Below are 57,671 nucleotides of genomic sequence, written 5' to 3'. Positions count from 1 at the left end.
GCAGTAGAGCAAGCTATTTTGAACGCCGAGCGCAACAGTATAAATAACGTTACATTCCAAGTCGGTGCGGTAGAGGATTTACTGCCGCAAATGGGAATAATACCGAATGTGGTCATACTAGATCCGCCACGTAAAGGATGCGATCGCTCTGTCATCGATTCATTACTGCGATCGAAACCTGCACGCATTGTTTACGTCAGCTGTAAAGTAGCCACACTGGCGCGTGACCTGAAATTATTGTGTCAAGGAGGCATGTATAGACTTACACGGGTGCAACCTGCCGATTTTTTCCCACAAACATCTCATGTGGAAACTGCTGCCTTTCTTGTGTTATGACATTTAAGTAAGAGTACTAACTCTTCATGAAAATCTTAAATTGCAAATTTGTAGTCTGGTGCATAGTAAAAATGCTAAAATCGAATTAACCTAAAAATAGAAATCATTTTGTTAAAACTACTAAAGTTGCATAAACTCTCAACATTATGAATAAGATTGTCTGAAGTAAAAATAGGCAACACAAAAGTCTTCCTAATAGTTTGAAAAAACTTCTAGTATTTCTTAAGTTTCTGACTACACTAGTGGATTTTTTAGAGCCATTTTATGTATCAACAGTCCGATTTCATGAACAGAGTAAATGCTCCCTAGCATTTTCAAAACTTAGTATAAAAGACGCAAGTTTGAAGGCAGCATGACCACCTCAAATTTTGTCAGGGTGCGCGTACAAGCAAACTGATGTCTAGCTAACTGAAAGCTATGGGGTTTCTCTTGTGATTAGTATTTCGCTCCGTCCGGTAGGACGTTATTGGGGTACACTTAGTTTTGCCTCAACTCTCTATCTTTGTCCCATATTAGATTTACTGCTGGCAGAAATTCCAGCTAAATTACAAGCAGAACTGCGGCTAGGACTCCAAGAAGCCTTAGTAAATGCCGCAAAACATGGCAATAATCTTGATCCTAGTAAAAGAGTTGTAGTCCGTTTTTCTCTAATAGATAATCAGTACTGGTGGGTCATATCCGACCAAGGCCAAGGCTTTATGCCAGCATCAAGTTCTGATGAAGATCCCACAGACTATTTACCACCGGATGAATCAGAAAGTGGTCGTGGTTTATGCCTCCTCCATCAAATTTTTGATCAGGTGGAATGGAGTCGCAAAGGCACAGAATTAAGGCTTTGTAAACAAATGGAAAATCGCCCCCGATTATCTTTGAGGCGATAGCAAGTAAAAAGGCAAAAGGTAAAAGGCAAAAGTTTCTGTTCTTTTTACCTTTAACTTTCTTGTCCCTTGTGTCCGTGTGTAGGACACGGAGGTGCAGAAATTGACCTGTCTAACCAACCTGTGGCTTGTTCTAAGCGGGCGAGGGCTTCTTGTGGCTGATTTTTGAGGAGAAAGACCAGAGCAGCAGCAGCTTGTTCACTAGCGCGAGAATTGCGGTTAGACTTGAGGCGATGCCAATCGTTAGGGGAAATACTGAGTCTTTCCATGACGGCTTGAGCTAATTCCAGAGTGCTAACTTCATTTAGTTGACTGGTTTTAGGCAGGATATCCAATTCTAAGTTTTGAGTGCTGAGAGATTCCATGTCTACACTTGGTTATTGACTAGTAACTATATAACTATTGGCAGAGCTACATTAATCTTAATTTATTACCCGTCAATGAAGCCGCCTAGACAATCACATAATCCTTCGCCTGAAGAAAATCTAGAACTAGATTTTGAGCAAGAATTAGAGGAAGTAGAGCGATCGCTCTGCTTAATTAAAGAACGTTACACTCAAATCAAGCGAGATCAACAGCAAAAGGCAGAATGGCAACAACGCCAGCAAGAATTAAAAGAAAATAAGCATCAAACACCAGAAATCAAAGCTGAGTTACGGCAAATTCAAAAGCAGTTGGAATTGCTGGACACCAACCTAGAAAGTCAGTTATTTTCTTGGCGTAGCCTAAAAAAACCTTTCTGGCAAGCCGTCCGCTTTGGTGGAATGGGCGTTATCATAGGCTGGATATTAAAATCCTGTGCTGGGTAAATATGGTAAATCGACGGATTGCAGAAATATTGCGGAGTGGTCAACCTGATGAGTCTCTTGTAGTTCAAGGCTGGGTAAGGACGAAACGTGACTTGAAAGGGTTTGCGTTTATAGAGGTGAATGATGGCTCATCACTAGCTAATTTGCAAGTTGTCATCAATGAGGGTTTACCAGAATACGAAGGGATTTTGAAACAACTAAATACAGGTGCGTCAGTTGAGGTTAACGGTGTACTGGTAGCTTCTGTTGGGAAGGGACAGCGGATTGAATTAAAAGCCGAGACGGTGAAAGTCTACGGGGAAGCTGATCCCGAAACGTATCCTTTGCAGAAGAAACGCCACTCTTTTGAATTTTTGCGTACTATCGGACATTTGCGATCGCGTACTAATTCCTTTGGTGCAGTTTTCCGGGTCAGAAATGCTTGTTCAACCGCAATTCATCAATTTCTCCAAGAACGTGGCTTTTTGTGGGTACACACCCCCATTATCACCGCCAGCGATTGCGAAGGCGCAGGTGAACTATTCAGCGTCACCAGTTTGGATCTTAAGAATGTTCCCCGTGCAGAAAACCAAGCCGTAGATTACACCCAAGACTTCTTTGCTAAACCCACATATTTAACAGTTAGCGGCCAGTTAGAAGCCGAAGTCATGGCGATGGCCTTTTCTAACGTTTACACCTTCGGCCCTACCTTCCGTGCAGAGAACTCCAACACCTCCCGCCACCTAGCAGAATTTTGGATGGTTGAGCCAGAAATGGCATTTTGCAACTTAGAAGGCGACATGGATTTAGCTGAGGCGTTTCTCAAACATATTTTTAAATATGTGTTAGAAACCTGTCCAGAAGATATGGAGTTTTTCAATCAACGCATTGATAACACCGTTTTAGCCACAGCTGAGAATATTATTAACAATCAATTTGAACGTCTGAGTTATACAGATGCAATCAAACTGTTAGAAAAAGCCGATGTCAAGTTTGAATATCCTATAAATTGGGGTTTAGATTTACAATCAGAACACGAGCGCTATCTAGCAGAACAATTGTTTAAAAAACCAGTAATTGTCACAGATTATCCAGCGCAAATCAAAGCTTTTTACATGCGCTTAAATGACGATGAAAAAACCGTCCGCGCGATGGATATTCTCGCACCAAAAATTGGGGAAATTATCGGTGGTTCTCAAAGAGAAGAACGTTTAGACGTTCTAGAACGCCGAGTAATAGCGCAAGGAATGAAACCAGAAGATTTATGGTGGTATTTAGACTTGCGGCGTTTCGGTACTGTTCCCCATGCTGGGTTTGGTTTGGGGTTTGAAAGGCTCGTGCAATTCATGACAGGGATGGGAAATATTCGTGATGTGATCCCGTTCCCACGCACACCACAAAATGCTGAATTTTAACAACAGTATAATGTAATTAGCGAACACAAACAAAACCCGCCAGTGCGGGTTTTGCTGTATAGTGCAAGAAGTAGAGATTATCCTAGATAAAGAGAGATACATCTGAACATATTCATCATGGATATACAAGAGAAAACAATTGCTAAAATTCGGCAAATGCCAGAATCTTTATTGCAGGAAGTAAGTGATTATATAGACTTTTTATTAATGAAGCACAAAGGTAATAATTGGGAATTGTGGCTTCAGTTTAGCGAATCACTGAATATGGCTGAATCAGATTTTTCTGAATATTTATCTAATTTGGAAGATTATGAAGAACGTTTAGCACAAGGAGAAATTCAGTGGTAGATATTCCCCTATTTGAATCGAATGTGAATATAGTTTGTGGTTACACCATGATAATCCGTCTGCACTACTCAATATTTCTCTAGTGCAAGCGTTGCTGAGAATGAATAATTGTTGACTATACTTATCAAAAAATGGTAGTATGGTTAATAATACTCAATCTAATAAGTGTATTCAAAGCGAAAGGGTTAATAAGGAATACCCAATTCCTAAAAAAATACACTATCCACTTTAGATTGAAATGAATAAAAGAGAACCTACTTTAGAGATCAAACGCGGAGATGTAGTTCTTTGCGATCTTAATCCAGTAGTTGGTACAGAACAGGCAGGAATTAGACCTGTGGTTGTAGTGCAAATTAATAGGGCAAATTCTGTTAGTCCTCACACTATCATTACACCGTTAACCACAAAAATTAGACGTGTGATATTACAATCTCATGTTTTTATTCCTGCTGGTACAGGTGGTTTAAATCAAGATTCTGTAATCCTTTGTGAGCAAATTCGAGTTGTCGATAAATCAAGAATTATCAGAGTAATTGGTCATTTAGATGATGATTATTTAGATAGCTTGGCCATAGCTTTAAGTATAATACTTGGTTTGACTATTCTTAAATAAGAATGAGAGCTATAGCAATCATATTTGATTGGTAAAAATCGAGAAGTTCAGAAACCCGACTTCTTAAAAAAGTCGGGTTTCTTGTTGTTTACAAATGATTTATCACTGCTATAGATGATTTAGATAATGGATGAGTCTTCTCCAGGCAAAATATCATTAATACCGATGACCCAGGGTATACCGTGATTCACTGGAGAACTGATACTGATTTTAGCTTGGTTAGCAAAATGTTTTAACTTATCGGCTAAGTAGGGAACAGTAGTCAGAATATGCTGATAGCTTTCTATATCTTGACAGACGATGATGAATATGAGAATGCCGCTATTGATTTTGAAATACCAGTGACAACTAGATAATAAAACGCGTACAGTGCGATCGCAACCTAAGAAAAAGCTTCGTTTTATGGTTTCTTCCAGTTGACTTAGTAATACTTCACTAATTAGTGTTGTTTTATGAGAAGGTAAATCATCGGGAGAGAGATATGGTTGATTCATAGAAATTCGCCCTAATTCAAAAGGGTTAGTAACTGACGTAAACTGAATAATTTTTCGATTATGACTTGACTATGAGATTCCCTTTATTCAGATATGTCAGCTTGTATAACAGTCTAATGAGACATCCATTCACTCCTAGTACAACTTTTATATAATCTACATTGCCTTTTCTGGCATTTTCCTCAGATTTCTTTAGCAATTGCTCTACAAAAAGCAATACTTTTTATTAATTCTTCAAGCAATAATTAATTGCAGCATTTTTCCCTAGATTTTAACCTAGATGAATTTGTACTCAATTAGTATGAGAATAGCTATAATTGCTTATTTGCAACAATATCAATATCAATTAATTAACTTATGAATATTTGCCTCCCAATTCATCCCATCAAAAGGTATAGTCTCGAAATTTGAAATTACATCACCATCGAAGCATCGCACATTCACATCTATACAATCGGGATGACTGCGGGGAATGTAAAAAGAATGTATTCCACAGGTGCGGCAAAATTTATGTTGAGCAACTCCCGTGTTAAATCGATAAGTTGTCAACTCATCTTCGCCTTGCAATAAATTAAATTGTTCTCGTTGGACAATTAGATGTAAAAAGCCTTTTTTTCTGCAAATAGAACAGTTGCAATCTTGGGCTATGTGTTGGTCAACTACCACACGAAAACGTACTTTACCACAATGACAACCACCTTCGTAGATCATTTGTTCTTGAATAGTTATTGCCATACAAATTTATTAATTAACGTGATTCTAATTGATAAATGCGTTCCTCTAATGTATTAACTTGTTGTTTTAATTCAACCACTAAAGTTGCCAATCGGTCAAACATATTATCACGCTCTTGTTGTGACAAATTTCTTCTAGTTGACTGTGGTACAGTAATCGATGTTCTGGAGTTGGGAGACTGGCGAGTTTGTCCGATTTGTGATTCTATTTGATTTAACCGTGACTCCATGCGATTAAAATCTGCCCGCAAATTATTGAGGCGAGATTCGGTTTGCTGAGATGATGCGATGTTAGAAAATAATCCAGCCCACATAATTATGACTAAAGCCACTGCAAGTCCTAATACTCTAATTTTTTTCATCTCTGTAGATTGATTTATAACAACAGCCTGTATTAGTAGGCTTAATTTTTATTTATTGGTGATTTATTTATCAGGCTGTAAATCAGAAAATAGTTTTTCCCAATTGATAGAGTCAGCCCTATTTTCTCCGGCTTTCACTTCAAAAGTGACATTATGTGCTTTACTTTGTTCTAATGCTTGTACACAAATTTCTGCTACATCTTCACGGCTGATTTTGCCTTTGATGTTATCACCTTGCTCAAGTATTAGTTCTTTACCTCCTGCTTCTTCAGTTAAAGCGCAAGGTCTAATAATTGTGTAGGGAATACTACTGGCTCTTAAACTATCTTCTCCTTTTAATTTCCAGGTTAAAATACCTCCTAGTTGCTCATTTAATTTAACTGCGGGTGGTTCTTCTTCTAGATTAATACCTGGTCTTCCGGGACGAGTTACACCTGCGGAACTGACGAGAATAAACTGTGGTAGAGTTTGTTCGCCATAAGCTTTAATTGATTCTATTTCTAAACTAAAAGCGCCAGGTGTAAATTTAGGATTTAACGCACCATCATATTCAAACTTGCTCAACATTAGTTGAAATGAGCTAATTCTACTTGCATTTAATGGTGGAGCATCTTTAACAGTTTTGGCGCGAAATACTGGAACTAAATTTGCAAAAGGGATGCGAACATCTATCCAAGTGTTAGCTACGGTGTCAAAAGAATAGCTGTAACCTAAACCATCCCATGTTGCATCTGGTCTTAGGAATATTTTATAGCGTTGACCGTCACCTTTGACGCGTAATTCTACACCTGTGTAACCAGATAATTTAAAAGGTGGGTCAAAGTTTTTTGTCCTAATAGAAGCAAATCCGCCTGAGTTAGCGGTGGAAACATTACCAGCAAACACAGCGGTATTTGTTGTTAATTGAATATTACTAGAACTAACACCTCCCATAACTACATCATCCAGCGCACCCCAGATATTTTTTAATTCTGCGGAAGGATTTGTAAAATCAAATATGATTTTTTTATTAGCTTGAGGGAGATATTTTGCTGATGCTTCTACTAAGTTTTTGACACCTTGATATTCGACATTTTCGGGGGTGTCACCAACAATTTCTGGTTGATAAAATTTAACGCCTTGATAATATTTGGCTCTATCGGCTGTGTCTCCTTCAACGGGTTGGACACGCACTGCTGTACAACAAACTACAGCTTGGATGTTAGCCATAACTAAGGCGTTTAAAGTTTCTGGTTTGGTAATATCTGCAATTACTAAATCAACATCGTTGCCTAAAAGTGACCTAGCTTTATCTATGTCGCGCACAAGACATCGCACTTGATAACGGCATTCTAGCAGTCGCCGTACTACTCGCTTACCAAGACCACCCGTTGCACCTGCTACTAATATTACACCCACGTTTTTTCCTCCATCAGGTCTATCTTGTGTATCTTGGGGACGACCTTGGATGAGTTGTTGTATCCAGTTGAGGAACGGAATAACCTCAAAATAAGACAGTGTTTCAATGAACCTGCCTAAGTCCCATTGAGAACGATTTTTGTCAGTCACAATTGCGTCCTCATTACTCGCTTCTTGTTACATGATATCGGTTTTGTTCTCAAAGATGAGGAAGTAGGTACAATTAAGCCACATCGTTTTGTGTGTTGGCGATCGCCAAATAAAGCTAAAATACTTACTTAAGTGTTGCTAATCATACAAATAATCAATTATGAGCCAACTAGAAAAAACTCAAGCTGAATACGAAAGTTTTCCTCACGAGTTTCAGAGTGTCATCATTAGTACTATTACTCAAGAAGGTATACCTAATAGTAGTTATGCACCTTTTGTGATTGATGAAGCAAAAAATATTTACATTTATATCAGTGACTTAGCAACTCATACGCAGAATCTTTATGCTAATCCGCATGTGAGTGTTTTATTTATTGATGATGAAGCAAAGAGTAATAACATTTTTGCCCGTCGTCGCTTAAGTTTTGATTGTACGGCGACTTTGATAGAACGTGACACGGAAACTTGGAATAAAATTGTTGAGCAATTTCAAGAACGCTTTGGGGAAATGATTGAAGTATTACGAGGTTTAGCTGATTTTCGGATTTTTCAGCTTACCCCTAGTTCAGGTCGTTTTGTTCTTGGTTTTGGCAATGCTTATAAAATTAGTGGCGATAATTTAAATCAACTAGTTCAGATAACTAGAGATAACGCTAAGTGAAGAAAGTTTTTATACTTCACACTTCATACTTCACACTTTATACTTCATACTTTTTATGCTTCAGTTTCAACCTCCTGGCTTTGGGCATAAAGTTATTAATACTTCCTTGGGTGCAATAGTTTACTATACTCAGACATCTGCACCTTGGTTAAACGCTGATAGTGAAGATTTAGCACCATTACTATTTTTGCATAACTTTGGTGGTGGGGCATCTGCTTACGAATGGTCAAAAGTGTACCCAGCTTTTGCCCAAACATACCGGATTTTAGCACCTGATTTAATTGGTTGGGGAGAGTCTGCACACCCTGTACGAGATTATCAAATTAAAGATTATCTTACTGCGATCGCAGAATTTATTACTCAAACTTGTCGCCAACCTGTCCAAGTCATAGCCTCATCTCTCACGGCTGCTTTTACTATCCGTTTAGCGATTACTCAACCTCAACTATTTCAATCATTATATTTAGTCTGTCCTTCCGGATTTGATGATTTTGGTCAAGGTTCTGGACGCAGATTACCACTTTCGGTTATTAATACGCCCTTATTAGATAGTTTAATATATGCGTTGGGTGCAGAAAATGAATTAGCAGTGCGGAATTTTTTACAAAGTTTTCTGTTTGCTAAACCCGAAAGAGTTTCGCAAGAAATAGTAGAAGCTTATTTAACTTCAGCACAGCAACCTAATGCTAAATTTGCAGCGTTGGCATTTTTGCGGGGTGATTTGTATTTTGATTTGAGTTTATATATTCAACAGTTAACAGTTCCTAGTGTGGTGTTTTGGGGAGAAAAGGCGCAGTTTACTAGTATTAAATTAGGGCGGAGGCTGGCGAATTTTAATCCAGATGCTATTCACAAATTTTATGCGATCGCTGATGCTGGAGTGTTACCTCATTTAGAATTACCAGAAGTAGTTATTGGTTTATTGCATCAGCATTTATAGCAAAGTGCTGTGAGCGGTAGCAGTTTACTTCTGCTTCTCACTATTGCGCTTAAGATTTTTATCTTGAAATGACACACTGCCGATACCTTGCAGAATACCACGACCGATTAAACCTAAACCGCGACCGATGACTTGGGTAAGAATAAAAACAATACCACTACCTAAAAAAGATATCAGAGATTGTAAGCGTGGAGCGATCGCATCCCAAAATTCTAGTACCAGCGTTACAAATAAGGGAACTCCTGAAAGGGTTGCTAACTCTTCTTTACGGGGAGCGTAAATCGAAATTTGGGCAATTCCCCGCGGTGCTAAAACAAATAACTCATAGCGGCTTTCAAAAATTGCTTTGGCTTCATTGACATAATTATTTAAACGGTATTTCCATGACAAGTCATTTCTAAAGCGTTCAATTTCTCGTGTAGAAATGAAATTGCGATTGTAAAAAGTCTTCTTAACCGCTTCTACATCTGCTAAGTAATTCAACAGTGGTTGTATTACACTGTTTGCAACCTGAATCAATAAATTTTCTAAAATTCCTAATGCTTGATATTTAGCATCAGAGCTATCTGCTGGATAAGAGTTATTATCAATATGTAAATCAGTTTGAAATAGCAGATAAGAAAGTAGTTCCGCCACAAACGGAATTTTATTTAATATCTCAGTTTGAATAACTCTAGAATTTTGCAACAATACGTTGACAAATTCGATATTTTGCTTGCCAACTTGCACCCTTGCGAACTTACCAAAGAAATCTGTAACTGTGGTTTGCCATAAATCAAATAATATTGTATTTTTAAATCCTTCCAACTGTTCAATTGTGATTTTAGAAGCACGTATTTCATCCAGTTGCTTCGCCAATTTTTGCAGAATTAGATAAAGTAAATCACGCTTTTTATCTTCACGTAAAATATCAATTTCCAAAGGAATATCTGTGACATTTACTAAAGGAAATTGCAGCTTGTTTACACAAGATGAAAATAAGGCAAGTTGTAAGGCTCTTGAGTTAATTGGAAGTGGCGAAATTAGCTGTTCTTCAGAATCGGTTGGCACAATAGCGCTACTAGGCGAGGGAATGACTGGCAATTGTCCAGGCGAGGGAGTAAATTGCTGTTGTTGTCTTTCTTGGGGTGAACTTAACAAGCCATTGAGCAACCAACGCGCAGCTAAAAGTTCTCGCCGTTGTCCAGCTAAAACAACCTGGTCTAGTATTGGTAAGCCTGGGGTGTGTAATTGTGCTGTAACTTTTGCTAGAGAATCATTAATGTAATTAATCCCAGACAAACGTAGATTATGCCGCAGTCGAAATAAAGGCAACTTGTGAGGTGAAGAGATGAGAGTTTGGGGAGGATTTGCATTTACTACCCAATGAGAACCACCTGTTGCGACTTCTTCTATTGCAGCAACTAGTTGAGACACAGGAGTACCTTTAGGACGGTAGCCATCTACACCCGCCACTCTGGCGGCTGAAAGGATTCTTGGGTCTTGGACAGAACTGAGCAGCAAAATTGGCAATGTGGGGTATAAAGTTTTTAGTTGGTGACAGAGTTGTAAACCTTGTAACTGACTGTCAATGGAGTGGCCGTTTCCTAATTCCAAAACCACCAAATTTACTTGCTTGGAGTCTTGATTTGCAAGTTCTGCTAGTATTTGCAAAGCGGCGGTATCTGTTTCTACTTCGGCTACCACTTGCAAGTTAGGCATTTCCTCCAAAGCTACCCGCAATCCTAGGCGGAAAATGGAGTCTGGGTCAATTAGCAATAATTTGAGAGGGCGATCGCTCATAATTGGCTTAGATACTAAGCGTATTCCTACCCATTGTTACCTGTTTTCGCCAACCAATAAATGGATAATAATTGCATAGGCGGACTCTTAATTATGTAATTAAATGAACCTCAGTATCCGGCAATGGTTGGCAGAACGCCAGATTGAAGTCAATCAAATTAGAGAATTTTCACTTGGTCAATTAGCGGGTGTTGCTTACCGTATTGTCCAAGATATGGAAGTCAAAAGCCTTGCACCACTTGATATTTGTACTTTAGCAGAAGTTTTAGAACTACCTTTAGGTTCTGTTTGGCAAGATATTAATGTCATCGCCCGATTAACAGAAAGTCTATTGCGTAGTCTCAGTGAAAAAAAAGCCTTAAAACGTAACGAAGGCACATGGCTGGCCTTTCAAATTGCCTATCTCCAAGCTTTGCAACAGGTGATTGAGCAAGAAGTCAAGCTGCAAAGACCTTGGCTCAATCGTGCTATGATTCCTACTCGAACCGAAATATTAAAAGAGCTAGTTAGTAAACTCAGCTTGCAAGATCCTCAACTCCAAGGGCTGTTGAAAACTCTGAGCATTGGTAAATTAACTGATACTCAAGCTGAACAAGCACTGTCTGTAGTAGTAGATTCATTACTGGTACAACAGATGAGTAACGCCACTATCGCTTGGTTTATCGCCAATGGTGCTGAGGAATTAGAAGCTAAATTGTTAACTCAGCGTTTAACTCATTCCCTGAGTGGATACTTACTCAAAGTCATTGCTGAGAATGCACCACCTCTAGCCCAACTACAAAAATTTTTCCAATTAGCTTCTGTTAGTAATATTTACCCTCCAGAAGCCGGGGTTTTGGTAGGTGACAAAATTGACTTGTACCGAGAAAATTACCGCGCAAGCTTGCTGCAAAACCTGAATACACCTTTATTTACGGAATCTTTTGCGCTCAAGGATATTTATATTCCGCTCAAAGGTTTGACTCCAGAAGCAGGTAATTTTCAGTCTGTTGATTTAAAGAAATGGGCGCAGGAACAGTTGGCGGATCTCGAAACGATCGCCATAATTATATCGGAACCTGGTTATGGTAAAAGTAGCTTCTGCCAAATTTGGGCAGCACAAGTGGCGCGAGAGCTTTATCCTACTTGGATGCCAGTTATTATTCGACTGCGCGATATTCAATATGGCAAAACTTTAGCCGAAACTCTCAATTCTGGTTTTTGTTTAAATACTCAGACTAACTTGAGTGATTGGCTAGAACAAGAACATCCCCGGTGTGTATTACTGCTAGATGGTTTGGATGAATTACCCACTTCTAGTTTAGGTTCAAGAACAAAGGCAATTTTTATCCAGCAGCTAATTGTATTTCAAGCTGAGGGTAAACATAAAATTGTGTTGACTAGTCGCAGAACTACCTTAGAAGAAATCGACTCAGATATATTATTGCAATTGCAGCAAATAACTATTCAGCCATTAGAGCAAGAGCAGCTAAAACAATGGTTTCAGCAGTGGGCAATTTTGCAATCGTTGCCAATAGCCCAAAACTTCTTTACATTCTTAAAGCAAGCTGGGTTATTTATTGGTAAATCCCAGTTACCAGAACTGGCGGCTCTAGTTCGCCAACCGTTAATGCTTTATTTACTGGGAGTTCTCCACCGTGACGCACTCATAGATGATGAGATATGGGAATTAGGTCAACAAACTAGCACCGCTACAGTGCTTTGGGAAATTTACAATCGTTTGAGTCGCTGGTTATTGGGCTATCCTGCCACTGGCGGTATTAAGACAATGTTATTACGTTCGGGGTCGGCGCATATTCATCGTACACAAGAAGCGATCGCTAATTTACTCTCAGGTCATCATCCCCAAGATTTATTAAACCAAATACAGGCGATCGCTCTACAAATTTTACACAGCGATCGCTATCAAATCAACTTGCCCACAGAATTCCATCACAACATCCCACCCGCTTTTTACTTTAGAACCTCCTCTTCTCCTAACTCCCTCCTAACAGAATTTTCTCACCCCAACTTAGGCGAATATCTCTGTGCTGAAGCTATTGCTAATCAACTACAAAGCCTCACTCAACAGCAAGAAGATGCCTACGGAACGCTCATTTTTAGCCTAGATTCTTTTAGTAAAGTTGCCCAACATCTATATAATTTACTTGGCTATGGTGTCCTCACTCAGCAAATTGAGGAACTAGTCATTGAAACTTTGTTACGCAAGCCCAAGAGCGATTTTTCTCTAACATTGTTACTACAACGTCTAGAATTATTTTGGCGTGGTTACTGTCAAGGTCGTTGGTTGAATGAAGGGATAGTTCATACAGCTTGGACTTATTTTCACACACTGCATAATCCTGTCAATGTCGAGCAAATTAATGCCAATGTTGGAATAAATATATTTTTATTGTTGTGTGCTGGCTATAGAACTACAAAAGTTGCATTTTCCCCTTGCGGTAATCCTCACAGTATGGCGGAGTTCTATCCAGAAACTTTGACGATGCTAATTGGTAGAATCGCTATTTTGTCTGATGATGTCTTAGTCAAACGAATTTTCCCCCAATCCCTAACGGGAATCAATCTCTCAAAGGCATCTTTGTTGCAAGTTATGTTAGCTGGAGCAAATCTTGAGCAGACAAATTTATCGGGTGCAAACCTTACTGGCGCAAACCTAACTGGTGCAAACCTAACTGGCGCAAACTTGACTGGTGCAAACCTAACTAGTGCAAATTTGACTGATGCAAACTTGACTGGTGCAAACTTGAATGGTGCAAATTTGACTAGTGCTAACCTTAGCAGAGTTAACCTTCAGACAGTCAATCTCACCAATGCCTGCTTATTTGATGCTATTCTGGCTAACGCTGACAGAGAAATTGCCACACTTAATGGTGCTTTATTCTCATTGGAGCAGTTTTACACCCTGAAAAAATTGCTATCACAGTCATCTTTAATGAGCATCACTAATAGCACTGAAAAAACTGAAGCTTGGTTTAACAATAATCCCGATATCAGAGGAATTGAAAGCTTAGAAGGAGAGCCAATTTCCCCAATGGATTTATATGATGATGTTGTTGAAGATGAAACAGTTTTCAGTGTTAATCCTAATGATTATGATCAATAGTCATTTGTGGCGTTGCTGAATTTAGGGATGAAATAATAAACCATATTCTCTACGAAAGGCTTCCGCCAACGTACAGTGTATCGAAGAGAGCGTCATTACGAATTACAAATTACGAATTACGAATCAATATAACGTACCTTAAGATAGCCACAAATTCACAACTGTACTTTCAAGGAAATTTGGCATTATGTCAGGAAATATTGGTTCTCCCAGTCCCATGCAACCACTCAGCGTTGGGAATGTTGTAAGTGCAGGAATGCGGCTGTATCGTTCTCATCTCAAGGATTATTTTTTACTAGCGTTAAGAGCTTACTTGTGGCTACTAATACCTATTTATGGATGGGCAAAGTTTTATGCTCTGACATCGCTAATTTCCCGCTTGGCGTTTGGCGAACTAGTCAATCAGCCTGAGAGTATTTCATCGGGCGAGCGCTTTGTCAATTCTCGATTGTGGCAGTTTTTGCTGATGATGCTGTTAATGTTTTTTGTCGGTATAGGTATTGGTTTAGGTGCATTAATTGTATTTGTGCTGTTAGCTGCTTTATCCGCAGGATTTCTTGGAGGAGTTGGTCAACAAGGAAATTCTGCCAGCAATCTTTTATTTATTGCCATAGCTATTGTTATGGGTATTGCGGCATTTGTCGCAATTTTGTGGCTATTAACTAGATTTTATTTAGTTGAAGTACCTTTAGCTATTGAAGAAAATATTGAAGCGACATCAACTATTAGCCGCAGCTGGGAATTAACCCAAGGTTATGTTTGGCGGATTTTGTTTATTTCTTTTGTTGCCCTTTTGATTACAATACCTATTCAAATCATCGTTCAGATTATTGCTACTATTCTTCAGTCTATTTTTTTGTTATTAATTAGAGAAAATTCTGCTTTGTTTACTCTAGTTTATGTTTTGGTAACTGTTGGTTTAAGTTTTATTGGTGGTGCGTTGATTATACCGTTTTGGCAAACTGTTAAAGCAGTGATTTATTACGACCTACGCAGCCGCCGTGAAGGGTTAGGCTTGCAGCTACGCGAGCGCGAAATTTAAAAATCAGTAAAAATATTATTATGCACATTTTTAACCGCGTTAAATTCCGCACCCCCGAAAGTATAGAATTAGAATTCACCCTTGCTGGCATAGGTAATCGCGCCTGGGCTTTACTAATTGACTATTTAGTGTTAGCTGTAATTTTGGTAGTGTGCGTCTTTACTTGGGTTACAATCTCTGGTCAGTTAACCGATTTTTGGCAAAGTCAAGATACTTTTGCTTCACAACTTGGCCTTTGGTTGATAGCAATTATCTTTCTGACTCTCTTCGGAATTTACGCTGGTTATTTTGTATTTTTTGAAACCCTGTGGCAAGGACAAACCCCAGGAAAACGCTTTGCTAAAATTCGCGTTGTTCGAGATGATGGTAGACCTATCGGGTTAGCACAGGCAACTTTACGCGCCTTACTGCGACCTTTAGATGAATTCTTATTTATGGGAGCTTTTTTAATTATGTTTAGTCGCCGTGAAAAGCGGCTTGGTGATTGGGCAGCAGGTACAATTGTGATTGAATCCCAAACAACCACTGCGTCAGCGACTTTCACGATTTCAGAACAAGCTAGGTCTTTCTATGAAGAATTGCTAGACATTGCCGACTTATCACAATTATTACCTGATGATTTTGCTGTAATTCGGGAATATTTGCAGCGACGTGGTGCAATGGCATTAAAATCAAGAGTTGCTCTAGCTTCTAAATTAACTCAACAGGTTACAGCCATTATTAATTTAGATAAATTACCAGAAGTTGCTCCTGATGTATTTTTAGAGGCTGTTTACTTGGCTTATCAGCACAAAGAATTTTAATATTTTCCTTGCTGAATGCGCGGATAGGTAGGTGTAGAAAATGAGGGTTGAATAAAAATCGGGCGTTGCTGAATTTAGGGATGAAATAATGAACCGCAAAGTACGCAAAGTACGCATTCTCTACGAGAGGCTTCCGCCAACGCGCAGCGTCTCGTAGAGAAGAAGAGGTTTTGTGAGATAAATATCAGAAAATCATCCCGCATTTATGCAACACCCATTTTCGATATCCGCGTCAATTCTTACACCGAAACAAATCAATGCAGACAGCAATCAATCGACAGTTTCGCTTGGCATCCCGTCCTGTTGGCGATATTACAGCCGATAATTTTGAGTATCGAGAAGAAGCAATTCCTCAGCTTAGTGATGGTGAAGTGTTGGTACGCACCATATATCTTTCACTAGATCCTACCAATCGTATTTGGATGAGCGATCGACCACAATATATGCCACCAGTGGAAATTGGGCAAGTTATGCGCGGCGGTGGTATTGGTGTGGTAGAACAATCAAAAAATCCCAATTTTAAAACAGGGGATTTAGTTTCAGGGATGCTTGGCTGGCAAGATTATGCTCTGGCTTTGGGAAACACTGGTTTAGACATCACAAAACTACCTAATCCTTTACCCTATCCACTTACAGCATTAATCGGGCCATTAGGAATGACAGGTTTTACAGCTTATTTTGGACTTCTAGATATCGGAAAACCTAAAGCCGGCGAAACTGTAGTTGTCTCAGCCGCAGCCGGAGCAGTTGGTTCCGTTGTGGGACAAATTGCCAAGATTATGGGTTGTCGTGTAATTGGAATCACTGGCTCCGATGAAAAATGCCGTTGGCTTGTAGAAGAACTCGGCTTTGATGATGCTATTAACTATAAAACGGCAAATTTAGAAACAGCACTAGCTAAATCGTGTCCTGATGGCATTGATGTATATTTTGATAATGTCGGCGGTGCTATTTTGGATGCGGTGCTAACCAAAATTAACTTGCACGCACGTATTCCTCTGTGTGGTTTGATTTCAACTTATAATGCCACTGAGCCTGTGCCTGGGCCTTATAACTATAGCCAAATTCTCATGCAGCGATCGCTAGTACAAGGGTTTATTATCCTTGATTATGTTCCGAGATTTGGTGAAGCGATCAAGGATCTTGGACAATGGCTCAACCAAGGGAAAATTAAGTATGCGTTGGAGATTGTTGAAGGTTTAGAAAATGCACCATCAGCAATTCTTAAACTATTTGATGGCAGCAAAATTGGAAAACTAGCTATTAAAGTTTCACAAGAGCCTGTCTAATTAAGTTATAAACTTGTTTGCGATCGTTAACAAGCAATAGATTAATACTTGAGGGACACGAAGGTCGCAGTGTCCCTAACACTAAATATGCTATTAAGAATTTTTGAATTGGTATAGCAGGTGACAGGGAACAGATGACAGGGTTAAAAGTTTTTTAGTGCATGAGTTTTATCATTGGCCGATGTCCTAACTGCCTTGGCTACTGCTATATAAGAAGTAATATAGCCTGAGCAAGGCACTTAATCTAGGCAAATACGTCAATATTAATCATCTTTGATGATTAATATTAGGAGGAAAGTATGAAAAAATCAATTATTACCAAAACACTCATCACATCAGTTAGTTTTTTCGCTTTGTTTGCTCCTAGCCAAGCATCTGCTCAACTAATACCACAACCTTGGGTATCCGTTGGCAGTAAAGATGGTGATACCACCTATGCGGTAGGAGCTAGAGCTTTTAATTTGGGTGTTGAAGTAGGAAATGGCCCTGACGGAGCTACGGGGGTAGATGTGTTGAAATTTGTCAATTTACCAGTTATTTCTCCTTATGTAGGAGTAGGATTATATTCCCAAGATAAAGGTGTGGCTGTTTCTGGTGGTGTTCAAGTAGGTGCTACTAAAAACGTTTTCGTAGGAGCAGGTTATAATTCTGTGCGAGGTTTTAACGGACAACTGGGAATTAGATTTTAATTTTGTTATTTAAAATTGTTTTCTCTTCAGTGAATTATATTTGTAGACAGCTAACGAATTAGAGCCTGTCTGCAAATTAATAGTGTTTATTTCGTTTTCAGATGAATCCACATAAATAGGATACAAGAGTTTTTGATAGATTTTGTGAAGAAATTCAGTAATTTTTTTTTGTTTAATTATCTTTTTATAGAGAATTGCGGATTGGTATAAAACCAAAATTTTTGCCAAATTGTACATTAGTTTGTATTTCTAAAAAATCACAATTAATTCCCAAGAGATACTACTTAAGGTTGATGGATTTATAACTAAAAAATAGCAAATTAGTTAACAGTTAAACTGGCTCAATCAGGAAAAGAGCAGAAAAGCAGCATATTTTTCGCTTTTTAAAACAGATAAGCGTTAAGGATTTTCATCCCCATGACGAAGGATATCTTCGAGTTACCAGCGCCACCAGTCAGTTCTATAGTGGGGCATTTATTTGATCTTGGACAAGATCCATTAAGTTTCCTCTCTGCTTGCCGCGATTATGGTGATATTGTCCCCTTACGCTTAGGACTGACACCTACTTGTTTACTGACTAATCCTGAATATATTGAAGAAGTTTTAAAAAATCGGGAACATTTCATTAAAAGCCGGGGTTTCCGTGTTTTAAAAAGCTTACTAGGTGAAGGGTTGTTAACAGCAGAAGGAGATTCTTGGTTTCGCCAACGTCGTTTAGCTCAATCGGTGTTTCACCAAAAACGGATTAGTGGCTATGGTGAAACAATGGTGGATTACACTTATCGGATGTTGCAAAGCTGGCAAGATGGTGAAGTTCATGATATCCATGCAGATATGATGCGCTTGACCCTTGAGATTGTGATGAAGTGTATTTTTAACACTGATGTTAATGCCGGTGAAGCAAAAGTTGTTGCCAATGCACTAGACATGACCATGCACTGGTTTGAGAGCAAGCGAAGACAAAATTTTTTGGTGTGGGAATGGTTTCCTAGACCAGAAAATATTCGGTATCGTCACGCGATCGCCGAAATGGATGCAGCTATTTACCAGCTTATCAGCGATCGCCGCGATCGTAACGAAAACAGAAATGATTTGCTCTCCATGTTAATGGATGCACAAGACGAAGAAACTCATGAGCAAATGAATGATCAGCAACTGCGGGACGAAGTAGCAACCCTCATGCTGGCAGGCCATGAAACTACCGCCAATGCGTTATCGTGGACATGGATGCTTCTATCACAACATCCTCAAATTCGAGCAAAACTAGAAGCGGAGTTACAGCAAGTCTTACAAGGAAATTTACCAACCATAGATGATCTTCGCCGCTTACCTTACACCCAGCAAGTAATTAAAGAATCTATGCGCCTGTATCCTCCCGTATCGCTCATGGGGCGAGAAGCAGCACAAGATACTAAAATTGGTGAGTACGAAGTTTCTCAAGGCACGACAATTATGATTAGTCAATGGGTGATGCACCGTCATCCGCAATATTTTGAGCGTCCCGAAGCCTTTCAACCCGAACGCTGGACAGAAGAATTTGAAAAGCAATTACCTAGAGGAGTATATATCCCCTTTGGGGATGGGCCGCGCATTTGTATTGGTAAGAGTTTTGCTCAAATGGAAGCAGCTTTGTTATTGGCTACGATCGCCCAATACTTCCAGGCCGATTTAATGTTTGGATTTTCCATTGTGCCACAACCCTCAATTACACTTAGACCAGAATACGGGGTAAAAGTCAAGCTCAAACAAATTGCTCATCTGCCATCTTTGCCTAAGCAACAAGAACAAGTATCTGCGCCGCGATAGTATTTTTACTCAAAGACAGGATCAATCATATTTGTTGCATTTTTTATTCCTGCTTCTGGAACTTAGTTCTGTGGATGTTTACAGAAACCGCAGGCGGGTTTTTATATTTGATAGGTAAAATAAAATAGACAACCTCTATTTTATTTTGGAATGCTTTATTGGCATAAAAGTTTAACCGATATATATTTTATTAAGCAATTTTTCGTTATTTGAGCCTGATTTAGTGGTTTATTATTGCTATATGTTTTAATTAGAGCCAAATGCTTCAATTATGTAGGCCTCTAGATTTTTAGCCAGCAATTAGTTTACTTAATTTTCCAACTAATTTAAAATCTAATCAAGGCTGCGATCGCACTCATAAAATTTCCCTTCAACTCTACTATGATGCTCGGCAATTGGTGATAACTGTAAACTAAATATTTAATTTATGGGCAAATATGATCCCGGCAAGTAGTAGTATGGCTTATGGTGATTAATTTAAATGATGAATCGCAGCAGTACCTAATTACAAAGTACTGCAATTACACGTATTTATTCTCCACAGTTCATGTTATTTATCTCACAGGCATCCCTTTATGGAACAAGGGCTAAGGTTACTCATCCAATTAGTACTAGAGTTTGCACCTGTAGTTGTTAATCTAGTACAAAAGAGAACAGCAGAAGGTTTGACTACAAATAATTACCAATTCCCGCAAGTCATTGAAGAGGTGATTGAATTCGTAAATATTACAACTAATAGCAAAGGTTTAGAAGAGGGGTTTCAACAAGAAAAACTTCTGCAACAGCAATTAGCAGCTTATCAACGAGAAACACAATTACAAATAGCGCAGCAACAAAGAGACACGTCTCTTCAGTTACCAGAAGTTAATAAAGTTTTGGATAGCTGGCCTTTAAGATTATACCCTTCGCAAATTTTAGAAACTCGTAATAGTCACAGAAATATCCCACTGAAAATTTTTCTCGCTCCGCCGCAAATTAAGTTTGACCAATTTGACTGCAATCCTGAAGAAATTTCTGAGATAGAAAGAATTTTGGCTGAAGGCTTGCGAGAATTTATTAACATAAATTATTCTCTTCATAACCCTGTCAGACCAACAGAATTTTTAGCAGGAGCTTGGGATAGTAAACGTTTTCATAGTGAATCTAGTATTAAGGCTTTGTTTAGTATGTTAAAAACAGAGCCAATTTTAATTTTAGAGTCAGACCATGATGGAGATTATTTAAATTTTCGGATTGCTTACTGGGGTTTAGGTCAAGAAAATTATTTTTATAAAACTATTTCTCGTCTACCATACAAAGAGATTATTCAAGAGTTTGCTAAAAGTCGTGCCTTAGAGTGGAAAAAAATTAGAGATGAACTAGTAACTTTAGGAGAAGATTTAGAGGAAATCAATCAATTAGGTGGTGATAATGTCTTGAATTTGGCAACTTTAGAAAAGGCAGAAAAATGGCAAGCCAAAGGTATTGATATTAGTAAGCTGTCGTTGAAATATCAGATAAATCAGCAAGATATTGCCAAGTTTTGCCAAGTATTAATTACCTGTCACTGTCTAGTTGCTGCTTGGGTAGCGGATGCTTATCACCTAGTTCATCATGATGTACCGCCACTATTACCAGAGTTGTTACCTAGTTTGCTCAAAGATAAGCTAGATTTGCCAGCGGTACAGGCAATATCGGACGATAACATACTACAGGTGTATGCTACAGGTTATCAACAAGTTTATCAAGCTCTTGAAAAAGAGCGCAGATATTGGGTTCCAGAGTTGGCTTTACAATTAGCGCAGAGTTTATCACATTTACCCGATCGCTCTTGGGCAAATGAACAAGTAGATTATTCTATTACTACATGGTTGGAATTGCGTCAAGTAATAACTCAGGAATTTGCTAACTCCTTAGAAGCAATGCAATCTGCCATTAAAGTAGAAGATGAGGAATATATTCACAAATTAAAAGAATATTTTACGGCAGTGGGCGATCGCCAAAGTGTGGAAACTGTAGAAAAAATGTTACAGGCGATCGCTACTCTCAAACACAAACGCACCTTAGAATTTCCCGAACTCATCCACACCTTAACTGGTCATTCCGGTAAAGTTGCATCTGTGGCGATTAGTCCTGATGGTGAGATATTAGTTAGTGGATGTGCCGATCAAACAATTAATATCTGGAATTTGCAAACCGGAAAACAAATCAGAACTCTCGCAGGTAACTTAGGCGAAGTTTCATCGGTGGCAATTAGTCCCGATGGTAATTTTTTGGCTGTTGGTAGTTGTCAACATCCCAAAAGTAATGTCACAGTTTGGCATTTAAAAACCGGTCAGTTAATTCACACACTATTAGGTCATCAAAAACCAGTTAATGTCGTCGCCATCAGTCCCGATGGTCAGATTCTCGCCAGTGGTAGCAGTAAAATTAAAATTTGGCATCTGCACAAAGGCGATCGCATTTGCACACTTTGGCATTCCTCCGCTGTTCATGCCGTAGCCATCAGCCTTGATGGTAATATTTTGGCCAGTGGTAGTTCCGATAGCAAAATCAGGCTGTGGAACCCACGCACAGGTGACCCAGTACGCACACTGTCTGGTCATACAGGTGAGGTAAAATCAATTGCCATTAGTCCTGATGGAAAACTTCTATTTAGTGGTAGTGTTGATACAACTATCAAAATTTGGCATTTGATTACAGGCAAACTCCTGCATACACTCAATGGTCACTCAGATGCAGTCAAGTCAATCGCCATTAGTCCCAATGGACAACTGTTATTTAGTGGTAGTGGCGATCGCACCATTAATATTTGGCGTATTTCTACAAATGAAATCCTCTACACACTCACAGGACATTCGGGAACAGTAAATTCTCTGGCGCTGAGTCCTGATGGTAGATTTCTTGTTAGTGGTAGTTCTGATAAAACCATCAAAATTTGGCAAGTAGCTTTTAATACTAATATTTAATTACCTTTGACAAAAGTCTGAAAATAGACTTCTCACACATCCTCTAAAGGCAAAAGTAAAGTTTGGTATCAAAGCCAATGCACTTTGATTTAGTCGTGATAAATTAATAATTGAAGCTGAAAAGCTTCCCTGGCAGATTAACAGCCAATGTTCAAGTTAGTTAAGAGGTAAAAACGCTGTTTGATTACAATCTGTCTCGCCCTAACAGCAACACCCAACTCGAACACTAATATTTCCTCGTTGTGGTAAACAGAGGCAATGTGACTGATTTCTCAAGAGATTTTAATCAGTACAAGCCTACTAAGATGAGTGATGAATGAGAGGAAATCGCTAAGTGAGTAGAAGCTTGGGTGTTGTTGTTTTAAGCATATTAATTTGAAAAAGAAATTAGCCTCACCTCTCACCATCCCCAAGTACCAGGCCCGCCTTTAAATGGCCCGACAATATCACTAGTAACCCAACCGCCGTAAAAATTCCCTGGTTGTGGTTGTACTTTTTCCCCATCTACATAGCAAGCATCCATAAGATGGACGTAAAAAGCCACATGATCTTTAATTGTGGCAAAAGCTTCTGTAGGATTGGTGTAAAACCAAGCAGCGTTTTGCGCTTCTTTATCCCCGACACAAATTGTGTAGTAACCAGCGCGTCCTTTCCACTCACAAAAACTAGATTGTGGTACTGATACTAAATATTCCATCTTGATATCCTCTGGCGGGATGTAATAAGAAGGAGGATGACTGGTTTCTAAAACCCGCTTGGCGTTGTGGGTGTCTACAATAGTTACGCCATTAAAAATTATCTGTATATGTTTGTTGGTAGGTTCCAAGCGAGGAGGACGGGGATAGTCCCATACTGATTCTTGTCCGGGTGCAGGTTCGATGCGTTGAGGGGAAAACATACCAATAGGTAAAAATAAATATGCGATCGCTTCTACTTTAGCGTAAATGCGATCGCTGATTGTTCTAAATAATGAGCTAAGGATACTTTTATGAAAATACGATTGTTTCATCAGCAAGATGCGGAGCAAATAGCGCAATTATTCTACGAAACAGTACGTCAAGTTAATATTCGTGACTACTCAAACAATCAAGTCGAAGCATGGGCCCCAGATAATATTCATTTTAGGAACTGGGCAAAAATTTGTTCAGAACGATTCACTTACGTTGCTGATGATCAAGGTGTGATTGCAGGCTTTGGCGAGTTAGAGTTAAATGGACATATAGACTGCTTCTACTGTCATAAAAATTATCAGCGAATGGGTGTTGGTAGTCAGATTTATTCTGCAATTGAAGCAAAAGCTGATGAATTAGGAATTAATCGCTTTTATGTTGAAGCAAGTATTACCGCCAAGCCGTTTTTCTTGCACAAAGGCTTCTCCGTCATTAGAGAACAACAGGTAGAACGTAGAGGAGAAACTTTTATTAATTATGCAATGGAGAAGTTTTTAATTGCCCGTTAATTTATATGTAATTCAGTTCAATACGATGTCCATGAAACTATTTATAATTTTGTGGTTAACAGGCATGACAGGTGTTATTTCTCTTTGGGGGATTAACTTACCCATTCCTGAAGATGAAAAATTTTTACTGCCTCTTTGGGCTATTAAGTTGCTTTCCTTGATTCAGCCAACCATTCTTTTGTCTATTGCTGTATTGATTGGTGTTGCTTTGGCGCATAAAGTTGGATTATCAGCACCTTTGGCTGAGGCAGTATCTAATAAAACTTCAATTAGCCAAGCTATTCAGCCCCAAGTGCTTCCAGGGTTAATTGGCGGGTTGCTAGGAAGTATTGTACTGATTGCGATCAATTTTTTTACCAAACCTTTTTTACCTTCCAATTTTGTCATGAAGGCTGAAGCATTATCAAACAATACCTCATTTTTAACTCGCATTCTGTATGGAGGCCTTACCGAAGAGTTATTGCTGAGATGGGGAATGATGACACTTTTTGTGTGGATAGGTTGGCGCATTTTTACAAATGGACAGGGTGAACCTTCCCCATTCTATTTTGTAGGAGCGATCGCTCTTTCGGCTTTTCTCTTTGGCTTGGGTCATTTACCTCTTGCCTTCGCACTAGGAACGCAAGTTAACACTTTAATAGTTACTTATATAATTGCAGGTAATTCATTTTTTGGTTTAATAGCCGGCTATCTCTACTGGAATCAAGGTCTTGAAGCTGCAATGATTGCTCACATAGTGTTTCATATTATTGCTGTCACAGCAAATTATTTTACCCGATAAGATTCACTACTTTGCTCAAGTTGACACAAAAAAATAGGATGGGTAAAACGATAGCAAAACTCATCCTACAAACAATTATATTCAGCTAACTCAAATCTCAAAAACTATAGATTTAGCGTACCTCTTTTAAACTTTCAATTTGCTTGGTAAACAACTCAGTAAATAGACTTATAACTGTTCTTTCTTCGCGCACTTTAATGTTGGCGCTGATAGACATCCCTGACTGTAATGACAGATTTTTACCATTCATGCCTAATGATTGCTTGTCTAAAGCTATTTTGGCTGGGAATCTATAAAATTTATGATTTTCATCTGGTGGTAAAGCATCAGAACCTATATCAACTAATTGGCCTTTAATATCGCCAAACTCACTGAAAGGAAAGGAATCGATTCTTACGTCAGCCTTCATACCTTTCTGTACGAAACCAATATCTTTATTAGTAATAAACACCTCAGCAATATATTTTTCGTTAGGGACAATTTGCAGTAATTTTTGTGTAGAGTTGGCTACGAAACCAGGATTTTTTACTTGCGAATCAAAAATTACTCCGCTGACAGGAGCGCGTAGTTCTTGGTATCTCAGATTCAACTGTGATTGAGAAATTTTGCTATTGATATCCGCTAAACGTTGTTCATTTTCCAGCACAATTTTGATAAATTGACTGTCGATATCAGCGATGCGTTGTTTATTCTCGGAGATTTTTTCTAAAACATTTTTACCAGAAACAGCAACAGTATTACTTAACTGCTGTCTTCCTTTCTCAATATCAAACTTCAGGCGTTTATCTTCTTCTTCTAATTGGGCTACTTCTGCTTGGAGATTTTGGACTTGTTGTTGCTGATTGAGATATTGTAGCTGAGAAACTCCACCTTCCTCTGCTAATATTTTCAGTTTATTTAAAATTCCCTGTTGAATCTCTAAACTAGATTTAGTGTCAGCAATTTTAACTATATTTTGTGTAAGTTGTTTTTTGATTTTTTCAACTTCTAACTGCGCTGCATTTGCACGAGTCACTAATTCTAAATTGGATATTTGTAGGCGTTGTCGTTCATCTACTCCGAGTCCTTGCATAGATGTCGAACTTCTTAATTCTTTCCGTAACAATTCATTTTCGCTAACTAATGCTCCTCGACTTTTCAAAAGAAAGACTGCATCTGTTGGTAACTTACTCCTTAAAAACTCTATTTCCGAGCCTACAGTATAGCTAGAACTCATCAAACGGCGATAAATTTGGTTTTCTCTAATTAAGCTATTACGAACGTTAATTAATGAATTCAATTCTGCCAAAGTAGCAACAGTTTCAAAAGTTAATAGTAAATCGCCTTTGTTTACTGTTTGTCCATCTTTGATATAAACTTCTTTGACTACGCCACTAACTGGAGCTTGAACATCTTTTACTGTTCCTTGGGGTTTTAATTGACCTGTAGCAGGCACAACTTGCTCAATTTTGGCAAAATAAGCCCAAATAATCCCAAAACAAGCTAAAGCCATCAAGGTCAACATAATTGTACGTGACCAAACTGGAGATTGACGCAATACGATAGATTGCTCAAAGTTATCAAATTTTTGATTAATTAAAGGCTGCTGAGAAACCTTGGCTGGCGATTGTAATATTGGTGAGTCTGTTGTCACTTCTGAATGATGTTTACCGTTACCGTTGTTGCCATTTAGGCGATTACCATTAAGTTGAGTCATAGTAGTTTTACCCGTAGTTTATAAGTAGTGGCTGATTGTTTGATAAATAAATAAGTAGAAAGGTGCAAATAAACCGAACTATGTAATGGAAAGTAAAGTAGCTTGAAAACCTCTTCCCTTCTGCCTTCTGCCTTCTGCCTCCTGCCTTGTCATAACGACAATTTTTAACACCGACCTACTTAGTCAATATATATAAATCAATAACTATTGACTATTGGCCTTTGATACATTACAAATTAACGTCTTGCTGTTGATAGAGGTAATAATAATGACCTTTAGCAGCCATTAATTCTTGATGACTACCTTGTTCTATAACTCTGCTTGCATCCATAACAACGATGCTGTCTGCATGGCTGACAGTGTTCAGGCGGTGGGTAATGAAAAATACTGTGCTACCTTGAAAGGCTTTGGCTAAGTTTAGACAAACTTGGCGTTCTGTGGGGTAATCTAAAGCGCTGGTTGCCTCATCTAAGACTAACAGTTTTGGTCTTTGGAGTACAGAACGAGCGATCGCAATTCTTTGGCGTTGTCCCCCAGAAAGTCCCGCACCTCTTTCTCCTACCCGCGTATTGTAACCGTTGGGTAAGCTCATAATAAACTCATGGGCGCAAGCAACATGCGCTGCTTCGATAATTTCATCGGTAGTCGCCTCAGGGTTAGTTAAAGCAATATTTTCTTGAACTGTACCGTCAAATAACAGCGTTTCTTGGGGTACTACTCCTATCTGTCTTCTTAAGGAGTAAAGCTCTACTTTAGCAATATCATAACCATCGATTAAAATCCTGCCCGACTCGACATCATAAAGTCTGAGCAGTAATTTCATCATCGTACTTTTACCAGAGCCACTCTGCCCCACAATGCCCACAAATTGTCCCGATGTAAATTCAATATTGATATTAGAAAGTTGCAGTGGGCCGCTAGGTGCAAATCGGAACGAAACATTATCAAATTTAACTGTACCGTCAATTGCTGGTAAAGGAATATTACCTCTGTCAGCTTCGCCTTCTTCTGGTGTATCGACAATATCACTCAACCGTTCTAAAGATAAGGCAGTTTCTTGGAAGCTTTGCCACAGTTGCGCTAACCGTAAAATGGGGCCGGTAACATAACCTGATATAATCCGAAAGGCAATTAATTCTCCCAAAGTTAATTCTTGTTGAAGTACCAGATAAGCACCAACCCATAAAACTAGCAAACTACTAAGTTTGTTGAGAAAGTTGCTGGTAGAATTAGCCAAGGTAGAAGTCACAACGGTTTTAAAACCAGCCCCTACATATCGAGCATAACGCTCTTGCCAAGAAAAGCGCGATCGCAATTCGATGTTTTGAGCTTTGACTGTTTGAATACCCGACATCACTTCAACTAAATAAGATTGAGTTTCGGCATTGCGTTCGGCTTTGCTGCGTAACTGTTTACTAATTGTTGGTGAGGCAATTAAGGTAATAACAATAAATAAAGGAATTGTCCCTAAACCTACTAAAGTAAGTTGCCAACTGTAAAACACCATAACAACAATATAAACCACCGAAAATACCGCATCTAATCCTACAGTTAAAGCTGTACCTGTAAGAAACTGACGGATATTTTCTAACTCATTGACCCGTGTTGACAATTCCCCCACCGGACGACGTTCAAAATAGCGCAACGGTAGCCTTAATAAATGGTCAATAATTTGCGAACCCAAACCCATATCAATGCGGTTGGTAGTATCGACAAATAAGTAAGTCCGCAAAGTACTAATTACAGCTTCAAATAACCCTACTACTAACAGTAATACTCCTAAAACATTGAGGGTGCTAATACTATTTTGATTAATAACTTTGTCGATAATCAACTGAATGACGAGGGGGTTAGCCAGTTGGGCCAATTGTACAAAGAAGGAAGCAATAAAGACTTCGATGAGAACTCGACGGTAGCGCGATAAATAAGGTAAAAACCACGAAACACCAAACCGCTCTTTTGGTGTTTCTTTGGTAGCACTCAGCAGCAACACCCGCATTTGTGGGGGATTATTGCTTTCGTCAATTTCTAAATTCGCCAGTAACTCTCCCGGTTTACAGCGTACCAAACCTTGGGTTGGAACACCAACGACAACATGATGAGCATCTGCTGCATATAACACAGCGAAGGTTTCACGATAACGAATGAGTGCTGGTGTGGGAATTCGTGCAATGGTAGCAACAGGTAAATCTACTAGCTGCGCTTTCAAGCCAATTAATTCTGCTAAATAGGCGCAAGCTGGGAAGGATATACTACCTTGGCGTTTAATTTGCTCAGATAAAATGCGCCGTACTACTTCCCGACGCAAGGGAATCTCTAAATGCTTGGCCAGCATTTGAAAACAAGCAAACGTGGCATTTAATTCTCCCTTACCACGAACTAAGGGATATTTTAGTTGTTTTTTGCGACCTTGTTCGGGATATTCTACTTGAGTAACTTCATCAGGTGCGTAGGGAATATCTAACTCGTCTGTAATGGTTGCTTGGGTGTCGTTAACAGACGGTTCCTCAGATTGAGAATAGCTATCTAGAAATAATAAATCTGCTGGGGCAAAACCAATTAAGCGTGCGGGAATATTAGCAGTAACTTCAATCTTTTCATCACGCAATTCTAAGGGAGAGCCGGGCGCAAAATTCTTGACTGCACCGCCACTAACAAACCAAAATCGGTTACTATCTAGCTGGTTATATGGAGTTTTACCAGGGAGCAAGTGATGTATTTTAGCTCCTAACAAAGCTTGCTCTGATACTTCTTGAAAATTGGCAACAGCATTAGCTTGCTTGGCTACCTGCACACCTAAAACATCAAAAACTTCTGATATGTTACTGCGATTTCGGCGGGTATTAGCAAATTCAGGGTAGTCAGATAGGAGGCGGAAATATTCTTCAACATTCAACGCTAAACATATCACTTCTGTAGAAGCGATCGCAATCTCACATGCTACCTGACGCAAGCAACTAATTTCACCAATAATTGCGCCTGGCTTAAGCAATTTTAAAGTAGTTACTGTTTGGGTTTGAGGATCATATCCTAAAAGGCGGACTTGCCCTTCATAAAGAATAATAATTTTTTGTGGTATGCTCTCATTTCCAATAATTTTCTGTCCAATCCGGTAGCGCCAAGCTTCTAATTTTTCGGAAGTATTGACAATCACTTCAGCCGGCAATTGTTCAAATCCCTCTAGGGTGGCAATAAATTCTTGAAAGGCGCTTTTAATATATGTCATATCTTTATATTTAATTAATCTAGTCTCAGGTTTATTGATATTAGTACAAGATAATCAAAAAAAAATGCGTTTATGTTATCGTTTGGTTAAGTAGCAATACTTGGATATGTCATAACTTTATTTTTTTAATTTAAGCTCAGTATTTCATACAAATTAATATTCTTTTATCAAGAAATAATTAAATTACAAAAATCATCAAAGAAGTTAGTGCTTTTATATTTAAAATAAAAATATCACGCTCTTACATACCAATCAATACTAATAAACACTAATAAAATATCCTATCTTTTGATGAATAGTGATTGAGTCAAGGTTTCTAATACTTTTAACCCTTGTAAGGAACCACGAATTAACCGAGTAGCAGCTAGGGGTTGACGAATTAATCCCCACGCCAAGGGTACAGTTTGTAGTGAACCATCGGGACTGATAGCTGCGGTAAGATCGGGAATATCGTGTTGACAGTCGTCACTTACGACTCGTAACACTGCAACTGCTACGCCAATTTGCTGAAAAAACTTGAGAGCGGCGAAACTTTCCATATCGACAACATCACTGTCGGATGTTTCACCTAAATAGGATTTTTCTGTAGCAGACCAGATGATGCGATCGCTTGTCAATCCCTTAACCAAAGACACTTTTTTGTGTAAGCGAGAATACAACTGCGTCGTCAAAGTGCGATCGCATTCTTGCACTTGTCCCTGATAAGTGCAATGTTGATATAACACCATATCCCCAACCGCGTAACGCTGGCGCAAGCTACCACACAAACCCATCACCAGCACTTTTGATGGTGACTGCTGCTGTTTTTGCCATTGTTGTAAGCACTTAGTTAAAGGCTGCATTCCCACGGGTATCGATAAAACTGTTGGTATTGCTCCCGTAGTTTGGTGTAAGCCACGACACACAGCTTTATACTCTGCACCCTGCGGCACTAATATAGCGTCAATCATAAATTTTATATTTAGGTATTAGTAAAGAGGAAACAAGGGGAAATTCCTCTCCCCCCCTGCTCCCTGCTCCTCCGCTCCCCTGCTTCTTATAGCCCCCAGTCTACAATTTGAGGTTTGCGTTTCGGCAATAACTGGAGAGTACCCAGAGCAATACTCGCAAGTTTAGGAAGGAGTTGTGGTTGCAATAACCGAGAGTCAAACTTGCTCATCCGCCGTTGGTTTTCTTGAATACACACTTTAAGAAATTTATCAAGTGTTAAATCTTTACTAAAAACACTGGCTCCGGTAGCGGTAAAGCCAGTACCGTTAGTGTCGGCATCGCCAAAGGCTGCAATTACACTGCTGAGTGCTTTCCCGTAATACCAAAGAGTTTTAGCACTGCGTAAAGGTAGAAAGCCTTGACCATTTTGAATTTGCAGATAAGTAAACCAGTTGACAAAAAACACAATATGCCGTGCTTCTTCGTCTAGGATGGGGTCAAAGATCGTGAATATTTGCTCAGGAAAAACTCTAGCTTCACGGGCAATTTCAAATAACCCAAAGGCAAAGAAAGAATCTAGGCACTCTTCAAAACCAAATTCGATCAATGTCTGCTCTAGGTTTTGGGGAACTTCTATCGGTGGACATGCTGGCATTGGGATGCCGTAACGCGTAATGAGGATTTTGAGCAAACGAGCGTGGCGAGATTCTTCTGCACCTTGAAGGGCGATCGCTTCTTGTATAATGCGATCGCTTACAGTTTTAGCGTAACTACTGACTATAACTCCAGCTTGACGCTCCTTTTGCAAAGCCTGATCCCAGAAAGGTATGCCTCGTAGGCGTGCCAGGGCAGCATCATCTAGATCAGGCCACGGGAGATACTCAGGTTCATATTGCCGATAGCTCTCCATAAAACAACGACAGAATAATTCCTTATGTTCAACAGAACCAATTTTCATAAGTCAAAGTTATATGTCCTTAAAATTGCAGTCAGATCCAGGATGATGTATTGAGTAGCACAGGTTTGTTCTCAGCCTACCGCAAGAAAGTGCTGAGTGCTGAGTGCTGAAGGCTGAGTTTTAATTATTAAGTGTTTCAGTAAAAGAAATATTTTTACCCTTTATCCTTTATGCTTTTTTAAGAAACACAATTAAGTAAAATTGCCCATCAAGGGAAACTAAACCGCACAAATTTCAGACGATTGCTGTAGCATGACAATTAATTGGGTTACCTGCACGATTTTCCAAGATGGTAAAGCTTAGTAGCGCAAAATCTGCACGAGAACGCTTCAATATTTCCAAATTGGCCATTGACTTCTCGTGGTTGACAGTGAGTTTCTGGATTGCTGTAACGGTAGCTGGGCTTTTGGCTTTCAGTTCCCTCAAGTACGCTTTGTTTCCAGATATTACTTTTCCGGTAGTGGTGGTAAACGCAACAGCACCACTGACAACAGCACTAGACACAGAAGCAAAGCTCACAAAACCAATCGAAGAGCGCCTCCGCTCTCTGGAAGGCCTAGATAATCTTCGCTCATCTGCCTATCCTGGTCAAACAGCTGTTAGCTTATCTTTTGCAGTCGGTACTGATTTAGAAAAATCCACCAGCAAAGTCGAAACTGCACTCAAGCAGTTAAGCCTGCCTCAAGGCGCAAACTACAAAATTATTCCCCTGAACCTCAACGAGTCAGCCGCCATTAGCTATGCCATAGAGAGTTCCTCGCAGAATCTCACAGATTTGACTAAGGTAGCGCAAGACCAAATCATCCCAGCCATTGCTAAATTGCCAGGAGTCCTGAAAGTAAATTTGTTAGGAACTCCCAGTGCTGCGCCAGCATTGCCTATAGCACAAGCAACAGCGGCTCTTCCCCAAGGCGGAGCAACATTAGTCCGGTTTAATGGCCAAGAAGCACTGGCATTTCAAGTTATTAAAGTCGGTAGCGCTAACACCTTAGAAGTAGTGAGTCGGGTTGAAAAAGAAGTTCAAAAGCTCAGAACCAACCTGAAAGATATCAAACTCACCTTAGCTGCTACCCAAGCAGACTATATCCGTGATGCCACTAAATCAACCATAGATGCGCTGATGGAAGCAATTGTGCTGGCCGTCATAGTTATCTTTCCTTTCTTACGGAACTGGCGAGCGACTTTGATTTCGGCTTTGGCGATTCCTACGTCTTTGTTAGCGACGTTTATCGTCATGGCAACTTTTGGCTTCAATTTAGAAACGATTACCTTGCTGGCTTTGGCATTAGTAATTGGTAGTGTGATTGATGATGCAATCATTGATGTTGAAAACATCACGCGGCACATTGAAGAAGGAAAAAGCCCTCGCCAAGCCGCATTTTCCGCTACCAATGAAATTGGCTTAACGGTTGTCGCCACTACGGCTACTGCTGTAGCGGTGTTTTTACCCATTGGTTTGATGGGTGGTGTAGTCGGGCAGTTCTTCAAGCCCTTCGGAATCACGGTTTCAGCCGCATATATTGCTTCTACACTGGTAGCCCGTACCTTGTCTCCAGTGTTGGCTATTTACTGGCTAAAACCTATATCTGCAAATGCTACCCAAAGGGAAGGAAATTTTTGGTCAGGCTTTACTCAGTCCTATCGTGATGTGTTGCATTGGTCTTTGAACCATCGCAAAACGGTTGTGATGTTGGCTATTCTCAGCTTTGTTGCAGGTATAGCCCTAATTCCATTCATTCCTAAAGGATTTATCCCCAAACTAGACCGGGGCGAGTTCAATATTACTTATGTTGCCCCCTTACCAAAAATACCTGATTTAGCAGCTTTACAACAGCAAGCCGCACGAGCCGCACAAGCCGGAATTCCGCTGTCATCTCAACCGCCAGTTTCTATTCCTAACCCTCTCAATGACTCTTTAGAAGTTGCCAAGAAACTGGAAGAAGTGGTGAGAAAATCTCCAGAGGTGGAAACAGTATTTACTACTGTTGGCTCTCGTGAGGGCGAACCAAATAAAGGTACGCTGTATATAAAGCTGAAAACAGAGAGAAATATCAAGACTGCGGAATTACAAGACCAGTTACGCGCCAATTTGCCAAATCTTCTCGGTGTGAATACCAGTGTAGAAGACATTCAATTTGTTGATACTGGTGGACAAAAGCCGCTACAAGTATCGTTACGCGGCGATGACCTACAAGCCCTCAGTAAAGCCGCCCAAGCGATTCAAGAGCGCATCGAAAAAATACCGGGATTTGCTGATATAACAGTAACAGGTGATACTAAACCTCAAGAGAAGGTTTTTCAAATTGAGCGGCTGAATAATCAAAGGGTAGCCTATATTAGTTCTAATTTAGGACAGGAGTTATCTCTAGGTAATGCTACAGACAAAATAGTAGCAGAAGCAAATAAAATATTACCTACAAGTGTAACCTTAGACCTGGGAGGAGATTCTGCCCGTCAAAGTGAAGTGTTTAGCAGTTTTGCTTCTACTTTGGTGCTATCAGCACTGTGCATCATAGTGGTACTGATTTTATTGTTCAAAAGTTGGATAGACCCAGTAGTTATTGGTGTTTCTTTGCCTTTGTCAATTGTCGGAGCTATGCTGGCTCTACTCTTTACTAAGAGCGACTTTGGGATGATTTCCCTAATTGGCTTTGTATTTTTGTTGGGACTAGCAAACAAAAATGCGATCGTATTAGTGGATTACATCAACCAACTTCGTCAATCTGGCTTAGATCGTAAAGACGCAATCCTCAAGGCAGGGCCAGTGCGCCTCAGACCAATTATGATGACCACTGTCTCCACGATTTTAGGGATGCTACCTATAGCCTTGGGTTTTGGTGCTGGTTCAGAATTGCGATCGCCTATGGCTGTTGCGATCGCTGGCGGATTGGTAAGTTCCACAATCCTCAGTTTGATTGTCGTGCCGGTAGTCTACGCCATCTTAGATGACTGGTTCCCGCGATTTAAGAATGTGACAAAATAGCAACTTGTAGGGTGCGTCAAATTTTTCAATTAATCATCTAATTGTTAAATAAACTGTTTGACGCACCTAACTAATATTATACATTCTGTAAATTCTTTAATTCTGTTAAATCCCGATTTAAAACTTATTTATTTCTTAAACGCAAAGTCCTTATTAATAGAGGCATTTTCTATCTGATTACGAAATATATCAAGCATTACTATAACTTCAGTGTGTAATTCTATATATTCTTCCCTATCAATCAACAAATAGTTACCGTGTGCAATTTCATTTCTCGTCTTTAAAAGCTTCTCATCTATTAATTTTAACTTAGTAGAATAAAGTGAAAAGTCTATTCCCAAAATATAAGTTATTTCTTTTAGAATCTCAGAAGAAAGGTTTGATGCAGTAGATATTGCTTCTTGAGGCAAAGAACATTTTGTATCTAATTTGGAAATAAAGAAGTCACAAACAGGTATATATAATGATGGTTTATTAGTATCTTTTGCCTCTTTCAGTTTTTCTTTCATTGCCAAAGCTAGAAAATTACTAGCAAGCTGATCATAGCGAAGTTTTTGCAGAGCAACGTGTTCTAGATAAGAGTTTGATGCTAACTTAACAAAACCTTCCCAATGAGCATACAGAATACATACTCCACTGCGAATTAATGCGTTATGCCTTTGAAGAGAAACATTTTTTACTTCTATTAAGGATTTAACTTCTGAAAGTTCCTTTTTTCGCCAAGCAAGATCATTTGCGAGCCTATCGCTTAGTTGTTCCGCTGTTCGGACTTTCATACAGTAGAAAATACTCCTCTCTCTACCAAGTGGAATAAGATAGGGTAAACGTCTTGCAGCATTCACACCTGCACCAGACCACTTTTTATAAGTTTGATCTGACCAAATACTTTTTATACGCTCACATATTTGGTCGACTGGAGGTAGATTTTCATAGTTGTATCCTACTCCTAATGCTACTACCTCAAATGCGGATAATAGAAACCCACCAAGAAATATGTTATTTTCAGATTTATATCTTTTGAAACTATCATCCCCCGTAGTTTCATTAAGAATATCAAATGTTCTCTTGAATGCTGTTTCTATATGGCTATAGTCTAATTCTTTTTCAAGAGCCATTTTACGCATTTCTTCTGTTAGAAAAACACTAACATCACCTCCCAATTTTCTAATATCTTCTTCATCTTTATCAAATAGGAGTATAAAACGTAATACTAATTCCATATCATACTGTTCTTCATAAAGCCTATCACTCAAAGCAATACAGTTCTTGAATGGTTCATAATTTGCAAGTGAACGCATCAATTCATATAGTCTTTGATTTAACATCACAAGAATACAATTTCTCACCTCTTGAGGCGTAGCAACTGATCCTCCTGTGTTTAGTCGTTGGAATAGCTCATATTTAATCATTGCATCACTTTCTTTTTCAACAATATTGACTGCAATTTTTGCTCGCTTAATCAATAAACGCTGTGCCTGAGTCAAAGAATTTTCAAGGTCATTTGGGTCATCCCATTTTTTACCTTTTAAAGAAGGTAAATATGTCGTCTTTTGCAAAGATATTGGATGTGTAGTTTCCTCTTGTTCATCTTTTTTTAAGATACCCGTAAATTCATATATAGTTGATAATCTCTGAACACCATCTACAACATCCCAAACACCGTCATATCGTTGACTAACAAAAATTGGTGGAATTGGTATACCTAAAAGAATTGATTCTATAAAGGTTGATTTCTGATGCTCTGACCAACGAAAAAACCTTTGAAACTCTGGATGAATATCGATCTCATTACTCTGATAAAGACTCATCCATTCTCCGATAGACATTGAGTAGCCATCTGTCCGAATTTCTTGCCTTGTTTTGTCAATCTCTTCTTGTAGGGGCATGACTAAGAATCATATAAACGTTAATATATACAACTATCTTTTTATGATAGTAATATTCAAGTATTATAAACCGAAAAACTTAGGCAACTTTTCCGGATACATGGATAATGAAATATTGAGGAGTAAGAGGTCATTGAATGCGGGCTTTTGTGACTGGTGGTACAGGTTTTGTAGGTTCTCATGTAGTGCGATCGCTGTTGCAAGAAGGATACAAAGTTACAGCTTTGGTGCGTCCGAGTAGTAACTTGGAAAACCTGCGGAGTTTAGAGATAGATATCGTCAAAGGAGATTTGACTCACCCAGAACTTTGGCAACAAATGGTGGGTTGTCAATATCTATTCCATGTCGCCGCCCACTATTCTTTATGGCAAGTAGATAGACAACTACTCTACCGCCACAACGTCATCGGAACGCGCAATGTCTTAGAAGCAGCCCGCAAAGCCGGGATTGAACGCACTGTCTATACGAGTTCTGTATCGGCGATTGGGGTGGGGGCTGGGGGTAAAGCCGTAGATGAAAGTTATCAGAGTTCTGTAGAACAACTAATTGGTAGCTACAAAAAGTCTAAATTTCTCGCAGAACAAGAAGCTAAACAAGCTGCTGCCAGAGGTCAAGATGTCGTCATTGTCAACCCTAGTAGCCCAATTGGTTCTTTAGACATCAAGCCCACACCCACAGGAGATATTATCCTGCGGTTTTTGCGGCGAGAAATGCCCTTTTACATGGACACTGGGCTAAATTTTATCGATGTGCGGGATGTAGCTTGGGGACATTTACTAGCATTGCACAAAGGTAAAAGTGGCGATCGCTATATCTTAGGTCATCAAAACCTCAGCCTCAAGCAACTACTAGAACAACTGTCCGAAATCACCGGTTTACCAGCACCCCAGCGCACCATAAATCCTTGGATACCCTTGAGTGCAGCTTGGATTGATGAGAGAATTCTTGCACCTTTAGGGAAAACACCCTCAGTACCTATAGATGGTGTTCGCATGGCTCAACAGCACATGTACTACGATGCTGCTAAAGCCGTTCGAGAGTTGGGACTACCTCAGTCATCCCTCACAGCAGCACTCAAGGACGCTGTGGATTGGTTTATCACCGAGGGCTATGTCGAATGAAGTATGAAGTGTGAAACCTAAATTTCATACTTTTGTGTGTGGTTTTACTTATATTAAAGAGGAGCGATCGGAACATGGCGATTAATCTACAACAAGCTATGGATATAGGGAAGTATCTTGTGACTCAGCGCTTTTTAGGGCGCAAACGCTTCCCTTTGGTATTGATGTTAGAACCATTATTTCGCTGTAATCTGGCTTGTTCTGGTTGTGGCAAAATTCAGCATCCCCCAGAAATTCTCAAACGCAATCTCACACCGCAAGAATGCTTTACCGCAGTAGAAGAGTGTGGTGCGCCTGTGGTTTCAATTCCTGGCGGAGAACCCCTACTTCACCCTCAAATTGATGAGATTGTCCGGGGATTAGTTGAACGCAAGAAGTATGTTTACTTGTGTACTAATGGCTTGTTATTAGAAAAAAACCTCGACAAGTTTCAACCTTCGCCTTACTTTACATTTAGTGTCCATTTAGATGGAATGCGGGAGTGGCATGATAAATGTGTCGATCGCAAAGGTGTATTTGATATTGCAGTGCAAGCCATTTGCGCTGCTAAAGCTAAAGGATTTCGCGTCACCACCAACACCACCATCTTTGAGGGTGCAAATATTCAGGAAATGCAGGAATTCTTTGATTTTCTCGATAGCCTGAATATCGATGGGATGATGATTTCTCCTGGCTACGGCTATGAGTGGGCCCCAGATCAAGATCATTTTCTCCAGCGTGAACAAACCCGCGCCCTGTTCCGCGAAATTCTCGCGCCCTACACATCAGGTAAGAAAAACTGGAACTTTAATCACAACCCGCTATTTCTTGACTTTCTGATTGGTGAAAAAGACTACGAATGTACGCCTTGGGGAAGTCCCAGTTATAGCGTTCTCGGTTGGCAAAAACCTTGTTATTTATTAAACGAAGGACATTACACCAGCTTTAAAGAACTACTAGAAAAAACAGACTGGAACAATTACGGCCGCGCCAGTGGGAATCCCCAATGTGCTGATTGTATGGTTCACTGTGGCTACGAACCATCTGCGGCAATGGATGCAATGCAACCGCAAAACATCGCTCGTTCTCTTGGTACTGTGTTTGGCAGGAGTTAGATATAGTAAAAGATAGTAAAGCTTAAATTGTAGGGTGCGTTATCAATACGGTTCGGATAAGAAATTTACTGGTGAAGGCAGGCAGGGGGAGTAGAGAGGATTGGATAGTAACCTCTCCCCTGCTCCTCCGCTCCCAGGCGAAGCGAGTCCCTCTGCTTTCTCAATGAAGAGATGTCTTAACCGAACCGTATTGGGTGCGTTATTCCTTCTGCCCTCTGCTTTTCCTGTTCAATTACCGAGCAAGTCCTAGAAAGGGCAGAAGTAGCTGTTAATAATGGCAGAAGTTGAGATTATTTAGATATGCAGCCTAGTCTTATATTTTTATCCTGAACATATCTCGCAACCACTTAAGAGTGCGATCGTTTTCACCATGCCTGACAAAAGAACATAGGTTAATCTATGCCTACCAAACAAATCACAGATTATTTCAACTTTCTTTCTGCTGAAGACGTTAGACTTAAAGACTCAAGAATTGGAATAGAAACAATTCTTTACGAATATCTTGATTGTGGACGTTCACCAGAAGAAATTGCCCAAATTTATCAAACCATCTCTTTAGAGCAAGTATATGCAACAATTCTTTATTATCTGCAAAATAAAGAATCTGTCAGCTCTTATATGAAGAACTGGATAGAGCATGGTCATAAAATGCGAGAGCAACAGAGACTGAATCCTCCACCAGTGTCAGAAAAACTGCGTCAAATCCGTATTGAAAGACAAACAAAACATCAAGCATGACGCTAAAATATCTGATTGATGAAAATGTCAATCCCATATATCCAAATCAAATTAGGCTAAGAGAACCTGAGATTGTTATCAAAATAGTAGGAGAACCAGACACTCCATCAAAAAGTACACTCGATCCAGAAATTCTATGTTGGTGTGAGGAGAATAACTTCGTACTGGTGACAAATAACCGAACTTCTATGCCAGTACATTTAGCTGAACACATAGTTGTTAATCGTCACGTACCAGGAATTTTAACCCTGAATCCAAATTTAAGTATTGGTGAAAATATAGAGGAATTAATAATACTTGCTTTGGCATCAAAAGATGATGAATATCAAGATAGGATAGTTTATTTGCCCTTGCCATAAAAAAGGCGATCGCCTACAACAATACTGTTAAAATAAATCTATAACTACTTGACGGCCTATCCATTCTATGACCATAGCTCAAGAATTAAATCCTCAAGCAGACATCTCGCAAGATGTAATATTTCCCCCTGGTGATTTATACAGTGACGAACCTCCCTTGGAAAGTGAACTACATCTAGAGCAAATCACGCTTTTAATCCAATGTTTAAAATGGCTGTGGCAAGATAGACAAGATTTCTATGCAGCGGGAAATCTGACTATTTACTACAGTCCACACCAAAAGAAATCAGAATATTTTCGCGGGCCAGACTTTTTTGTAGTATTAGGAACAGAACTCAAAACCCGAAAAAGTTGGGTCGTGTGGGAAGAAAATGGTAAATACCCCAACTTAATTATAGAAATTTTGTCGGAATCAACAGCGAAAATAGACAAAGGTTTAAAGAAAGAAATTTATCAAGATACTTTTCGGACACCAGATTATTTTTGGTATGATCCTTACACACAAGAATTCGCCGGGTTTCATTTAGTAGATGGAAAATATCAACCTCTACAAGCAAATGCTCAAGGACATTTGTGGAGTGAACAATTAGGGTTATATTTGGGGGTAGATCAGGAATTATTACGCTGGTTTACACCAGATGGCAAATTAGTACCAACGCTTCAAGAAACTGCTACACAAGCACAAGCACAAGCTGCACAGGCACAAGCACAAACTGCACAGGCACAAGAAAAAGCTAATCGCTTGGCAGCAAAATTACGAGAGTTAAATATAGATCCCGATACGATTTAAAACAGAATTCAGAATTTACCTTTACCTTAAAAATAGGCTACTTTTGCATCTAGCTATGCGATCGCCATTCATAACATTACTAAGGAAATAAAAATGTCAGAGGCGAAAAATGTCCTAGGTACAGACTTAGAAGTTTGCTGCACTTCTCCCATGACTGGGTATTACCGTGATGGGTATTGTAATACAGGTGGTCAAGATTTTGGGATGCACGTTGTTTGTGCTTCTGTGACAGCAGAATTTTTAGAGTTTACCAAATTACGCGGCAATGACCTCAGCACTGCCTTTCCTGAATATAATTTTCCTGGATTACAGCCAGGCGATCGCTGGTGTTTATGTGCAGCGCGTTGGCAAGAAGCAATGGATGCGGGTGTTGCACCACCTGTAGTTCTGGAAGCTACCCATGCTAGGGCTTTGGAAGTCTGTTCTTTAGAAGACTTCCAAAAATACGCCCTCACTACTTCCTAAATTTGAGCAAGGTATTTTTTAGCAAAAAAAGCGTCATTGCGCCCAATAGGAAAGCAATCTCCGTCTGGAAGAGATTGCTTTCCTAAACTAAATTGCGATCGCAATGACATATACCGATTTGTAGAAGTCATAGCTTTTTGAGATTTACGATGTAGTTAAAACTTTGGGCTAATAACCAAAATACACCACGATCTAAAATCAGCACTATTAAACTTGAACTTACTGAATCGATACTAGTTATCAAGGTTTTTAGCTGGCTTTGACATTCACACCACTTAGTTGTTCGAGGAGTGCAATTACATCACTGCGGCTAAGTTTTTCTTTACCATTAGCTAGGGCGCTAATAGTACCATGTGCTAAAGTCAATGGAATTTGACAAAAGTTTAAAGCAGGGCCATCTGGTAAAGCCTGAGTATAAGCATCCGCTAACGCTAAATTACGTAGTGCATACTCCTGCATATTGACTACAGTCCAACCCTCTGGAAAGAAGTCTACACCGCGTCCCAAATCTTCAATATGGTTGCGTAAGATGTTCACAGATTGTAAGCCACGACCAAAGCCAATTGCCATAGTTCGGTTGGTTTGCGTTCCATCGTACCAAGTCCATAAATCGGAGAGTAACAACCCAACTGCACCTGCAACCCCAAAGGTATAACGATCCAAATCAGACTCTGTTTCAATTTTCCAATTTCTTTCTGCCCAATAAGCCATCCGATCAGCCATTGCTGCGGTTGCATCCCAAATCCGTGGTGCAATAGTCTCAGGGGCTAATAATGACCATTCCCTTACCCTCAAAGTCACTTCTGCTAAAGTATCTTCATAGCCGCTAAATCCTACGGAGAAAGCATCAACTGCAAAGCCATCAACTCCTGCTTGTAATGTCAAACTAATCTTATGTAACAGTTGTGCCTTTGTCGAATTATCTAGTTCTGGATGATCTTCGATTTCATCAATGGCACGCATACACAAGTATGCTGATGCGACGGCTTCTTGCAATCCTGACGGTAAAATACTAATTGGAATATAAAAAGTTCGACTAGTTTCTTTGAGGATTTGCAAGGCATCACCACGTAAATCCATGTTTCCACTCCCCTCTGAGTTTTTACACCACATGCAGTTGAAAGTTTTTTGATGATACGGGATATAGTTTTTACTCAATCTGAAAATCTTTAGATGCGCTAGTATTTCATCTCAAGATTAATAGTCTTTGTATCATAGTTAACGAAAAATTCAAACTCATTAAAGTCATGTCTAGTATATAGGACTTTGGTTGCTGAAATTTGTTCTATGTGATTTGATATCTCAAGCAAGCATAATTTTTTGCCATAAATATAAACAATTATGCTAAAATTCGGGATTTTATATCACCTAGTTATTCAGTAGCTATGAGTCAATTGATACGGATGCCTGTAGATGCCCACAAAGTGGCTTACTGTAGACTATAGGAGCAAATTTAGCTCCTGACAAAGTAGCTTTGCGGACAAGATTTTACAACTTAACAAACGATTGTTTAATCGCACAATAAAATCCTCTACTACCCAATTGACCTAGGGATTATTGTTTTAGAATTCTGAAATAGCCTATTAATCAAGGCTTTGAATTCAAAATCTAAAATTGGTATTAGCGACTTTCCCAAAGTAGCGAACATTAGGACTGGAATGATTTATGAAGCTAACCCCCTACTATAGTTTAGTGGGGGCTTTGATAATAATATCTGCGGTCACTTATTAAAGTGGCACAGAAACTAATGCTTCAGATTGATATGAGATACCAGCTTGTTTAAAGCGATGTAAAGCTTCGCCCAAGCGATCGCAATCTGCAATCAAACTGATCCGCACATACCCTTCACCCGCAACCCCAAAGGCATTACCTGGAGTCAGAACCACGCCTGTTTGTTGTAATACACTCAAGGCAAAATCTGTGGAACTCATACCCACAGGACATTTTACCCACAGATACATTGTTGCCTTAGTTTTGGGAATATCCCAACCCAATTCTCCTAATCCTTGAATTAGGAAGTCGCGGCGGCTGCGGTAACGCTGTTGGACTTCATGCAAATATACATCTGGCAATTGTAGGGCGGTTTCAGCAGCTGTTTGTAAAGCCGCAAAAATGCCGTAATCTAAGTTAGTTTTTAGCGTCCGCAAACCCTGGATAATTTGGCTGTTACCCACCACAAAGCCTACCCGCCAACCAGCCATGTTGTAAGTTTTGGATAAGGTATGAAACTCCACACCTATTTCTTTCGCGCCAGGAATTTCTAACAAACTGGTGGGTTGATAACCATCAAAAGCTAACTCGGCATAGCACAAGTCATGCACCAGCATAATTTCATATTTACGGGCGAAGGCAACAATTTCTGCAAAAAATTCGCGCGGAGCAGTGGCAGCGGTGGGATTACTGGGATAATTGAAATAAAGAATTTTGGCTTTTTGGGCAACTTCTTCAGGAATCGCAGCTAAATCTATTAACCAGTCATTCTCTGGTTTGAGAATCAAGTTGTGGACTTGCGCCCCAGCAATTACAGGCCCGCGAAAATGGGCAGGATAGGCTGGTGAAGGAACTAAAACTACATCACCAGGGTTGATATAGGCCATTGCCAGATGTCCCAATCCCTCTTTAGAACCGAGTAGTGGTAAGGCTTCGCTATCGGGATCAAGCACCACACCATAGCGGCGATTGTACCAATTGGTGATAGCACGGCGAAAACTTGCCGTGCCTTCAAAGGGCGGATAACCATGATTAGCGGGATTTTGCAAAGCCGCGATCGCAGCTTCTACCACTGGTTGCGGTGTGGGGCCATCCGGGTTCCCCATGCCCAAATCAATTAAATCCAGTCCTTGTTCCCGCGCCTTAGCTTTCAGTTCATCTAGACGGGCAAATACATAAGCAGGCAGTTTTTGTATGCGTTCTGCTGGGGCAATCCAATTCAGTGTCATTTATGTACCACTTCTTGATACAGTTGGTTTGTGAGTGAAATATCTCCAATGCACCACAGTTGGCTGCTGTGGATAAGTTTGAAAAAATAACTAGTTAGCAAAACATGGCGTTGTCTAATCTTCCAGTTTTGCGTAGTATATTTAGCAAAAAATAAAAAATAAAGTTCATACTGCAAGCTGGAAGTAGTTTACTCCTCAATTTCATCATCAATTGTCCTGATAGAAACTCGATGACTTGATTCTCTGCTGTCTGTCGGTGCGGTAGTAGAAATCATTGCTGCCATCAGTTGTTCCAGCGCTACTTTAAACGGTAGTCGATGAATGTCAGAATTTGGTGCTAGGGCAATTTCCGCAGCTGTTTGTAACTCGCTTAATTTGATATTGCCTAATTCCAAATCATCTAATTTTTGAGGCAAGCCAATCTCTGCGTAAAATTTCAATAACTGTTGTCGTGCAGTAGTTGCCAACTGATTACCCAGGATCATTTCTTCTAAACGCAGTTGCACCAAGATACCATAGGCAACTTTTTCCCCGTGGATGCTGCTATGTCCAGCAATGTGCGTTAACCCATTATGTACGGCATGGGCCGCAACAGTGCGACACTGCGCCCCACCCAATCCCCCAATCACTCCCGCTAGTAAAACGGTAGCATCGACAACTTCTTGCCATACTTCACTGCCTGGTTGTTGCAAAGCGGCGGCTGACTTCTGAAATAAAATATCGCGCAAAACTCTTGCCTGTTGGACTGCGGCAATAATGAGGGTTTGCTGTAAGTGTCCGCTACTCACTGAGGCTTCATACCATTTGGCGATCGCATCACCAATTCCTGCTACTAATGTTCGTTGTGGTGCTGTTTGAATCAAATCGTAGTCCAAAATCAATAAGTCGGGACAGCGAGACAGCGCCACATCATATAAAAAAGCTCCTGCCTGAGAATACACATTAGAAAGGGCAGTCCAAGCTGCACAGGTAGCCGCAGAAGTGGGAATTGTCACCACCGGCAACTGCAAGTGATGAGCAACTAGTTTGGCTGTATCCAATGCTTTACCGCCACCAACACCAATAATTACATCGGCTTTGTGTTCCTTAGCTGCCTTCTTTAAAGATTTCAAACTAGCTTCTGAACAATCTGCACCATAGGAAGCTTGGGCAGTGTGCAACTGTTGTTTTTCTAAAATTGGTAGTAAATTATTCTGGGTAATAGCCAGAGTGCGATTGCCGACAACAATTAAGGGACGACTGCCTAAGTGAGAAATCTCGGCTGGTGCTGTTTGCAACACTCCCGCTCCCCGAATCACTTTTGCCGGCGCGATCGCCAGTGCTGATAAAGTACTAGATGTTTGAGTAGACGAAGTAGTAGTGGATTGATGAGGCATATAACTAGTTAGGCAAAACCTGGATTTTTATTGATGCTAGTAGAATTACATATATTCGCAGAAGGCAGCCACCTATCAACAAAACTCACCATCACCTACTAAAAATTTTTCCGTTGATGGAATTGGTAAATAATATATTAATCTAAAAATAATTTTTATTGTATAGTCAAATACAATAAAAATTAATGTCTTCCATATAACTAAAACATGACTTTATTTATCTGGGAATATACTTAATAAATTAGGCTGAATTAAGTACAAAAAAAACCTGTTTAGATAGAAGAAAGAAATACTGCAACAATTTGGGAAATGCGATCGCCTCCTTGGTGATAGATGTAACAGAATCTCAATTGAGATAGGCAGAAAAATGCTGAACGAAAAATAGGCTGTCCAACATTTTTCTGTTTAGTTAAGCAGTCGGTTTTGGCAATTGAGCAAATTTATCTGTATAAATCTCAATTGCTATCTCTCCATCTTCACGCGAAGCTAGAGCGCGTTTGATTTGACCAAGATAAAGTGGTACAGAAACCCCAGGTTCTGGATGTACAATGGTACGGGCGCGAATCGTCAGATAATTTTCGCCTTTCCTACCTAAGCGACCATAGGAATATAAATTACTGGCGGCTTGACGGAGAGTAGCCTCTAATTGTGAGGGTGAAATCTCTGGTGAAATAGCAATTACTGCTTGTGTGGAACCATTATCATAAACCAGTGTAAATTTTTCTGCGCCTGGAATCACTGTGCGACTCAAAGGCACTAAACATAGAGCAAATAACCCGCCTGTTAGCACCAGCATAAAGCCAGTTGTACCTACCAGCCGAAAGCGGATGCCCCATTTAAAAATAAAAGCCAGCACTGCTAGGGCAGCAAATACCAATGTGGCAATACCCGACCATTGGGTGTATTGAAGAAAATCAGCTGTTGAGAGCATACAGATTGGCTACTTGGGTGTCTTCGCGTTATTTACCGACACCACCATTTTACAGAGTGCTTACACTTATGCTGTTGCTGCTTCTCTGATTTTTCAGCAACTCTACTCAGCACAATATTAGTAGGGCTGACAAGTAATGGAGAAAACGCCAGTATCTGAAACAGCAACTTGTACCCTATATTCTGCCGGACAAGTCTCGATTAAATTACCCTTTCTAATTTGAATTTTTTCTGAAAGTTTACAGCTACGAAACTGCCCTTTTTCATCAAATAAAATATAACTTTTAGCTTTACAAGGAAAATTATATGTTCCCGCAAAAGAACTGGTAACTTGAACATTAACATTCTGAGTAAGCAAACAAGTAGCTAAGGAATTATTTGCATAATAATTTACAGTACCTGGCTCACATGAAATTGCAGCTTGAGCAGGTAATGAAATCCCAAAATTGATAGTCAATAAAGCGAATGCAGAAGTTAAGAGCGCAAATTCTTGAGAAAATGATTTCATCTAACAATTTATACCCTGATTAATAAAATTAAAAAATAGTGCTTAACTGATAAAAAATAAAACATACAAAAGGGCATCTAAAGATTAGATGCCCGTCATGCAGGAAACCCCCAAAAGGGTTGTCCTTACACCTTCCCAACTATCAGCAACAGTAGCTAACTTGTGATTAGCCACAATTACTAGTAATTTTATTAACTAAAAAACACAAATGCCGCCAGTGTAAGCACTGAAAAGCAGTTAAGCAATTGTATGCTGTTTTTGAGCAAAATTGCTGATATTATTAGCTTTCATTTGCTAAAAGCTTGTTGTTTGGATGATGGTGAAACACAACTCCAGAAATAGCTGATAAAAATAACCATGAGAGTGTATTCACCCGGAAATCAAATAGAGTGATATCCACTGTATTGAATAACATCCATTCCACAAAAACGACAAGATAACTGAAGAATACCAACCTATCTGCTTTAGTCAAATAATTGGATGTCCGCAAAAGTTGAATACCTGCAATTAATATCCAAGCCAGTAAACCACAAAACAAAAGAGTTGTAGGAAATCCCGTTTCTGCACATAGCATTAAAAATAAGTTATGAGGATGGCCTAAATCAATTTGCATGTTGGCTTTGTAGAGTGCAGTAAAACTGCGTAAACCCCAACCCGTCAAAGGGTGCTGCTGTGCCAAAGACCAGGCAAACTCCCACTGAGTTTTTCGCATTAAAGCAACTGGTCGATCTGGATACATTTCATCATTTAACCGCGCCCAAAAGAAAGCCGGAACAACTTGGCGAAAAACTTGGGCAATGGGGGAAGGTGCAAAAGCTGCCAAAAGAATAGTAGTAACGACAGCAACAACGCCACTAACCAAGATGCGCCAACCTTGATAAAGTGCGTAAGCTAAACAGGCAATTATAGCGATCGCCCATCCGTTACGCGAGTTGGTTAAAATCAAACCGGCAAAACTGGCGATCACAATAAAAGTCAGGAAGTAAAAAGTAAACGGAAAAGAATCTTTTGCATTTTGACTTTTTACTTTTAACTTGTTAATCCCTAATTGCCATTGTTCTAACCACAAGCCTAACCCTAGGGTAAAAACGATGGCTAAATAAGCAGCAAACAGATTTGCATGTATAAATAGAGCCGACATCCGTCCTGGTGGTTCTCCTCCAGGTGCGATCGCCCAATCCAAAACAATCCACAAAAATTGTAATTTCCAAGCCCAAGCCAAAAATAACTGTCCAAAGCCCATAATTACTACAGGTACTGCACCAATTACTAAAATCCAAGCTATGTGGCGTAATTGGGCAATTGTTTGAATCAAGGCACTTAAGCCAGCAAAGACAAACAAGTAAGGTAGTAAATTAAATAAACCTAGAAAAGCATCTGTTTTATTCTCGGCAAATCCAGCTGCAATGAAGAGGAATAAACCAAAAAGGGCAAATCCCCGATTCAGGGGGCGGCGAATAATTGTCCGGTGTTGTTGCAGCCCAGTTATTAAAGCTGCCAAAGCCATCGCCACAAACCCTAAAAATGGGGCTATGGGAAAAATCAAAAGCCCGATTTGGAAAGAATTCCAAGCAAATTGGCTCCGAGGATTGGGATGATAAAAAGCTATCTTCAAGCTGGCTCCCAACATTCGGCGCGAGTGAGACGAATTTGTGCTAAAGCAAAGATGGTCGGGATGATGCGACCGTAATTAGTAGCGATCGCTCTCCAACCTAAATCTGCAAAAAACCATGTCCACATAACTGGGCCGACAAAGGCAAACATCGTGCGAACTGCCCCATAACGGGCTGCACTCATAGTCATACCTCGTCGGGACATTTGCAGGGCAACGTAGGTTTGAAACTGCCCTGTTGCTGTTGTTGCACCTGTAATTGTGGTTTTGGCTACTTGATAGGTAGCAAAATGGATGGCAAATTGTCGGGCAATTTGTTTGAGGACAAATGGCTGAATTAGAGAAGTAACAGCTAAAGCACTACCACCCTTGAAAAGTAATCCCAAGGGATCGCGCTGCAACATTAATGGTAAAGGTTCTTTGAGTTCTGTTTTTACCAGGTGGCGTTGCACTTGGACAGTTAATTTTTGTTTTTCTTTTTCTGGAAGTTTTTTCCATACCTGCCCTAGCAGATGCAAAAATACCTCTGCTTCTAAATCAACGGTTGTTAACTGTTCAGAGTAAGGAATTTTTAAATATTTACAAACTTGAACTAATGCTTGGCGGTAAGTTACTTGGTCTGTACGTCCCCGTAATACTGTTACCCCATCTGCTGCCAAAAACCGAAAGCGCTCTTCTAGTGAGTCTAACCAAGCTTGGCGGCTTTGGCTTTGAACTTCAATGGGTTCGGGTGTCTGAACATAATCTAAAGGATTGAATTTCCGACTAAACAGAATTGCGGTTAAGTCTTGCAATTCATCATCCGTTGCTAACTCCAAGGCCGCCCTAAATTCATCCAATGTTCCTTCCTCCCTTCCGTCGTGCAGCTTGTCTGTACTTTATTCTACTATTAGCTTTTGGCGGTCTTTAGTAGTGTTTTTATCCTTCGTCATCTGTATTTTGTCATTGGATAATAACCAAGGACTAAAGACTAAGGACTATTAACTAATGATAGATGTTGTAGTGATTGGTGCTGGCATGGCGGGTTTAGTTTCCGCCCAGCAATTAAAGCAAGCAGGATATTCGGTGTTAGTTGTAGAAAAGTCTCGTGGTTTGGGGGGACGAGTCGCCACACGCCGCTTGCATAACACTTGGGCAGATCATGGGGCTTGTTATCTGAAGCTCAAGGGGGAATTTTTGAGCCAGTTTGTAGAATTGTTAAGTGAGCGCCAGATTTTAACAGTTTGGCATGACGAACTCCCAAACTCTGCACCCCGTTATATTGCGCCTGAGGGGATGAGTGCGATCGCTAAATTTCTGGCTCAAGGTTTGGATGTGTTGCTTAATCAACGCGTTATTGCTATTCACCCAACTTCAGAAAATACTTGGCGACTCACCCTAGAATCTAGCAATGAAGAATTAACAGCTAAAGCTATTTTGCTGGCGATTCCTGCGCCTCAGGCTTTGATGTTGCTCGAACCTTTGGGTGAAAATTTATTAGGAACCGACTTTTTAAATAACCTGCGTTCTGTAGAATTTGCTCCTTGTCTGAGTGCGATCGCAGGCTATCCTAAAGATTCTTCACCACTACCAGATTGGAAAGACTTAACTTTTGCCGATGATCCTGTTTTGGCGTGGATTGGTTTAGATAGCAGCAAACGCCCACACCCTCAACAACCTGTGTTTGTAGTGCAAAGCAGTGCTAATTTTGCCCAACTGCATCTAGAATCCTCAGATTTACAACCAGTTGGACAACAAATGTTGCAGCAAGCTGCCAAAACTCTGGCGCTTCCTTGGCTAGATACACCCGAATGGATGCAAGTACATCGTTGGCGTTATGCCTTTCCTACTCATCCTTGGCAAGAAACTGTTTTATCTGCCAGCACTCCACTACCTTTGGTTTGCTGTGGTGATTGGTGCGGCGGTAATCTTGTCGAAGGTGCAATGCTTTCTGGACTAGCCGCATCCGTTGCAATTAATAATCGTCTGCACCAATTAACTCTCACCAATGTGAATTTTTTCAAAATTTTCACCTTTTAATTACATCTATCGTTAGACTGGTTGCTCTGCGTAGCCAGGTCTTTTTTTTCATGATTTGCTACACTTTTCCTTCAAGAATTAGTTGTCTATAATACATAGACCAAAACACAAAACTATCTAGAGACAATAGACTAAAACTCAATAAGTAATTTACATTACTTAGCGAGTTTTACTTAACTAAATATTTCACTCTAAAGGATGTGGTTTAATAAAATATTAAAATTGATCCCTTAACGCTTATGATGCGTTTTGTGTCGATTTCCGCCAAAAAGCTAGAAATTTGAAATAATTGCATTGTGAATCCAAAGCATCGGTACTGTACTAGTTCGTTTAGGGCTATTGACAAAAAACAATAGTTAACTAGTATAAAATTTGACTTAAAAAAATCTAGCTAAATGTCTGCTATTGTACCGAGATTCAAGGTTAGTTTCGGGGTATAAAAACCAATTTAGTTGAAGTGATTTTGGCTGATGAGCAGCACTAAGTAAGTCTTTAAAGAATTCGTTTTTTGAAACAACTCTCAACCGTATTTAAAAGGAGATAAAACTTATGAAAACAGTAGTTAATTTAACACGAGAATCAGTAGTAAGCGAAATTGAAAGCGTTTTAGATACCTACGCATACCACCCTTATCAAGAAACTTTTGCAATTCCTGAATTACGTCAAGAACTGATTGTTTTCGTTCTCAGCCATATTCCCTGCTTTTATAATGTGGAGTTTGACCGAGAATTTCCGCTACAGAAAATCATTAAAGATTGTCCAGTAGATGAAAAGTTTCCACGTAGCCCATTAGAGCAGAAACTACATTTACAAAACTTGATTCATCAAGGCATTTTTTCGATTATGCAAGATAAATCAGATTGGATTAACAATCATCTGTGTGACATAGTTGAACCAGGTTGTGAACCTTCTCACTGGTTTGGTTGAGGATTAATCAAGAAGTATTCAGGAGTCGTAAATAATTCAAAATTAATCTGAATTATTTACAACTAGCTAAAAAGCTAAAAGTGAGGAGTAGAAATAATTCCTGACTTTTAGCTTTTAATTTTTAGTGCTTGACACCTTCACTCATGACGCTAGACTACTCTTATATCCCAGCTAATTATCTTGCAGACGTGAGAAAATTTAATCAATCGAGCGGACTAAAGAGCCAGTGTAGCTCTGTAATAAGCTAGATTGAGAAAAGTGGAGGTGCTATTAGTAACGTTAACAAATGAAAACTATAAGTACACTTTTTAACGAAGAACGTAACCAACTTCAGACAGAGATCGAAAACATAACTAGTGTTGAGCAAGTAGTTAAGCTAGTTCAAAATCGACTCGATAATCTGGAAAGAATTTATATTAGCGAGCTAAATGTGACTCAAGTACGTTTAGCGTGCTTTTTTTTAGATATGCTGCGACAGTCAATCGTTACTTTGACTGCTGTTAACCAGTCTCAAGTTGCTGTAAAAGAGCAAGAGCAAATTACTAACATAGCTACGAATTTTTCTCCTAATAGGTTAATCTTGAAATTGCTCAAGGTACTTATCTATGTAGGCATTTTAGGGTCTTTGTTTTCGTTAACTAAAATTACCTTAAGTGCTTGGATGGCGATATTGTTAACTTCACTACTTCTAGGGTTAGAGATTGTACTTCAACTTGACAAAAATAATTCAACCTCTTCTGAATTGTTAGAGATACCCCAACCTATGTTGCGGGTTGATAGTAAAGTTCTTTTGGATAACTTGGCCGATGCGCTGAACACTATTGATATAGCAGTTGCTAGATTTGAAGAAGTAAACAAACTAGAAGACGATCGCAGCCTAGAAGAATTGCCAGAATTATTGAATTTTCTCCAAAGGCTGATGGGTGCATCATTTCTCGATCAACCCCAAATGGCGATCGCATTAGCAAAAATTTTGCCACAAATTTTAATGTCTCAGGGAATTCGCGCTCAAATTTACCAACAGCAAGCACCGCAAAGTGAGCGGGAGTATTTTGACTTTGAGCCAAGTATTGACCCCAATACCAAAGATTACGTTACCATCACACCTGCCTTGTTAAAAGGCGATCGCTTACTGAGGCGCGGACGAGTTATTGAGCCAGCGTACTCTGAGGCTGAGAATAGTAGACAATAAAAGTATGAAAATTTTAGAAACAATTGGTTTTGATTTGGGACACGGTGAAACAGCCGTAGCGAAAGCGATCGTCGAAAGCATCGAACCGCCCCAAATGCTGGAAATTAATAATAAGAAAAATCAAATTACGGCGCTTGGTTGGCATCCCAAACTTGGTTATCTGGTGGGAGAACAAGCATTAATTCAAGCTGGCGTTACTCAGTTAGCCATCTCTTTCAAACAAAAGCCCAACCACGATCCGAATTACAGAAAAACAATTGCGACTTTCCTCGTTACTTACTACCAAAAACTACAAGAAAGCAAACAAATTGAAGGGGCAGAAAGTAGTTATTTTTACATTGGTTGCCCTTCAGGATGGTCAGTGAGCGATCGCCAAGAATATCAAAAGTTACTTCAAGAAACTGGTATTCCCCACCTGAACGTCATACCCGAATCAAGGGCTGCTTTTATGCAAGCCAAAGAAGCTGGAAAGTTAGAATATGAAAAACTCCTAGCATCAGTGCTAATTGTTGATATTGGCTCTTCAACTACAGATTTTACTTTGGTAAAAAGCTTACATGAGATACCGTTGGATTTCGGTAGTAATACTTTAGGCGCATCCTTAATTGATAAAGCGATCTTTGCTCTTACTCTCGCCAAACACGAACAAAAAGCATTACTCGAAAAAGTATTTCAAGAATATCCCCATCACCAAGCGCGTTGTGAATTAGCCTGTCGTAAAGCCAAAGAAGATTACTTTTCTAATGAACAGTTATATAGTGATCCGCAATCTTCTGCCCGTGGTTTTGAGTCAATCAACGAACAAATTTATTTTATTCCCCAAGTCAACAAATTGATGATGGAAGAAATTTTGCATCAACCTTTACCAGAACTAGAAAATAAAAGTTGGATGCAATCATTTAGTGATGCCGTCAGCGAGGCTAAACAGAAACTAAAAAAACTTGATACAGTGCCAAAATTGGTACTAATGACTGGTGGTGCATCTCGGATGAAATTTACCCACCAAATTTGTCAACAAATGTTTCCTGAACCTGAAACCTTACTTCGTCCTGATGCGGAACCAGAAAGGTGCATTGCACTAGGTTTAGCGCGAGTCGGGCGCTGGGATTTACGGGCTGCGGCTTTTCAACAAGAAGTCAATAAACTGCTAGATTCACAAAAACTCAAAGAATTGATTAAAAAACATATTCCAGAGTTAATTGAATTGTTGACTCAACCATTAGCAAATAATTTGATTAATAACGCAGTTAGACCAGGTGTAAAAGACTGGCAAAAAAATCAATTACGAACATTGGTTGATTTAGAAACCTCAATGAAAAACCGGGCAGAGCAATGGTTAAAAAGTAATGCTGCCCAGCAGATAATTAACAATCAATGTATCAACTGGTTTAATAACAAAATTCAACCAGACTTAGCCACACAAACCGATCCAATTTGCCGAAAGTTTCAGATACCAAGAAGCAGTTTAAGATTTGAAGATAGCATCGAACCAACTTTTGTCAATCCAGAATTACGGATTGGTGATGCTATTTTAGCTGACACAGTAGCGTTTATCGTCAATGTTGTGATTGGTGGCGGTACTATTGCGAGTATCATTACTTTAATTCTCACAGGACACTTAACTTGGCCGATCGCATTAGTATACGGTGTGTCAGTCATGGCCGCAGGTGTGGAACTGAATCGCAAAACTGTCCAAGAAGCCATCAAGACAAATGTCGATATCCCCAGTTGGATTCGTTCTAGTTTTATGAACGATAAAAAAATTGAAGATATGTGCGCTCAAATCAAACCTGAATTAGAAAATGTTTTTAGAGAACAACTAACAACTAATCAAGAAGCTTTTGAGCAATTAATTGAAAAAGTTGAGCAAGGGCTACAAAAAGCACTTGCAACTAAAGTTCAAGAGGCAATTATTTTAATTCAATAATAGTGATGAAATAGCCTCCTGCCTCTTACAAGAATCTATGCCGAAACGCCTTTTAGTTGTGGAATCTCCTGGTAAAGTCAAAAAACTCAGTCAAATTCTGGGTTCTGATTGGATTGTGCGTGCTAGTTGTGGTCACATCCGCGAACTCAGTGATACAGGAGAGGATGCTTTAGGATTCGTCATGGATGATGGTAATGTTAAGTGCAATTACGTGCCGCGTGACCAACGTTCTAAAGAAACCATCCAGCAGCTAAAAGCCGTTACCAAGCAGGTTGATGAAGTTGTCCTCGCAACAGATCCTGATAGAGAAGGTGAAACGATCGCCTGGCATCTCAAAGAAGTGCTAGGATTGTGGGAACCGAAACGAGTGATCTACAGCGAAATTACCGCATCGGCTGTACGAAGTGCGATCGCTAATCCCAGAAAACTCGACTTTAACTTAGTCGGCGCGGGACTTTGCCGCGATTGTCTAGACAAACTGGTAGGCTACAAGGGAAGTCCCCTGGTTTGGGCATTAAACAACGGTGCTAAAAGTGTCGGCCGAGTTCAAAGTGCGACATTGCATCTGATTTGTCAGCGAGAAAGAGAGATTGTCACGTTTGTACCGCAAGACTACTGGAGTGTTTGGGTAGACTACGCCGAAGGGTTCCGGGCTTTTTACAAAGGCGCAGCAAATTCGCCCACAGATGCCCCAGAAGCAGAAACAGAAACTCACGATGATGCGGCGGGGAATAGCACACAAGCCCCAGAGTCGAAGCGTGTTCTTTCAGAAGCGGAAGCTATACGTTTAGTTGCGGAAGCAAAGCAGTATCCGCATCAAGTAATTCAAATTGAGGGCAAAACTGTTTATCGTCAACCACCACCACCATTTATTACTTCCACTTTGCAACAAGCAGCCGGTTCAAAGCTGAAATTAACTCCTGACAAGACTATGGTTTTGGCTCAAAAGCTTTATGAGGCGGGGTTAATCACATATATGCGGACAGACTCAGTTATGTTAAGCCCTGAGTTTTGTAATAGCGCTCGTCAGTGGTTGGAACAAAATGATCCGCAGAACGTACCACAGCAACTTACTAAACATCGCAGCGCCAAAACGGCTCAAGAAGCCCATGAAGCTATTCGCCCAACAGATGTGTTTCGTCCTTCAGCCCAGCTACGTGAAGAATTGCCTGCTGATGAATTTGACTTGTATGTGATGATTTGGAAACGAGCGATCGCTTCTCAATGTAAATCTGCTCAACTCCGCAAAACTCAGATTATCACTCATTCTGGTTCGCTGTTGTGGCAAGCCAGAGGCCAAGTGATCGAATTTTACGGTTACGCTCGGTACTGGAATAACCTCAGCAAAGATAGTGTGTTACCTGTCGTACAGCAAGGACAAGCATTAACTCTAGAGAATGCTAATTCGGAGAAAAAACAGACTCAGCCGCCACCTCGCTACAGCGAACCGAAACTAGTACAACTAATGGAGCGCAAAGGCATCGGTCGTCCTAGTACTTATGCGCCTACTGTCGCTACCTTGAAGAAGCGGGGTTATGTGCAGTTAACCAAAGGAAACCTCCAGCCCACAACTTTGGGGTTAGAAGTTGATGATTTTTTGCAGAAAGCTTTGCCAGACTTACTAGAAGCAGATTTTACCGCCAAAATGGAAAGCGCCTTGGATGCGATCGCTGAAGGAAAACAAGGCTGGCAGCAATACTTAACAACTTGGAATAAAAGTTACTTTACACCAGCGTTAGCCAAAGCCAAAACTGTAGTTGTAAGTCCCTCAAATGCTAAAGCTGCTGTGGGTGAACGCAAATATGAATCTTCTAAAACTCGCTGTCCTGAGTGTAATAATTTTCTCACTAAGATTCCTAGCAGCAAGGTCAAGAAAAAATACTTCCTCAAATGCACAAGCGGCTGTGAAAATATTGTCCTATTTTGGAGTGACTTTAACAAAACTTGGCAACCACCCCGCACCAAAGAAACGAAAACCGAAAATCACTCCCAATCTCCTGCTAAGTTAACTTCATACCCTTGTCCGATATGTAAAAAACCATTAGAAGAGTACAGCTACACAAAAGACGGACAAAGCAAAACAATGCTTCGTTGTTCTGCTACCCAGTCTCGTCAGGATAAGAAGCATAAAGATGTGGCTTATTTTAGTACAGCCAAAGGTTGGTGGAGTCCTAAATTTGGGGAGTTGAATCCAGAGGCAAAATAATTTCAGGACTTACCCAAGTGTCATAGATTTTTTATTGAGGCTGTCAATCTCTAATTGAGTGAATCAATATTGGAAAGTACAATTTGTAATCATAGTTGTAGTATAGTAATGTCTTGTTGCTAATTATGGTGTAAGCGATGACACCTTCATTTGAATACAAGACTATTGTCGATCTTGAAGACGTAAAACATTTGGGGTCAATTGTCGAACAGGCCTTTGTCACCTCTGCTGGTGAAAGTGAAAATTTCTTCAAATCTATTGGGTTAAAGAACTTACGCGTTATTTGTCGAAATGGTTTAGTGGCTGGTGGATTAGCAACTTTACCAATGGGTATGTGGTTGGGGGGTCAGTCTGTACCAATGTCAAAGATATCCTGAAAGAACTGGCAAAAAATGATTATCCAGTATTGAACAGCCGTTTATTCTTCGAGTGCTGGTTGTCTTACGTCTTGGATAACAGCTTAACAAGTATGCGAGATTTATTTACCAGATTAAATAACACAGGATTCGATGTAGATATTTCTACGTTCTCTAAAGCAAATTTGCATCGAAGCCAAAAACCCTTTGAAGAAATTTACCAAAAATTAAATGAATTAGTCCAGAAAAAAGTTCAAAAAAAGTTACACAATAAATATGCGATTTGTCCAATAGATTCAACAATTATTACTCTCACCAGTAAGTTGTTATGGGTACTAGGACACCATCAAGTAAAACTTTTCAGTTCGCTAAATCTAGCTACTGGAAGTCCATCAGATAACTTCATAAACTTTGGGCATGAGCATGATTATAAATTTGGTTCAAAAATGATGTCTAGCTTACCCACAAATGCCGTGGGTGTAATGGATAGGGGAGGCAGTGCGTTGGGCGGGTTCCCCGACTTGTTCGCTGAAAGCGTTCCCGTAGGGTAGCAACTGCCGTGATTTGCTGGATTAGAATTTATTAGAGGCAGGGGGCAGGGGGAACGGGGC

Annotated in this window: 48 protein-coding genes and 1 pseudogene (1 of these 49 running past the window's edge); 30 read left to right on the top strand and 19 right to left on the bottom strand. The window is 39.8% G+C overall.

Features of this window, described 5'->3' with window-relative positions:
- Together rlmD and IQ259_RS11380 are read left to right on the top strand one after the other, a co-directional pair.
- Window positions 1-336 carry the end of a 23S rRNA (uracil(1939)-C(5))-methyltransferase RlmD gene (gene rlmD / locus IQ259_RS11385; protein WP_193884713.1) on the top strand. The gene continues 1,023 nt to the left of window position 1, outside the view, so the window shows 336 of its 1,359 coding nt (coding positions 1,024-1,359); the start codon falls outside the window, past its left edge; the stop codon is at window positions 334-336.
- A gap of 431 nt (window positions 337-767) precedes the next feature.
- Window positions 768-1,217 carry an anti-sigma regulatory factor gene (locus IQ259_RS11380; protein WP_193884712.1) on the top strand — a complete coding sequence of 150 codons (450 nt, stop codon included), beginning with the start codon at window positions 768-770 and terminating at the stop codon, window positions 1,215-1,217.
- Between the two features lie 50 nt (window positions 1,218-1,267).
- On the opposite strand, the gene IQ259_RS11375 is transcribed toward IQ259_RS11380, so the two are convergent.
- Window positions 1,268-1,579, bottom strand: a complete 312-nt coding sequence (locus IQ259_RS11375; protein WP_193884711.1) for a DUF6439 family protein — start codon at window positions 1,577-1,579, stop codon at window positions 1,268-1,270.
- 75 nt (window positions 1,580-1,654) lie between these two features.
- Between IQ259_RS11375 and IQ259_RS11370 the strand changes: the two genes are divergently transcribed.
- From IQ259_RS11370 to IQ259_RS11355, 4 genes are all read left to right on the top strand, one after another.
- Window positions 1,655-2,023: a hypothetical protein gene (locus IQ259_RS11370; RefSeq protein ID WP_193884710.1), complete on the top strand. Its 369-nt coding sequence runs from the start codon at window positions 1,655-1,657 to the stop codon at window positions 2,021-2,023.
- Window positions 2,024-2,025: 2 nt separating this feature from the next.
- A complete protein-coding gene (asnS, locus tag IQ259_RS11365) occupies window positions 2,026-3,417 on the top strand; it encodes an asparagine--tRNA ligase (protein WP_193884708.1) in 1,392 nt (463 codons plus the stop codon).
- Window positions 3,418-3,534: 117 nt separating this feature from the next.
- Window positions 3,535-3,765 carry a DUF2281 domain-containing protein gene (locus IQ259_RS11360; RefSeq protein ID WP_193884706.1) on the top strand — a complete coding sequence of 77 codons (231 nt, stop codon included), beginning with the start codon at window positions 3,535-3,537 and terminating at the stop codon, window positions 3,763-3,765.
- A 238-nt stretch (window positions 3,766-4,003) separates the two neighbouring features.
- Window positions 4,004-4,378, top strand: coding sequence for a type II toxin-antitoxin system PemK/MazF family toxin (locus tag IQ259_RS11355; RefSeq protein ID WP_193884704.1), 375 nt, complete (start codon window positions 4,004-4,006; stop codon window positions 4,376-4,378).
- Window positions 4,379-4,497: 119 nt separating this feature from the next.
- On the opposite strand, the gene IQ259_RS11350 is transcribed toward IQ259_RS11355, so the two are convergent.
- From IQ259_RS11350 to IQ259_RS11335, 4 genes are all read right to left on the bottom strand, one after another.
- Window positions 4,498-4,872, bottom strand: a complete 375-nt coding sequence (locus IQ259_RS11350) for a hypothetical protein (RefSeq protein WP_193884702.1) — start codon at window positions 4,870-4,872, stop codon at window positions 4,498-4,500.
- A gap of 342 nt (window positions 4,873-5,214) precedes the next feature.
- Window positions 5,215-5,607 carry a GFA family protein gene (locus IQ259_RS11345; RefSeq protein WP_193884701.1) on the bottom strand — a complete coding sequence of 131 codons (393 nt, stop codon included), beginning with the start codon at window positions 5,605-5,607 and terminating at the stop codon, window positions 5,215-5,217.
- Window positions 5,608-5,620: 13 nt separating this feature from the next.
- The gene (locus tag IQ259_RS11340; protein ID WP_193884700.1) at window positions 5,621-5,968 is read right to left on the bottom strand and encodes a hypothetical protein; all 348 of its coding nucleotides are present in this window, start codon (window positions 5,966-5,968) and stop codon (window positions 5,621-5,623) included.
- A gap of 63 nt (window positions 5,969-6,031) precedes the next feature.
- Entirely contained in the window at window positions 6,032-7,516 is a 1,485-nt protein-coding gene (locus IQ259_RS11335) for a CIA30 family protein (RefSeq protein WP_193884699.1), read from the bottom strand.
- Window positions 7,517-7,676: 160 nt separating this feature from the next.
- On the opposite strand from IQ259_RS11335, the gene IQ259_RS11330 reads away from it, so the two are divergent.
- On the top strand, window positions 7,677-8,177 hold the full coding sequence (locus IQ259_RS11330; protein ID WP_193884698.1) for a HugZ family protein: 501 nt from the start codon (window positions 7,677-7,679) through the stop codon (window positions 8,175-8,177).
- Between the two features lie 55 nt (window positions 8,178-8,232).
- Window positions 8,233-9,117, top strand: coding sequence for an alpha/beta fold hydrolase (locus tag IQ259_RS11325; RefSeq protein ID WP_193884697.1), 885 nt, complete (start codon window positions 8,233-8,235; stop codon window positions 9,115-9,117).
- Between the two features lie 24 nt (window positions 9,118-9,141).
- Here the strand turns inward: IQ259_RS11325 and IQ259_RS11320 are convergent, their stop codons facing one another.
- Window positions 9,142-10,899: a DUF3685 domain-containing protein gene (locus tag IQ259_RS11320; RefSeq protein WP_193884696.1), complete on the bottom strand. Its 1,758-nt coding sequence runs from the start codon at window positions 10,897-10,899 to the stop codon at window positions 9,142-9,144.
- A gap of 103 nt (window positions 10,900-11,002) precedes the next feature.
- On the opposite strand from IQ259_RS11320, the gene IQ259_RS11315 reads away from it, so the two are divergent.
- The 7 genes from IQ259_RS11315 (at window position 11,003) to IQ259_RS11285 (ending at window position 22,582) form a co-directional block, all read left to right on the top strand.
- Window positions 11,003-14,005 carry a pentapeptide repeat-containing protein gene (locus IQ259_RS11315; RefSeq protein WP_193884695.1) on the top strand — a complete coding sequence of 1,001 codons (3,003 nt, stop codon included), beginning with the start codon at window positions 11,003-11,005 and terminating at the stop codon, window positions 14,003-14,005.
- A gap of 187 nt (window positions 14,006-14,192) precedes the next feature.
- Window positions 14,193-15,047, top strand: coding sequence for a DUF975 domain-containing protein (locus tag IQ259_RS11310; RefSeq protein ID WP_193884693.1), 855 nt, complete (start codon window positions 14,193-14,195; stop codon window positions 15,045-15,047).
- Window positions 15,048-15,067: 20 nt separating this feature from the next.
- A complete protein-coding gene (locus IQ259_RS11305; protein WP_193884691.1) occupies window positions 15,068-15,850 on the top strand; it encodes an RDD family protein in 783 nt (260 codons plus the stop codon).
- A gap of 257 nt (window positions 15,851-16,107) precedes the next feature.
- Window positions 16,108-17,139, top strand: a complete 1,032-nt coding sequence (locus tag IQ259_RS11300) for an NADP-dependent oxidoreductase (protein WP_193884689.1) — start codon at window positions 16,108-16,110, stop codon at window positions 17,137-17,139.
- Between the two features lie 299 nt (window positions 17,140-17,438).
- Window positions 17,439-17,828, top strand: a complete 390-nt coding sequence (locus IQ259_RS11295; protein WP_193884687.1) for a hypothetical protein — start codon at window positions 17,439-17,441, stop codon at window positions 17,826-17,828.
- Window positions 17,829-18,245: 417 nt separating this feature from the next.
- Window positions 18,246-19,634 (top strand): cytochrome P450, encoded by a 1,389-nt coding sequence (locus IQ259_RS11290; RefSeq protein ID WP_193884685.1) that lies wholly within the window; start codon window positions 18,246-18,248, stop codon window positions 19,632-19,634.
- Window positions 19,635-20,209: 575 nt separating this feature from the next.
- Window positions 20,210-22,582: a WD40 repeat domain-containing protein gene (locus IQ259_RS11285; RefSeq protein WP_193884683.1), complete on the top strand. Its 2,373-nt coding sequence runs from the start codon at window positions 20,210-20,212 to the stop codon at window positions 22,580-22,582.
- A gap of 400 nt (window positions 22,583-22,982) precedes the next feature.
- Here the strand turns inward: IQ259_RS11285 and IQ259_RS11280 are convergent, their stop codons facing one another.
- Entirely contained in the window at window positions 22,983-23,480 is a 498-nt protein-coding gene (locus IQ259_RS11280) for a DUF427 domain-containing protein (protein WP_193884735.1), read from the bottom strand.
- 90 nt (window positions 23,481-23,570) lie between these two features.
- Here IQ259_RS11280 and IQ259_RS11275 point away from each other — a divergent pair, with 90 nt between their 5' ends.
- A complete protein-coding gene (locus IQ259_RS11275; RefSeq protein ID WP_193884681.1) occupies window positions 23,571-24,041 on the top strand; it encodes a GNAT family N-acetyltransferase in 471 nt (156 codons plus the stop codon).
- 31 nt (window positions 24,042-24,072) lie between these two features.
- Complete coding sequence (locus tag IQ259_RS11270; RefSeq protein ID WP_193884679.1) at window positions 24,073-24,822, top strand: CPBP family intramembrane glutamic endopeptidase; 750 nt, start codon at window positions 24,073-24,075, stop codon at window positions 24,820-24,822.
- Between the two features lie 112 nt (window positions 24,823-24,934).
- On the opposite strand, the gene IQ259_RS11265 is transcribed toward IQ259_RS11270, so the two are convergent.
- The 4 genes from IQ259_RS11265 to IQ259_RS11250 all read right to left on the bottom strand — a co-directional run bounded on the left by IQ259_RS11265 (window position 24,935) and on the right by IQ259_RS11250 (window position 31,632).
- The gene (locus tag IQ259_RS11265; RefSeq protein ID WP_193884677.1) at window positions 24,935-26,518 is read right to left on the bottom strand and encodes an HlyD family efflux transporter periplasmic adaptor subunit; all 1,584 of its coding nucleotides are present in this window, start codon (window positions 26,516-26,518) and stop codon (window positions 24,935-24,937) included.
- A gap of 229 nt (window positions 26,519-26,747) precedes the next feature.
- Complete coding sequence (locus IQ259_RS11260) at window positions 26,748-29,744, bottom strand: peptidase domain-containing ABC transporter (protein ID WP_193884676.1); 2,997 nt, start codon at window positions 29,742-29,744, stop codon at window positions 26,748-26,750.
- 281 nt (window positions 29,745-30,025) lie between these two features.
- Window positions 30,026-30,694 carry a phosphorylase gene (locus tag IQ259_RS11255; protein ID WP_193884674.1) on the bottom strand — a complete coding sequence of 223 codons (669 nt, stop codon included), beginning with the start codon at window positions 30,692-30,694 and terminating at the stop codon, window positions 30,026-30,028.
- 86 nt (window positions 30,695-30,780) lie between these two features.
- The gene (locus IQ259_RS11250) at window positions 30,781-31,632 is read right to left on the bottom strand and encodes a ferritin-like domain-containing protein (protein ID WP_193884672.1); all 852 of its coding nucleotides are present in this window, start codon (window positions 31,630-31,632) and stop codon (window positions 30,781-30,783) included.
- Window positions 31,633-31,921: 289 nt separating this feature from the next.
- Here IQ259_RS11250 and IQ259_RS11245 point away from each other — a divergent pair, with 289 nt between their 5' ends.
- Window positions 31,922-34,615 carry an efflux RND transporter permease subunit gene (locus IQ259_RS11245; protein WP_193884670.1) on the top strand — a complete coding sequence of 898 codons (2,694 nt, stop codon included), beginning with the start codon at window positions 31,922-31,924 and terminating at the stop codon, window positions 34,613-34,615.
- 128 nt (window positions 34,616-34,743) lie between these two features.
- Here IQ259_RS11245 and IQ259_RS27140 read toward each other — a convergent pair whose 3' ends face one another.
- Window positions 34,744-36,441, bottom strand: a complete 1,698-nt coding sequence (locus tag IQ259_RS27140; RefSeq protein ID WP_228014482.1) for an MAE_28990/MAE_18760 family HEPN-like nuclease — start codon at window positions 36,439-36,441, stop codon at window positions 34,744-34,746.
- Between the two features lie 197 nt (window positions 36,442-36,638).
- Between IQ259_RS27140 and hpnA the strand changes: the two genes are divergently transcribed.
- The 6 genes from hpnA to IQ259_RS11205 all read left to right on the top strand — a co-directional run bounded on the left by hpnA (window position 36,639) and on the right by IQ259_RS11205 (window position 41,068).
- Window positions 36,639-37,622: a hopanoid-associated sugar epimerase gene (gene hpnA / locus IQ259_RS11230; protein WP_193884669.1), complete on the top strand. Its 984-nt coding sequence runs from the start codon at window positions 36,639-36,641 to the stop codon at window positions 37,620-37,622.
- Window positions 37,623-37,696: 74 nt separating this feature from the next.
- A complete protein-coding gene (gene hpnH / locus IQ259_RS11225; protein ID WP_193884668.1) occupies window positions 37,697-38,716 on the top strand; it encodes an adenosyl-hopene transferase HpnH in 1,020 nt (339 codons plus the stop codon).
- Between the two features lie 399 nt (window positions 38,717-39,115).
- Complete coding sequence (locus IQ259_RS11220) at window positions 39,116-39,454, top strand: DUF433 domain-containing protein (RefSeq protein ID WP_193884667.1); 339 nt, start codon at window positions 39,116-39,118, stop codon at window positions 39,452-39,454.
- Window positions 39,451-39,813, top strand: coding sequence for a DUF5615 family PIN-like protein (locus IQ259_RS11215; RefSeq protein ID WP_193884666.1), 363 nt, complete (start codon window positions 39,451-39,453; stop codon window positions 39,811-39,813). Before IQ259_RS11220 ends, IQ259_RS11215 begins: the two co-directional genes overlap by 4 nt.
- 67 nt (window positions 39,814-39,880) lie before the next feature.
- Entirely contained in the window at window positions 39,881-40,603 is a 723-nt protein-coding gene (locus tag IQ259_RS11210) for a Uma2 family endonuclease (protein ID WP_193884665.1), read from the top strand.
- A gap of 93 nt (window positions 40,604-40,696) precedes the next feature.
- Window positions 40,697-41,068 (top strand): DUF2237 family protein, encoded by a 372-nt coding sequence (locus IQ259_RS11205; protein WP_193884664.1) that lies wholly within the window; start codon window positions 40,697-40,699, stop codon window positions 41,066-41,068.
- Window positions 41,069-41,317: 249 nt separating this feature from the next.
- Here IQ259_RS11205 and IQ259_RS11200 read toward each other — a convergent pair whose 3' ends face one another.
- The 7 genes from IQ259_RS11200 to IQ259_RS11170 all read right to left on the bottom strand — a co-directional run bounded on the left by IQ259_RS11200 (window position 41,318) and on the right by IQ259_RS11170 (window position 49,272).
- Entirely contained in the window at window positions 41,318-42,148 is an 831-nt protein-coding gene (locus IQ259_RS11200; RefSeq protein WP_193884663.1) for a squalene/phytoene synthase family protein, read from the bottom strand.
- Between the two features lie 647 nt (window positions 42,149-42,795).
- A complete protein-coding gene (locus tag IQ259_RS11195) occupies window positions 42,796-44,007 on the bottom strand; it encodes an aspartate aminotransferase (RefSeq protein ID WP_193884662.1) in 1,212 nt (403 codons plus the stop codon).
- A 188-nt stretch (window positions 44,008-44,195) separates the two neighbouring features.
- On the bottom strand, window positions 44,196-45,383 hold the full coding sequence (locus IQ259_RS11190) for an iron-containing alcohol dehydrogenase family protein (RefSeq protein WP_193884661.1): 1,188 nt from the start codon (window positions 45,381-45,383) through the stop codon (window positions 44,196-44,198).
- 409 nt (window positions 45,384-45,792) lie between these two features.
- The gene (locus IQ259_RS11185; protein ID WP_193884660.1) at window positions 45,793-46,314 is read right to left on the bottom strand and encodes a Ycf51 family protein; all 522 of its coding nucleotides are present in this window, start codon (window positions 46,312-46,314) and stop codon (window positions 45,793-45,795) included.
- 117 nt (window positions 46,315-46,431) lie between these two features.
- The gene (locus IQ259_RS11180) at window positions 46,432-46,821 is read right to left on the bottom strand and encodes a hypothetical protein (RefSeq protein WP_193884659.1); all 390 of its coding nucleotides are present in this window, start codon (window positions 46,819-46,821) and stop codon (window positions 46,432-46,434) included.
- Window positions 46,822-47,101: 280 nt separating this feature from the next.
- Window positions 47,102-48,451 (bottom strand): O-antigen ligase, encoded by a 1,350-nt coding sequence (locus IQ259_RS11175; protein WP_193884658.1) that lies wholly within the window; start codon window positions 48,449-48,451, stop codon window positions 47,102-47,104.
- Window positions 48,433-49,272: a YaaW family protein gene (locus IQ259_RS11170; RefSeq protein ID WP_193884657.1), complete on the bottom strand. Its 840-nt coding sequence runs from the start codon at window positions 49,270-49,272 to the stop codon at window positions 48,433-48,435. Before IQ259_RS11170 ends, IQ259_RS11175 begins: the two co-directional genes overlap by 19 nt.
- Window positions 49,273-49,420: 148 nt before the next feature.
- Between IQ259_RS11170 and IQ259_RS11165 the strand changes: the two genes are divergently transcribed.
- The 6 genes and pseudogenes from IQ259_RS11165 to IQ259_RS11140 all read left to right on the top strand — a co-directional run.
- Window positions 49,421-50,452 carry an NAD(P)/FAD-dependent oxidoreductase gene (locus tag IQ259_RS11165; protein WP_193884656.1) on the top strand — a complete coding sequence of 344 codons (1,032 nt, stop codon included), beginning with the start codon at window positions 49,421-49,423 and terminating at the stop codon, window positions 50,450-50,452.
- Between the two features lie 549 nt (window positions 50,453-51,001).
- A complete protein-coding gene (locus IQ259_RS11160; protein WP_193884654.1) occupies window positions 51,002-51,379 on the top strand; it encodes a hypothetical protein in 378 nt (125 codons plus the stop codon).
- Window positions 51,380-51,665: 286 nt separating this feature from the next.
- Window positions 51,666-52,571 (top strand): hypothetical protein, encoded by a 906-nt coding sequence (locus IQ259_RS11155; protein WP_193884652.1) that lies wholly within the window; start codon window positions 51,666-51,668, stop codon window positions 52,569-52,571.
- A gap of 4 nt (window positions 52,572-52,575) precedes the next feature.
- Window positions 52,576-54,498: an Hsp70 family protein gene (locus tag IQ259_RS11150; RefSeq protein WP_193884650.1), complete on the top strand. Its 1,923-nt coding sequence runs from the start codon at window positions 52,576-52,578 to the stop codon at window positions 54,496-54,498.
- A gap of 37 nt (window positions 54,499-54,535) precedes the next feature.
- Window positions 54,536-56,704, top strand: a complete 2,169-nt coding sequence (gene topA / locus IQ259_RS11145) for a type I DNA topoisomerase (RefSeq protein WP_193884648.1) — start codon at window positions 54,536-54,538, stop codon at window positions 56,702-56,704.
- A gap of 334 nt (window positions 56,705-57,038) precedes the next feature.
- Window positions 57,039-57,596: pseudogene (locus IQ259_RS11140) on the top strand (IS4 family transposase); the annotation flags it as partial.
- Window positions 57,597-57,671 lie beyond the last annotated feature (75 nt).

It is taken from the genome of Fortiea sp. LEGE XX443 (genome assembly GCF_015206815.1).
Lineage (GTDB): Bacteria > Cyanobacteriota > Cyanobacteriia > Cyanobacteriales > Nostocaceae > Nostoc_B.
This window is presented reverse-complemented; position numbering and strand designations above follow the sequence as displayed.

Excerpts from the sequence above, each read along its gene's own strand:
- IQ259_RS11375 (WP_193884711.1), bottom strand. The coding sequence starts at position 1,579 with ATGGAATCTCTCAGCACTCAAAACTTAGAATTGGATATCCTGCCTAAA.
- IQ259_RS11370 (WP_193884710.1), top strand. The coding sequence starts at position 1,655 with ATGAAGCCGCCTAGACAATCACATAATCCTTCGCCTGAAGAAAATCTA.
- asnS (WP_193884708.1), top strand. The coding sequence starts at position 2,026 with ATGGTAAATCGACGGATTGCAGAAATATTGCGGAGTGGTCAACCTGAT.
- IQ259_RS11360 (WP_193884706.1), top strand. The coding sequence starts at position 3,535 with ATGGATATACAAGAGAAAACAATTGCTAAAATTCGGCAAATGCCAGAA.
- IQ259_RS11355 (WP_193884704.1), top strand. The coding sequence starts at position 4,004 with ATGAATAAAAGAGAACCTACTTTAGAGATCAAACGCGGAGATGTAGTT.
- IQ259_RS11350 (WP_193884702.1), bottom strand. The coding sequence starts at position 4,872 with ATGAATCAACCATATCTCTCTCCCGATGATTTACCTTCTCATAAAACA.
- IQ259_RS11345 (WP_193884701.1), bottom strand. The coding sequence starts at position 5,607 with ATGGCAATAACTATTCAAGAACAAATGATCTACGAAGGTGGTTGTCAT.
- IQ259_RS11340 (WP_193884700.1), bottom strand. The coding sequence starts at position 5,968 with ATGAAAAAAATTAGAGTATTAGGACTTGCAGTGGCTTTAGTCATAATT.
- IQ259_RS11330 (WP_193884698.1), top strand. The coding sequence starts at position 7,677 with ATGAGCCAACTAGAAAAAACTCAAGCTGAATACGAAAGTTTTCCTCAC.
- IQ259_RS11325 (WP_193884697.1), top strand. The coding sequence starts at position 8,233 with ATGCTTCAGTTTCAACCTCCTGGCTTTGGGCATAAAGTTATTAATACT.
- IQ259_RS11320 (WP_193884696.1), bottom strand. The coding sequence starts at position 10,899 with ATGAGCGATCGCCCTCTCAAATTATTGCTAATTGACCCAGACTCCATT.
- IQ259_RS11315 (WP_193884695.1), top strand. The coding sequence starts at position 11,003 with ATGAACCTCAGTATCCGGCAATGGTTGGCAGAACGCCAGATTGAAGTC.
- IQ259_RS11310 (WP_193884693.1), top strand. The coding sequence starts at position 14,193 with ATGTCAGGAAATATTGGTTCTCCCAGTCCCATGCAACCACTCAGCGTT.
- IQ259_RS11305 (WP_193884691.1), top strand. The coding sequence starts at position 15,068 with ATGCACATTTTTAACCGCGTTAAATTCCGCACCCCCGAAAGTATAGAA.
- IQ259_RS11300 (WP_193884689.1), top strand. The coding sequence starts at position 16,108 with ATGCAGACAGCAATCAATCGACAGTTTCGCTTGGCATCCCGTCCTGTT.
- IQ259_RS11295 (WP_193884687.1), top strand. The coding sequence starts at position 17,439 with ATGAAAAAATCAATTATTACCAAAACACTCATCACATCAGTTAGTTTT.
- IQ259_RS11290 (WP_193884685.1), top strand. The coding sequence starts at position 18,246 with ATGACGAAGGATATCTTCGAGTTACCAGCGCCACCAGTCAGTTCTATA.
- IQ259_RS11285 (WP_193884683.1), top strand. The coding sequence starts at position 20,210 with ATGGAACAAGGGCTAAGGTTACTCATCCAATTAGTACTAGAGTTTGCA.
- IQ259_RS11280 (WP_193884735.1), bottom strand. The coding sequence starts at position 23,480 with ATGTTTTCCCCTCAACGCATCGAACCTGCACCCGGACAAGAATCAGTA.
- IQ259_RS11275 (WP_193884681.1), top strand. The coding sequence starts at position 23,571 with ATGAAAATACGATTGTTTCATCAGCAAGATGCGGAGCAAATAGCGCAA.
- IQ259_RS11270 (WP_193884679.1), top strand. The coding sequence starts at position 24,073 with ATGAAACTATTTATAATTTTGTGGTTAACAGGCATGACAGGTGTTATT.
- IQ259_RS11265 (WP_193884677.1), bottom strand. The coding sequence starts at position 26,518 with ATGACTCAACTTAATGGTAATCGCCTAAATGGCAACAACGGTAACGGT.
- IQ259_RS11260 (WP_193884676.1), bottom strand. The coding sequence starts at position 29,744 with ATGACATATATTAAAAGCGCCTTTCAAGAATTTATTGCCACCCTAGAG.
- IQ259_RS11255 (WP_193884674.1), bottom strand. The coding sequence starts at position 30,694 with ATGATTGACGCTATATTAGTGCCGCAGGGTGCAGAGTATAAAGCTGTG.
- IQ259_RS11250 (WP_193884672.1), bottom strand. The coding sequence starts at position 31,632 with ATGAAAATTGGTTCTGTTGAACATAAGGAATTATTCTGTCGTTGTTTT.
- IQ259_RS11245 (WP_193884670.1), top strand. The coding sequence starts at position 31,922 with ATGGTAAAGCTTAGTAGCGCAAAATCTGCACGAGAACGCTTCAATATT.
- IQ259_RS27140 (WP_228014482.1), bottom strand. The coding sequence starts at position 36,441 with ATGTCTATCGGAGAATGGATGAGTCTTTATCAGAGTAATGAGATCGAT.
- hpnA (WP_193884669.1), top strand. The coding sequence starts at position 36,639 with ATGCGGGCTTTTGTGACTGGTGGTACAGGTTTTGTAGGTTCTCATGTA.
- hpnH (WP_193884668.1), top strand. The coding sequence starts at position 37,697 with ATGGCGATTAATCTACAACAAGCTATGGATATAGGGAAGTATCTTGTG.
- IQ259_RS11220 (WP_193884667.1), top strand. The coding sequence starts at position 39,116 with ATGCCTACCAAACAAATCACAGATTATTTCAACTTTCTTTCTGCTGAA.
- IQ259_RS11215 (WP_193884666.1), top strand. The coding sequence starts at position 39,451 with ATGACGCTAAAATATCTGATTGATGAAAATGTCAATCCCATATATCCA.
- IQ259_RS11210 (WP_193884665.1), top strand. The coding sequence starts at position 39,881 with ATGACCATAGCTCAAGAATTAAATCCTCAAGCAGACATCTCGCAAGAT.
- IQ259_RS11205 (WP_193884664.1), top strand. The coding sequence starts at position 40,697 with ATGTCAGAGGCGAAAAATGTCCTAGGTACAGACTTAGAAGTTTGCTGC.
- IQ259_RS11200 (WP_193884663.1), bottom strand. The coding sequence starts at position 42,148 with ATGGATTTACGTGGTGATGCCTTGCAAATCCTCAAAGAAACTAGTCGA.
- IQ259_RS11195 (WP_193884662.1), bottom strand. The coding sequence starts at position 44,007 with ATGACACTGAATTGGATTGCCCCAGCAGAACGCATACAAAAACTGCCT.
- IQ259_RS11190 (WP_193884661.1), bottom strand. The coding sequence starts at position 45,383 with ATGCCTCATCAATCCACTACTACTTCGTCTACTCAAACATCTAGTACT.
- IQ259_RS11185 (WP_193884660.1), bottom strand. The coding sequence starts at position 46,314 with ATGCTCTCAACAGCTGATTTTCTTCAATACACCCAATGGTCGGGTATT.
- IQ259_RS11180 (WP_193884659.1), bottom strand. The coding sequence starts at position 46,821 with ATGAAATCATTTTCTCAAGAATTTGCGCTCTTAACTTCTGCATTCGCT.
- IQ259_RS11175 (WP_193884658.1), bottom strand. The coding sequence starts at position 48,451 with ATGTTGGGAGCCAGCTTGAAGATAGCTTTTTATCATCCCAATCCTCGG.
- IQ259_RS11165 (WP_193884656.1), top strand. The coding sequence starts at position 49,421 with ATGATAGATGTTGTAGTGATTGGTGCTGGCATGGCGGGTTTAGTTTCC.
- IQ259_RS11160 (WP_193884654.1), top strand. The coding sequence starts at position 51,002 with ATGAAAACAGTAGTTAATTTAACACGAGAATCAGTAGTAAGCGAAATT.
- IQ259_RS11155 (WP_193884652.1), top strand. The coding sequence starts at position 51,666 with ATGAAAACTATAAGTACACTTTTTAACGAAGAACGTAACCAACTTCAG.
- IQ259_RS11150 (WP_193884650.1), top strand. The coding sequence starts at position 52,576 with ATGAAAATTTTAGAAACAATTGGTTTTGATTTGGGACACGGTGAAACA.
- topA (WP_193884648.1), top strand. The coding sequence starts at position 54,536 with ATGCCGAAACGCCTTTTAGTTGTGGAATCTCCTGGTAAAGTCAAAAAA.